Origin of the sequence: Embleya sp. NPDC059237 (genome assembly GCF_042754105.1) — a bacterium.
Lineage (GTDB): Bacteria > Actinomycetota > Actinomycetes > Streptomycetales > Streptomycetaceae > Embleya.
Window position 1 is genome coordinate 168,701 of the sequence record NZ_JBHZAE010000014.1, and the last position, 56,537, is coordinate 225,237.

Consider the following 56,537-nt stretch of genomic DNA (forward strand, 5'->3'; position numbering starts at 1 on the left):
GGGAAGTCCACGAAGTACGTGTTGTGTGCTACGTGGTCGCCGACCATCTCCCGCACGGTCGCCAGCGTCCGTGCGCCGATCCCGACCACCGTCGCCTCGTCCAATCCGGACAGACGCTCCAGCAACTCGGCCGACGCCTTGAACCCGGCCGACATCAATGCCGCGTCGAACTGCCGTGCCGCCGCGGCACCTTGCCTCGCTGCTCCGGCCCTCGTCGCTTCGGCCGTTGCCACTTCGGCCCTTGCCGCAGTGGGGACGGGAACACGGTGACGGTGCCGGACGACCAGGTATTCGAAGTCGCTGTGGGTCATTCGCGCATGCTCGCAGACCCACATTCGCACCCGCACGCGAGTTTCCGGCACCGTGCGTCACCCCCTCACGCCGAGAACCCCCACCGTCGCGCACGGTGTGGTCGGGCGTGGTCGGGTGTGGTCAGCCGACGGGGAAGCCGAGTTTCCAGCCGTCGATGATGCGCCGGGGGCGGACGTGAACCTTGTCCTCCTGTGGGTTGTAGCGGAGGTAGGAGTCTCCGTTGAACAGCCAGACGTCCTTGCTGCCGGGGGCGACGCACGCGGCGTCGATGCGTCGGGTGAAGGGCTCGCTCAGGTCCTTCCATCGTTGGGCGATGGGTGTGGGTCCGATGATGCGTTCATCCTTCTTGAGGTGGTAGTGGATGTATTGGTCGCCGCAGAAGAACCACGCGGTGTCGGGTTCGTCGGGGTTGGGGAGGGCGGCGTCGATGCCGTGCTCGAAGCCGGTGCCCTTCAGTGCGACCCACCCGTCCGCGATGGGGCGCGGGCCGATCTCGACCTTGCTGTGGTCGAGGTCGTAGCGCAGGTAGCGGTCGGCGTGGAAGAACCACGCGTAGTGGGAGGCGCCGGCCCCCTTCGGTGCCGGGAGTACGGCGTCGACGCGGTCGGCGAAGCCGTCGACGTCGAGGCCGGGCCATCCCGAGGCGACCGTGGCCGCGACCTTGGCGATGGCGTTGTTCGCGAGGTCGAACCGGAGGTAGAGGTCGTCGTGGAACATCCAGAGCGCGGTGGGCGTGGACGGGCCCGGGCAGGGCAGAACGGCGCTGACACCGTCGACGAACGTCTTGTCCCGCAGCGACGACCAGCTCTGGTGGATGGGCCGGGGGCCCACCTCGATCCGGTGGGTGTGGGTGTTGTAGCGGACGTAGTCCTCGCCTCGGAAGAGCCACAACGAGTCGCTGCTGCCGGGGATGTTCAGGGCGGCGCCGACTCCGTGGGCGAAGGGCGTGTTCGCGAGTCCGGGCAGGTCCCGGGCGATGGGGGTGGGGCCGCCGGTGATCGTGTCCTTGTCGGGGTCGTAGTGGAGGAGTTCGGAGTCGCGGAACAGGTATAGCTCGTGATTGCCGTCGCGGGGGTCCTGGACGGCCGCGTCGATGTAGTCGACGAACGAGGTGGCGCGCAGGCCGGCCCAGCCGTCGGCGATCTCCCGTGGACCCACGACGACCTTGTCGGTGCTCAGCCGGTAGCGGACGTATCGGTGACCGCCGAAGATCCACACGTCGTCCGGGTTGCCCGGGTCGGCGACCAGAGTGTCGATGCGCGTCGCGAAGTCGGTGTTTCCCAGGCCGGGGAGGGAGGACGCGACCGACAGCGGGCCGACGTCGATCTCGTCGTTGCGAAGGTTGTAGGTCAGGCACGTGCCCAACCGGAACAGGCGCGCCCGGTAGCCGTCCGGCAGGTTCCCGCCCGCGTCCAGCACCGGATAGAGCCGACGCGGCGGCGCCGGCACGTCCGCGTCCGCTCGCGCCACACCCGCCCCGGAACGGGAGGGACCCGGCGCGGTGCCGGACCGGTGGTGGAGGATGGTCAGCGCGGCCGCCACGGCGGCGATGGTGGGGAACGCCCTGGACAGGGCCGTGTCTTCCACGGATCCCGTCGCGCCGTCGTACTGGTCGTACAGCGTCGCGAGCGAACTCCAGTTGTTCTCCAAGTCGTTGATCCGCCGTCGTTGGTCTGTTGTGATGGTGGCCCGAGGTGCGCGCCGCAGTTCCGCGAGGATGCGTGCGATCTCGCGGAAGCGCGTGGCCTCGCAGATCATCTCGATCAGAAGGCCCGCCAGGTTCTGCTGGTGCGCGGGGATGTCGGGTTGATCCTCGAACAGGGCGAGCGCGGTGGTCAGTCGGCCCCAGCCCAACGGGTTGCGGGGCACACCGCCGGCGCCGTAGCCCTCACGGATCCCTATCGGGTGAGGGGTGAACCCCAGCTCGGCGATCATCTCCCGGACTCCGGCGTTCATCGCCGGCGTGCTCCCGTTCGGTATCCCCAGGTGGTAGAAGGTCGTTTGTCCGGGCCGGGTGAAGCCCCACCCGTAAAGGTTGGTGTCCTGCATGTACCAGTCGAGCAGGTGCCTGCCGTCGCCGTCGACGAGGCGGACGAAGAACATGCTCGCGGCACTGCTCTCCGTGTGCTCCTGGAGTCCCATCGACCACATGCCGACCCGTTGGCCGCTCCTTCCGGTGACCGAGGACACGTCGACCGTGCCCGCTTCCCGGGCGGCGACATGGTCTCGGATCGCGTTGATGAACGTGGCGTAGTTTTCGGGGGTCAGGTCGTCGACGTTCAGATCGGCCACCGGCGGCATGCGGATCTCCTGTCTCGGAACGGAGCGGGGCGGAACGGGGCGGAGCGGGGCGGGATCACACACGATCGATGTCACGACGGGCGGCGCGCGAGGGGCCACAAGGCGCCACGAACCGGCCGCACACCCCCACCCACACCTCACCCCAAGTCCACATCCCCGACGGCCACGAACAAAAGACCGGATCCGGCCCGCCCGACACACCCGCCCCCGGCATCGACCGGCACGGGTCCACCGTCTCCGCACACGACCCTCACCTGCGACCGACGACCGGACGGGCCGTTTCGCCCGGCCCGCACGAGCCGCCCCGCGACGGTGGCCGGGAAGCGCGGTTACCGGACGGGCTTTGCCTTGTGGGAGGGGTCAGGAAGCTGCTGGGCGTAGTAGTGGGCGTTGGGTGGTTTTCGCTTGTTCGTAGTCTCGGCGGGCCTTGGTGGTTGTGGGGGTTGTGGCTACCTCGGCTACGGGGACGTCCCACCATGCTTGTGAGGATGGGGTGCCGAGCAGGGGGTCGGTGTCTATGTGTATGACCGTGGTGCGGGTGGAGGCGCGGGCGGTGGTCAGGGCGGTGCGGAAATCGGCGAGTCCGGTTGCTCGGAGTACGTTTGCGCCGAGGCTGGCTGCGTTCGCTGCCAGGTCGATCGGCAGTACATCGCCGTCGAACGTGCCGGATTGGCGGTTTCGGAAGCGGTATTGCGTGCCGAATCGTTCGGCGCCCACCGCCTCGGACAGTGCCCCGATCGAGGCGTAGCCGTGGTTTTGTACGAGCACGATGACGAGTTTGACGTCCTCGGCGACGGCCGTGACGATCTCCTGCGCCATCATCAGGTAGGAGCCGTCCCCGACCAGGACGAACACCTCGCGCTCGGGCGCTGCCATCTTCACGCCCAGGCCGCCGGCGATCTCGTAGCCCATGCAGGAGAACCCGTACTCGACGTGGTAGCCCAGCGGATCGGTCGGGCGCCACAGTTTGTGCAGGTCGCCGGGGATGGAGCCGGCCGCGGAGACCACCACGTCGTGCGGTGCCATCGCCTCGCGGACCGCGCCGATGATCTCGCTCTGGGCGGGCAGCGGTGTGTGGGCCCGGGCGAACGCGGCGTCGACCTCGGCGTCCCAGCGGCGCACCGCCTCAGCGGCGCGGCTGCGGTGCTCGGCCGGGGCGCTCCAGCCGGTCAGCGCCGTAGTCAATGCCTCCAGGCCCGCCCGCGCGTCCGCGACCATCGCGACGCCCGCGTGCTTGGCCGCGTCGAACGCGGCGATGTTGAGGTTGACGAAGCGCACGTCGGGGTCGGCGAACAGGGTCCGCGACGCGGTCGTGAAGTCCTGCCACCGGGTGCCGACGCCGAGTACCACGTCGGCGTCGTGGGCCAGCGCGTTCGCCGCGACGGAGCCCGTGTGGCCGATCCCGCCGACGGCGGCCGGGTGTTCGTGCGGCAGCGCGGCCTTGCCCGCCTGGGTGACCGCGACCGGGATGCCGGTGGCCGCGGCGAAGGCGGCGAGCGCGGCACTCGCGTCGGCGTGCACCACACCGCCGCCGGCCACGATCAGCGGCCGGCGCGCGCTCCGCAGCACCGCGACGGCGGCGGCCAGCGAGTCGGGGTCGGGCACCGGCCGGCGCACGTGCCACACCCGCTTGGCGAACAACTCCTCGGGGAAGTCCCACGCCTCGGCCTGGACGTCCTGCGGCAGCGCGAGGGTGACCGCGCCCGTCTCGGCCTGGTCGGTGAGCACCCGCATGGCCTGGATCGCGGCGTGCGCGAGCTGCTCCGGACGCTGGACGCGGTCGAAGAAGCGGGACACCGGCCGGAAGGCGTCGTTGACGCTGATGTCGGCGGCGTAAGGCAGTTCCAGTTCCTGCAGGACCGGCGAGGCCACTCGGGTGGCGAAGGTGTCGCCCGGCAGCAGTAGTACCGGCAGCCGGTTGATCGTGGCCAACGCCGCGCCGGTGACCATGTTGGTCGCCCCGGGTCCCACCGATGTCGTGCACGCCAGCGTCGACAGCCTGCGCCGGGTACGGGCGTAGGCCACCGCCGCGTGCACCATCGCCTGCTCGTTGCGGGCCTGATGGTAGGTCAGGTCGCCGGGCCGCTCCAGGAGCGCCTGCCCGATCCCGGCCACGTTGCCGTGTCCGAAGATCCCGAAGCAGCCCTCGATCAGCCGGTGTTCGACCCCGTCGCGTTCGCTGTACTGGCGGGAGAGGAAGCGCACCAGCGCCTGTCCCGTGGTCATCCGCACGGTGTTCGTCGTGCGCACGGTGTTCATCGTGGTCCCTCCGCATCGCACATCGGCACCCGGGGGTCGCGTTCCACGCTCTCCCAGGACTTCCGGACCCAGTGGTGTTCGGGGTCGTCGCAACAGGCCATCGTGCGCTGCGGATGCGGGCCCGCGAGCACGTTCAGGTAGTACATCGGGTATCCCGGCGGCGCCATCGACGGGCCGTGGTAGCCGCGCGGCACCAGGACCACGTCGCCCTGGCGCACCTCCGCGAGCACGTCCACCGACTGCCCGTCGTAGACCCGCTGGTAGCCGAAGGGGCGCCCGGGGCCGCCGGAGGAGCCGAGTTCGAAGTAGTAGATCTCCTCCAACACCGCCTCCCCGGGGCGGGCCTCGTCGTGCTTGTGCGGAGGGTACGAGGACCAGTTGCCGCCGGGCGTGAGCACTTCGACCGCGACCAGGCGGTCGCAGCCGAAGCCGTCCGGCGCGGCGAAGTTGTTGACCTGCCGCGAGGCGGCGCCCGCACCGCGCACCTCCACGGCGACGTCGGCGGCCGGCACGTACGCCGGGGCCAGGCGCCGCTCGCAGCGCGCCGCCGGCAGCGCGAAGCGGCCACCCCGCTCGGAGGTCACGCTCACCCGCGCGTCGCGCGGAGCATAGACGAAGTCGGTCACGCGCGCGAACACATGCTCGCGGCCCGCGAGTTCGTAGGTCGCCTCGTCGACGGTGACCACGCACGACCCGGCCAGGGGCAGCACGATCGTCTCCGCGTCGCCCGTCTCGAACCGACGGGTCTCGCCCGGGGCCAACTCCAGCACGCGCAGCGAGCTGTAGGCCCAGCCCGCCGACTCGGGGGTGATCGCCACCCGGAAGCCGCCCTCGGCGGTGCTCCCGTCGGGCAGGTGCAGGGGGCTCACCGCGTGGCCCCACGCACCAGGGACACGGCGGTGTCGACCGCGCCGGCCACGTCACCGTCGTGCGGGAAGAGCATGGTGCGTCCGATGATCAGGCCGCGCACGTGCGGGATCTCCAGCGCGCGCTGCCAGGAGGCGTACATCGCGTCGACGTCGCCGCCGCCCTCGCCGCCCAGGAGCAGCGTGGGCATGGTCGTCGAGGCCATCATGCGCTCCATCTCGTCGACGACGGGCACCTTGAGCCACGTGTACGCCGAGGTGCGCCCCAGTGCGGCGGAGATGTTGTTGACCTTCATCTGCGCGTCGGGGGTGAGGATGTTGCGGACCTTGCCGTTCTCCCGGACCGACAGGAACGGCTCTATCAGTGCCATGAGTTCGCGTTCGGCCAGCTCGTTGACCGCGTTCGCGGTGCCGATCAGCGTCTCGGCGGTGCCGGCGTCGGCCGGGTCCACGCGCAGCAGGATCTTGCCGCCGTCCAGGCCGCCCTCGGCGATGCCGCGCGCGTCGTAGGAGCCGAATCGGTCGTCGAGTTCGAAGCTCGCGCCGGGGATGCCGCCGCGGTTCATCGAGCCCAGAACCAGCTTGCCGTCCAGCGCGCCGAGCAGGATCAGGTCCTCGACGATGTCCGGGGTGCCCAGGAAGCCGTCCACCCCGGGACGGGCCAGCGCCTCGACGCAGCGCGCGAGCAGTTCGTGCCGGTCGCCCATCGCGGTGGGGTCGCCGCCGGCGGCGATCGCGCCGCGTGCGGCGTGGTCGGCGGCGAGGATGAACAGCGGACGGGCGAAGCCGGCGCGCTCGAACCGGGGTCGGGCAAGGGCGGCGCGGCGGATGGCGCCGGGGTCGGTCAGGCGGGTGGTGACGACCGAGGCGATGTCGGGGGCGATGCTCACAGCTGTCCTTCGGTAGGGGCGGAAACGGGGGTGGCGCTCGGGGTGGAGCCGATGACGGAGCCGGAGGCGGTACCCGAGCCGGCGTCCGGGGTGGAGCCCGAGCCGGCGTCCGGGGTGGAGCCCGAGCCGGCGTCCGGGGTGGAACCGGTGGCGGACCCCGTGACGGCCCCGCCGACAGAGCGCCCGATCAACTCGTCGATCTCGGCCGGAGTCGGCATCGCGTCGGCACACGCATGCCGCCCGGCCACAAAGGCACCGGCGGCGTTGGCGATCTCCAGCGTGCGGCGCAACGACAGCCCGCCGGCCAAGCCGGCCGCGAGCGCGCCGCCGAACGCATCGCCGGCACCGAGGCCGTTGACCACCTCCACGGGGATGGGCGCCAGCCGGATCTCCTCCGTGGCGGTGCGTGCCAGCACGCCGGCCGGCCCCTGCTTGACCACGGCCAGCCGCACACCGCGAGCCAACAGCCGATCGGCGGCCTCGTCCGGGTCGCGGGTGCCGACGGCGACCTCGACCTCGTCGCGGTTGCCCACCGCCACGGTGGCGTGCGCCAACGCCCGGGCGTACCAGGCGGGCGCCTCGCTCGGGTCGGCCCAGAACATCGGCCGCCAGTCCAGGTCGAGCACGGTGTCGCCGCCCTCGACCCGGTCGGCGACGGCGCGCAGCGTGGTGCCGCGCGAGGGTTCGGCGGACAGCCCGCTGCCGGTGATCCACACGATGCGCGCGGCGCGCAGCGCCTCGGTGTCCAGGTCCTCGACGGTCAGCGCGAGGTCGGGGGCGTTGGGCCGGTAGAAGTAGAGCGGGAAGTCGTCCGGCGGGAAGATCTCGCACAACACGACGGGCGTCTGCCGGCCGGAGACGGTGACCACGTGGCGGTCGGCGACGCCGAATCCGCGCAGCGCGCGGCGCACGAAGTCGCCCAGCGGGTCCTGGCCCACGCCGGTGACCACGCTCGTGCGCAGCCCGTGCCGGGCGCCCGCGACGGCGACGTTGGTCGCGCTGCCGCCGAGGTATTTGGCGAAGGTGCGCACGTCGGCCAGGCCGACGCCGATCTGTTCGGGGTACAGGTCCACGCTCACCCGGCCGAGGGTGATCAGGTCCAGGGCCTCGCTCATCGGGCGTCCGCCGCGGCGCGGTCCACGTACAGGGACGGGCGTTCGCAGGTGACGACCAGGGTGGCCGGCCACGCCGGGTCGTAATCGCCGGCCGCGCCCAGGCGGCGCACCGCCTCGCGCTTGTGCTCGCCGTGTACGACCATGACCGCGCGTCGCGAGCGGGAGACGATCGTCTGCACGCCGACGGTGACGCCGTGCCGGGGGACCTCGTCGAGCGAGGCGTAGTCGGGGAAGGTGCCGAGGTTGTCGCGCCGGGTGCTGTCGGGCAGTTCGACGACGCGGCTGCGGCTGTCCCGGGGCGCGCCGGGCGGGTTGAAGGCGATGTGTCCGTCGGTGGCGCCGGAGGCCAGGATGAACAGGTCGATGCCGCCCGCATCGGCGAGGCGGGTGTCGTACGCCTCGGGGTCGGCGGGGTCGGGGAACCAGACGGCGTCGGCGGGGATGCCGCGCCCGGGGCCGGCGGCGGCGTTCAGCGGGGCGACGATCTCCTCGGCGGCGAAGCGATGGCAGCTGTTGTGCGCGCCGTGGTCGATGTCGGTGTAGCCGTCGGGGCCGGCCACGACGTATTCGTCCATCATCGCGATCACCACGTGCCGCAGGTCCAGGCCGCGGGCGGCGACCTGTTCGGCCAGCGCGTCGTAGACCGGCTTGGGGCTGCGGCCACCCGGGCAGCCCAGGACGTAGCGCACACCGGCCGCGGCGGCGGCGACGATGCCGTCGGCGATCTCGCGGGCGAGCGCGTCGCCGAGGTCCGCGGGTGCGTCGAAGACCCGGAGGGGAAGGGGGGCTGACATGGGTGTCACTCCTTGACGGCGCCCGCGAGCATTCCGCTGATCATGCGGCGCTGGAGGGCGATATAGCTGATGAGCACGGGAAGGGCGACCAGGACGGCCGCGGCGGCGGTCACGCCCGGGTCGCTGTTGCGGCGGTTGCCGGCGAAGAACGACAGGGCGAGCGGTGCGGTCTGCACCGAGCGGTCGTCGGGGACCAGGACCAGGGCGAGCAGGAACTCGTTCCAGGCGAACAGGAAGAGCAGGGTGGCCAGGGTGCCGATCGCGGGCATCGCCATCGGCAGCAGCACCGAGCGCAGGGTACGCAGGCGGGACGCGCCGTCGACCGAGGCGGCCTCGCGCAGCGCGGGCGGCGTGGAGACGAAGAAGGTCCGCATCCAAAACACCGCGAAGGGCAGCGACAGTCCGATCTGCGGCAGGATCAACGCCCAGTAGGTGTTGACCAGTTCCCAGTCCTTGAGCTGGTAGTAGAGCGGGATGACGGTCGCCTCGTACGGCATCACGAGCCCGATCAGCAGCAGCCCGAGCATCGGGCCCTTGAGCGGGAACGGGAAGAACGCGAGGGCGTAACTCGCCAGTACCGCGAGCACGATCGTGCCGATCACCACGGCGGCGGCGACGATCAGGCTGGAGGTGAGCGCGTCCGAGAACAGACCGCGCCGCCACGCCTCGGTGAAGTTGTCGAAGCTGACCGAGTCGGGTATGGAGATTCCGCTGGTGCGCGTGCCGGGTTCGCCGAACGCGAGCAGCAGCACGGACAGGAACGGGTAGAGCGCGACGAGGGCGGCGACCGCGAGGATCGTGTGCCCGATGACGGTCTGTCGGCGACTGTTGCTCGGCATCGGTCAGCCCTCCTTGCCGCGCACGAGGCGCATGATCACGCCGGTGACGGCGAGCACCACGGCGGTCAGGCAGACGCTGATCGCGGCGGCGCTGCCCACCTCGTGGGTGAGGAACGCGCCCTGGTAGACGAACACGCTGGGCACGGTGGTGGAGGTGCCCGGGCCACCCGCGGTGGTGTTCCACACGAGGTCGAAGTTGCGCAGCGCGTAGGTGATGGTGAGTACGAGCGCGATGGCGATCTCGCCGCGCAGTGCGGGCAGGGTGACGGTGAAGAACTCCCGGATGGGGCCGCAGCCGTCGAGCCGGGCCGATTCGTACAGTTCGGTGGGGGTCTTCTGCACGCCGGCGAGGAAGAGCACCATGCACAGGCCGTACATCACCCACGTGCCGACGATGCCGACCGCGGGCAGCGCGGTGTCGTAGTCGCCGAGCCAGGCCCGCGCGAGCGAGCCCAGGCCGACCGCGCGCAACCCGGCGTTCAGCGGGCCGTCGATGTCGTAGATCCACCGCCACGACACCGCGACCACCACGGTCGCCAGGATCTGCGGCAGGAACAACACCGCGCGGAAGAAGCTCAGCCCGCGCACCCTGATCCGCGACATCAGCGCGGCCAGGAACAGCCCGAGCGCGACGGGGAAGACCGCGTAGAAGACGACGAAGACGAGGGAGTGCGCGATCGCGGAGGGGATCCGGCCGTCGTCCAGGAGCGCGGTGTAGTTGTCCGCGCCGACCCAGCGGCCCTCGGTGATGCCGTCCCAGGCGAACAGGGACACCCAGGCCGTCTGGCCCAGCGGGCGCAGTACGAACAGCGTGTAGAAGACGGCGGCCGGCAGCAGGTAGAAGAACGCTGGCCAGTACTGTCTCGCGCTCCAGGCGCGCAGGCCGCTCACGACGCGGCCTTGCGATCCGTGCGCTGTTTGGCCGCGAACGCTTCCCGGTCGTCCTGGAGCGCCTTGGCGAAACCGCTCGGCGAGGTGTGTTTGGCCAGCAGGTCCTGGGTCTTGGCGCCGATGGTGTCGTACATGGTGGTCGAGGCCCAGTCGAGGTAGAAGTTCTGGCCGTCGTCGACCAGGAGCTTCAGGCCGATCGTGTTGACCTGCTCGACCACGGCGCTGCCGGCCCTGACCTTGCCCGCGCCGGTGACCGGGGTGCGGCCGACGTCGGCGATGGTCTGCGCGAACTCGTCGCTCATCAGCAGGTCCAGGAACGCCACCGCGGCGGGCAGCTTTTTGGTCTTGGCGCCGATGTGCCAGCCCAGGCCCAGCGAGCCCACGGTCGCGCGGGTGCCGTCGGCGCGGGTGGGCAGGGTGAAGCCGACCTTGCCGTTCATGTTCTCCTGGAGCGAAGGCGCGTTCCAGGAGCCGGCGACGAGGAACGTGCCCTCGCCGGCGCCGAACTTGGCGACCGCGTCGTCGGAGCTGATGCCGTTGTAGCCGGGGCCGAAGTAGCCCTGCGCCGCCCAGTCCTGCACGGTCCGGGCGGCGTCCACGGTGCCGGGGTCGGCCACCGTGGTGCCGGGCACTCCGCTGATCCACGAACGCACGTCGCGGCTGGGCACGTTCTGGCCCTGGACCAGGCCGATGACCTGGCTCGCCGGATACTTCTCGGCGTTGCCGAGCATGATCGGCTGCTCGCCGGCGGCCTTGACCCGGTCGAGCGCGGCGGTGAACTCGGCGTAGGTCTGCGGCGGCGCGATGCCCAGCTTGGCGAGCTTGTCGGTGTTGTAGAACACGCCGACGTATTCGGTGGCGGGGCTGATGCCGTACAGGCTGCCGGAGCCGAAGATCGAGCCGTCGGGCGACCAGCGGTACTGCTTGAGGGCGCCCTCGGTGAAGGTGTTCTCCCACCCGTAGGTGCGCATCACGTCGTCGAGCGGGCGGATCAGTCCGGCCTTCACCAGTGGGCCGTCGGTGCCGTAGCCCTGGTTGCCCTGGGCGAGGTCGGGCGCGTCGGAGCCGGACATCGAGTTGACGACGGTCTTCATCAGGTCGTCGAAGCCCTTGGTGGCGACCTCGACCTTGACGTTCGGGTACTTCTTCTCGTAGAGCGGCACAAGGGCCTTGAGCGTGTTCTCCTCGCCGGCGTCGGCGAGCACGCGCAGCTTGGTGTCGCCCATGGCCTTGACGTCCTCGGCGGTGACCCGTTGGGTCACGGGACCGCCGGCGAGGTCGGAGGCGACGGTGGTGCCGCCCGCGCCGGGGACGCCACACGCGGTGGCGAGGATGCCGGTCAGGGCGATCCCCGCGACCGCGGTCCAGCGCAGAGATTTCATGGTTGCTCCCGGATCCGACCACCGTGGGTGGTCAAGAGGGACCGAGGGGCGGCCTGGCGGGGCGCCCCTCGGGATCGGGGTCGGGGTCAGACGAGTTCGGCGACCTTGGCCGCGAGCCACGCGCGGTTGGCGGCCTGTTCGGCGGCCACGGTCGGGTACAGCTCGGCGGGGGTGGGCGCGCGGTCCTGCTCGATCAGCAGCCACTCGCGGTAGCCGCCGCGCAGGAGGGCGACCAGGAATCGGTCGATGTCGACGTCGCCGCGGCCGAAGGGCACGCACACGTTCGCCCACCACGTGTCGAAGTCGGTGCGGCGCTCGGCCTTGGCCCGGGCCAGCACGCTCGTGTCGACGTCCTTGAGGTGCACGTGGTTGATCCGCTCGTGCCAGCGGTCCAGGCACTCGACCGGGTCGCCGCCCGCGAGTTGGATGTGGGCGATGTCCAGCGTCAGGCCCACCTCGGTGAGGTCGAGCAGCCGGTCCACCTCCCAGGGCGATTCGACGAAGGTGCTGATGTGCGGGTGGAAGGAGGTGCGCAGCCCGTACGAGCGGGCCAGCGCGACGGCCTGTGCGGACAACTGCGCCAGCCGCCGCCACCCGGCGTCGTCGAGCGCGAGCGAGCGGTCCTCCCAGGCGCGGGCCGGGTTGTGCAGCAGGGCCTCGCTGCCCTCGTCGGCCAGGATCGCCAGCGGCGTCTCGCCGCCGGCCTCGGCGCATGCGGCCAACTCGCGGCAGGTCTGTTCCATCCGGGCCAGGTCGTGCGCCACCACGTCGTCGCCGAGTGCGTAGTGCACGGGGATGTAGGCCCCGACGGCGGCCAGGCCGTGCCGGGTGAACAGGGCGGCGGTCTCGGCCGGGGTGCCGAAGAACCCGGGCGGGCCCAACTCGCTGCCCGCGTAGCCGGCTTCGGCCATCGAGGCGAGCAGGGCCTCGGGCGAGGTGCCGGCGCCGCCGGCGGCTTCGCCGTAGACGCCGTAGCTGACGGGGGCGTTGCCGATCCGCAGGGCGGTGCCGGAGGGTCGGGTCGTGGTCATCGGGCGTCCCCTTCCACGAGGGCGGCCTCGCCGCCGACGCGCACGTCGGCGCGGCGGGCGATCGCCGCGATCAGCGCCTGGAGGCAGCGCACGTCCTCGGCGGCTCCGCTCGCGGTCGAGCGCACCGGCGCGCCGTGCGTGATCGACGCGGCGAACTCCGCCAGTTGTACGACGAATCCGGTGTCGTAGCCGGAGCGCACGAGCGAGTCGCGGCTGGCCCCGTCGTGGGCGCGCTCGACCCGCAACGTGCTGCGCACGTCCACGAGGTAGGGCGCGGCCATGTCCAGGCGCAGCCGGCCGTCGCGGGCGAGCACGGCGACCTCCTCGCCGTATTCGGGGTGGTCGGGCAGCCAGTTCCAGTTGAGCACCAGGCGCGCGGCCCCGTCGATACCCAGCGGTGCGGACGCCAGCAGGCACGGCGGTTCGCCCTCGACGGGCCACGGCCACAGGTCGGCGGTGTCGAAGGAGGTCGGCAGGGTGAAGCCGAGCGCGCGCAGCAGCGAGAGTTCGTGGATCACCGAGCCGTTGAGCACCTCGCGGTAGTAGCGGCCGAGTTCGGCCGGGACCTCGCCGAGGGCGTCGAGCGTGCGGTCGGCCTCGTAGCGGATCGCCTCGGCGATCACCGCGCCGTCCGCGTCGTCGGCCGGCGGCGGCATCCGCAGGTGTGCGACCTGGGGCTCGTCGGCCGGGTGCAGCACGGTCACGCGCACGGTGCGCGGGGTGTCGAGGGTGTTCAGCTCGGCGGCGGCGAGCGCGGTGATCGGGTCGTACATCTTCATGTAGCCGACCTGGAGCACCAGGCCGCGCTCGGCGGCCAGCGCGCCGAGCTCGTCGGCCTCGGCGACGGTCAGGCACAGCGGCTTCTCGGCGAGCACGTGCTTGCCGGCGAGCAGGGCGGCCCTGGCGTCGCGGGCGTGGGTGCCGGGGGTGGCCACCAGTACGGCGTCCACGTCGGGATCGGCCAGGACCCGGGCGTAGTCGGTTTCGGCCCGCACGCCGGCGCCGGTCCCGGCGGCGACGGACGCCGCGCGGGAGGGCGACAGGTCGCACACGACCGCGGTGGTGACGACGTCGCCGAGGCGCCGGATCGCGGGCAGGTGCACCGACTGGGTGATCGTCCCGGCACCGACGACGGCGAGACGGACGGGTTCGCTTACCGGCATTGAGGGTTCCTTGCGCGTCGTGGTTGTGGCGGAAGCCGTCCACAGTGGACAGAACATCCATATCGGACAGGCTGTCCTTAATGGACAGGAGGGGGTCATCGGAATGATGGATTCCGCTTGTCGCTTCTTCCCGGATCATGACCTACGGCAGACCAGTTAGTCCAGAGATTGGACCAGATTCGCATCTGGTCTGACTACTGGTTCTTCTGGTATGTTCTCGCGCTGTGACAGTCAGCGACGATCTCCCCGCCGCCGCGGGACCCGCCGTGCAACTCGCCTACCGGGCACTGGCCCAGGCGTTGGACCGGCGCGAATTCCCCGCGGGCAGCCGCCTGCCCGGCGAGCGCGCACTCGCCCAACGGTTGGGGGTCAGCCGCAGCAGCCTGCGCCTGGCCCTGGCCGGTCTGGAGCGCGACGGCCGGGTGCACGCCTCCGCCCAACGCGGGTGGTACGTCTCCACCGACGTGGTCAGCGAACCGCCGAGCCTGCTGCGCAGCTTCACCGACATCGCACGGGACCGCGGACTCACCGCCACCGCGCGGCTGCTGACCAGGCGGGTGCGGCCGGCGAGTTACGAGGAGGCGGTGCGGTTGCGCGTCGCGCCCGCCTCCGAGGTGGTGGAGATCACCCGCGTGCGCGGCCTGGACAACGTCCCCGTCTGCCTGGACACCACCGTGCTCGTCCGCGACCGGGCGCGGGCGCTGGAGACGGCGGAGCTGGAGAATCGTTCGCTGTTCGCGCTCCTGGAGGAGACGGGCGTACACATCCTGCGCAGCCAGTACACCGCGCACGCGGACGCAGCCGACGCGTCCACCGCCGAACTGCTGCGGGTGCCCGTGGGCTCGCCGGTGCTGATCGGCGAGGAGGTCACCTTCGATCGCGGCGAGGCGCCGGTGTTGCTGGGGCGGGCGGTGTATCGCGGGGACGCGTATCGATTCGAGGCCACGCTGCATCGGGGGACCGAGTAGAGGGCCGGTGGGCCCGTGGGCTCGGGGCGGGCCCGGCCGCGCGGGCATACGAGTGCCCGCGCCGCGTACGACCGATGAGCAAGCCATCGTGGGAGAACCCTTGAGCACCTTCGTCACCGCGGCCCTGGACGTGGGCGGCACCAAGATCGCCGCCGCGCTCGTCACGCCCGACGGAACCGTCCTGCATCGCGACGAGCGCCCCACCGTCACCGCCGGGCGGCTGCGCGATCCCGGGCTCGCCGGCACCCGGGCGGCGGCGGTCGACCTGCTCGCGCAGGCACGACGCCTGGGGCTGACGGTGACCGGGCTGGGCGCCGGTTTCCCCGAATACGTGGCCGCCGACGGGCTACTGACCAGCCGCGAGGTGTTGGCGTGGGACAAACAACCGCTCGACGTGCTGTCCGCGCTCGCGCTCGACGTCCCGTGCGCGGTGGGGTCGGACGTGCGCTGCGGCGCGCTCGGCGAGGCCCGGCACGGCGCCGGTCGTGGGCTGGACGGCTTCTTCTACGTCTCGCTGGGCACCGGCCTGTCCTCGACGTTCGTGCTCGACGGTATGCCCGTGACCGGTGCGCGCGGCGAGGCGATCGCGCTCGGCGAGTTCGAGGTACCGGCTTCGGTGGACCCGAACTGGCCGGGCAACCTGGAGAGTTACGCCTCCGGGCGCGGCATCGGCGAGCGTTTCGGGGTGGCCGGGACCCGCGAGGTGCTTGCCGCGGGCGGGCCCCGGGCGGCGGCCGTGCTGGACTCCGCCGGCCGCGCGTTGGGCACGGTCCTGGCGGCGGTGGTGCGACTGCTCGATCCGGCCGCGATCGTGGTGGGCGGTGGGCTGGGCAGCGCCGCCGGACCGGTGCGCGCGGCGATGGAGCGCGCCTACGCCGAACACACCGCCGCGCGCCCCGCGGCCCCGCCGCTGCTCACGGCCACACTCGGCGCGGACGCCGGACTCGTGGGCGCCGCGGCGCTGGCCGGCTGAGTGCAGGTCCGGGGCCGCCGGCGGGGCCGGCTCAGGACGCCGTTCGGGTGAGGTCGATACGTACCGTCGCCGGGGTCGTGGCGAACCTGCGCAGTGTCCGAGCATGGTGTGTGGGGAACGCGCCGAGGCGTGCCTGTACATCGTCGTCGGGCAGCAGCGCCGCGACGCCGGGGATCCAGCGGCCACGCAGGTGTACCCGTACGTTCGGGTCCGCCGACAGGTTGCGAACGTACGCAGCCCGGGAGCCGTGCTCCGCGACCAGCCACACCACCGAGTCGAGGTCGCGGCGTACGCCCACCACCGTCCGGCGGCGACGCCCCGTGGTCCGTCCCGTGGTCTCCAGCACCGCGTGGTGCGCAAGCACGCCCGAGCAGGCGAGCGCTCGCATCGGCGGGTTGAGCACCCATCGTTGCAGGCGGCCCATACGAAGCCGGCGACAACGGGCGTCGGCCGCGTCGAGCGCCGCCGCCTGAGCGGGCGTCGCCGGCGCGACGGTCATCGGCCCCGCCCCCAACACGCGGCGGCTGACGACGGGAGCGTCGGCCGCCGTCCCACGGACCCGACGCACCGCCGGAACGTGCAGCGCGCCCCACACCAGGAAGGCGACCCCCGCCGCGACCTGCGCCAGTCCGCCGGTGACGGCCTCCGACCACCCGAACTCGCCGGCGGCCACGCACCACAGCACCCCCGAACCGCCGATGGTGACGGTGTCCAGGACGACCGTGGCGCGGATGTGGGTACGCGACTTGCGGCGTCGACCGGGTCGCATCCGCAACACCCGGTCGCCGACCCGGCCGAGGGGCGTGCCGTGCACGAGCGCATGCCACAGGACGAACAGGGCGGCCAGGGCCGACCCGGCGGCGACGGCGATCGGTTCGCCGTCCCAGTCGACCAGGAGGCCCGGCCATGCCGAGAGCACCCAGGCGGCGCCGACGAGGACCCACGCGGCGCCCTCCCAGCGAAGGGTCTCCGAACGGGAGGCGAGTGTGGGACGGGGAGCGTCCACGGTGCGGAACGAGGAGGCGCGCGTCGGTGTCATACCGATTAACATAACGACCGTCATGTCAATCAGCAATATGCCCACTCCGACCAATCACCGTGTACGGCAGGCGACTTGAAGATCGTCCAGGCGCTTTGCGAGGTGCCCCGCCGCCCGGTTCAGCCGCTCGCGGTCGCCGGTGGCCAACAGATCGAGCACCATGCCCGCGAGCGCCGACGCCGCGACCGTCGCCTCCGCCTCGGCCTCCTCGCGCCCCAGACCGGCGTCCGCGAGATCACCCGACAGCAGCTCCACCCACGCCGACATCAACCGCGCCCGAAAGTCTCCCGGCAACAACCCCGAAAGACGCGGAATCGCCAGCACCTCGAACACCAGCCGCACGCGCGCGAGATGCGCCGGCTCCGCCACCCAGTCCCAGTACGCCGTGACCACCCGGCCGATCTCACCACCGGCGTCCCGCATCGCGCCGCGTGCCATGGCCGCCTGTTCGGATTCCACGAATTCCAGTACCGCGCGCAGCAGTTCCTCCTTCGAGCCGAACTGGTACGTCAGCGTGTACGTGCTCACCCCCAACGCCGCCGCCAGTGGCCGCAGCGAGAGGTCGCCGAGCCCCGTCCGCGCCAACTCGTCCACGACCGCGCGCAGGATCTCCGGCCGCCGCTCGGGGTTCGGTTTACGTCCCATACGCGGAAAGTACCGGACGTCCAACGGATGGTGCCTTGGCAGGCCGTGGTATGCGGCGAGGTGCGCCGGCCCGAGGTCGGGCGCCCCGGTCCCCGGTCCCCGGCCCGCGGTCGGGGGCCGGGGCCGGGGGAGGAGAGGGCGGCGCCGGGGCCGGGTCAGGTGGCCTGCTTGGTGGTGAGGTATTCCTCCCAGGTCCGGACGCCCACCGCGTGCTCCCGCGTGACCAACCCCCCGGCGCGGAACCCGGCGCCCGCCTTGCCCGGGATGCGCACGGGCACGACCCTTCGCCGCCTGCCCATCGCCTCCAGCCAGGAACGGGCCAGGTCCGCCGCCTCGTAGACGCGCGGCCCGCCCATGTCCGGGACCCGCCCGGCCGGCGTGCCCAGCGCCAACTCCACCAGGCGGTCGGCCACTTCACCCTGGTCCACGGGTTGGCACTCGGTCTTCGACGGGACGAGGACGACGGGTGCCTTGGCCAGCACGCCGAACGCCTTGTGCAGCAACTCGGGGAACTGCGTCGCGCGCAGGTTCGTCCACGGGATGCCCGACTCGGCCAGCAACCGCTCACCCTCGACCTTGATCCGGTAGTAGGAGTAGGGGATCCGGTCGACGCCGACGATCGAGATGTTCACGATGTGCCCGACGCCGGCCCGCCGCGCCGCGTCCAGCAGGTGCCGCCAGCCGGGGATGTCGTGCTTCGGCCGCCGCGTGTCCGACGCGCAGTGGATGATCGTCGTGACACCGTCGAACGCCGCGTCCAGGCCCGTACCCGTCTGCAGGTCGGCGGTCACCCAGGTCACCCCCGGATCGTCGGGCAGCGCCGTGCGGCGGGTCATCGCCCGCACCGGCACGCCGGCACGCCGTGCCCGGTTCAGCACCTCACGCCCCAGCACACCGGTCGCGCCCGTCACCAGGATCACGTTCTCGCTCATCGGTCCTCCTCGCCACGGGGACGCCGCACCTCCGCGACGTCGCCCTCGTCAGCAAGGAACCGAACGGCTACGCGTTACGTGACAACTCTCGGCATTGTTCCTCGAGAAATTTCAGCTTCTCCGGATTCCGGACCATCCGCACGCCCGCTATGCCCTCCGCGCCGACCTCCACCACCGCGGCCGTCGTGAGCGCTCCGCCCTCCCAGCCCAACAGCGCCGTGTCGCCGTTGACCTCGGTGAAGGCGAACTCCATACCGGAGGCGAAGCGGGCCATCAGACCCAGGAGGAAGCGGGCCACCTTGTCCCGACCGAAGACCGGGCGCGTGGACGCGGTGACCTTGCCGCCCCCGTCGGACCACGCCACGACATCGTCCGCGAGCAGCGCCTCCAGTTCGTCGAGCGCTCCCTCGGCCGCCGCCGCGAGGAAGCGCGCCAACAGATCGGACCGCACCGCCTCGGGAGCCTCGAAACGCGGTCGCCCGGACGCGAGGCGCAGCCTGGCCCGCCGGTGGGTCTGCCGGGAATTGGCCTCCGGCCAGTCCAGCACCTCGGCGATCTCCCGATGGCTGTACCCGAACGCGTCCCGCAGCACCACGACCGCCCGCTCCGGCGGCGACAACCGCTCCAGCATCACGAGCATCGCCATCGACACCGCGTCCCGCTGTTCGGCGGTCTCCAACGGCCCGAGCACCCCGGTGTCCGTCCGCACCGGCTCGGGCAACCACGGTCCGACGTATTCCTCGCGCCGGGCCCGCGCGGACGTCAGCCTGTTGAGGCACAGATTCGTCAGCACCTTGGCCAACCACGCCCCCGGCGCGTCGATGTGTCCCCGCTCGGCCGCGTGCCAGCGCAGATACGTATCCTGCACCGCGTCCTCGGCCTCGGCGGCCGACCCCAACATCCGATACGCGATCCCGAACAGCCGCCCCCGCTGCGCCTCGAACTCGGCGGTCGGGTCGGGAAACGGGTCAGCGGTCACGAAACCCACCGTACAAGCCGCACCCCCGGCACCTTGCAACGAGCCACGCCTCGCCCAGTGTCGGCGGGTCGCCGCCTGCGGTCATGTGCGCGGTGGACGAGCCCACAGGGCCTTGTGCGAGGTGGCTTCCTGGTGCCCGTCGGCAGCTCCCGAGTCCTGGACAAGCCGTGATAGTTGGTCGCGAATGCGGTCGAGCAGGGTACTCAGGGCCGCGTACGGGACGTACCAGTACACGGCGGTGACGGTGAAAGGGCCGCCCGATGGCCGCCCCTGCTCGGTGAGCAGCAGGGCGATCTCCTCCGCGTGCGAGGGAGACACTTCGATAAAGTTGTCGAAGCACGTACGGGCGGCGATCAGACCCTCGATCTCATCGACCCCGTGTCGCAGCGGTACCCGTTCCGGCACCCAGGCGCGACACGCTTCGGGCAACCCGTAGTTGTCGACGGGCTCCCCCACGGTCATCCACCCCCTTCCCTTGGCGTTCAGCCTGAGGCCTTTGGGCAGCGTCTCGGTGAGGCGGTAGGCCGGAAGGTCGCTCAGGGGAGCGTCGTCGTATCCCCGCAATTCGTGTTGGGCCCATGTCCACACCCGCGCGAACTCCGCATCGTCTCCCGGGGTGACGTACCGGCGCAGCAGGGACGCGACCGAAGGAGACTCGCCGGGGACTTCGTGGGTCGGTGCGGTCGGATCTTGCCGGTTCATCTTCATGCGGAGACATTCTCCGTGCTCACGGTGACACTCGTGGGCGCCGGGGTGGCGGCGGGCGGCGTTCGATACCGAACCGGCCCGCGTCCCGCCCGCGTTGCCGCCGCCCGTGTTGCGGACCCGCTTCGCCTGGGCCGCCCTCACCATCGTCACCGGTGGTCGACTACACGGTCGGGCCCCTGGCGCACCGATCACGCGGCTGTCGTTGCCCATCCTCCGTCGAAGCGGCGCCCGGTCAAGGGTTCGACGGGCGCGTTCCGACGGGCGAGCCGGGAGAGTCGAGCGGGATCGGGGTGAACATCGGGGCCTCCTGGTCCGGGTCCAGCGCCGTCGGGCCGTACAGCCAGTCGATGAACGTGTAGTCGTAGGTGTCGCGTTCGCGCAGGATGGTGTTGCGCTGTGCGCGGGCGAGGCCGTCGAGGTGCCAGAGTTCGCCCCAGGTGCGGGCGGTGCGCTGCACGCGGCGGCAGTGCTCGGGTCGGACCGCCTGATAGCCGGCGAGGGCGGCGGTCCAGTCCACGGTTTTGTCGGCCGCGCGGTTCCGAGCGGCGTGCCGCGCCAGTACCCAGCCGTCCTCCAGCGCCATGATCGCGCCCTGCGCCAGGTATTGCAGCGGCGGATGGGCCGCGTCGCCGAGCAGGGCGATCCGGTCGAACACCCACGTGTCGATGGGTTCGCGGTCGAACATGCGCCACCACCGGTCCCGCCATATCAGGGGGATGCCCGCCCGGACCTGCTCGGTGGTGTCCGCGAACGCCTCGTCGAGTTCGTCGGGCGTACCCCAATCGTCCCTGCCGGCAAGGGCCTTCGGCGACTCGAACACGGCGACCTGGTTGAACATCTCCCCGCCGCGCAGGGCGTACTGCACGAAGTGGCAGCGCGGGCCGACGTATACGACGACCGCGTTCTCGTGCACCCGGTGATCGCGGACGTTGTCGATGGGGACCGCGCCACGGTAGGCCACGTAGGACGAGCCGACCGGCGCGTCGCCGACGAACCGGTCGCGGGCGACCGAGTGGAGGCCGTCCGCCGCGATCACCACGTCGGCGTCCTCGACGCGGCCGTCCGCCAGGACGACCGCGGGCCGCGGACCCTCGTCGCGGTATTCGACGACCCTGCTGTCGGTGGCCAGGTCGACGCCGGCGCGCCGGCACGCGTCGAGCAGCAGGGCGTGCAGGTCGCTGCGGTGGATCACGATGTACGGGAAGCCGTAGTGTCGTTCCAGGTCGCGTAGGTCCAGGCGGGTGAGCTCGACGGCGTCGACGGCGTCGAACATCACCATGGCTTCCGGTACCACGCCCCGTCGCTTGGCCTCGTCCAGCAGGCCGTACTCGTGCAGGATGCGGGTGCAGTTGGGCGCGAGTTGAAGCCCCGCGCCGACCTCGCCGAACTCCGGTGCCGCCTCCAGCACGCGGACCCGCAGGCCCTCGCGGGCCAGGGCGAACGCGGCACCGAGGCCGCCGATTCCGCCGCCGACGACGAGGACGTCCGTCCGGTCGGGGTGCGTGGGCCGGCTTGTCGTCATTGTGGGTGTCCTCACAGCCATGCGGGAAGTTCGGGTGCCGGTGCGCCGGACTCGGTGGGCAACGTCGCGACGCGGCCGGTCAGATAGGCGGTGATGTCGGCCAACGGCGCACGAATCGAGGTCGGTTCGCCGGCGCCGGCCAGGCGCCACGTGCGGGCGGGGTCGAGGTCGCCGGCCGTCAGCGTCACGGCCGCGGTGGTCCGGGCGCCGTGCCGGTCGACGGCTTCGGCGGCCAGTCGCTCCAGGAAGTCCGCGGGGAAGGCATCGAATCCGACCCCGGCCGCCAAGTCGACGGCGTGGACACACACTTCGCGCGCCCGCAGCCAGGGGATCTCCCCGGCGGGCAGGACGCGGCCCTGGGCGGTGACCACGTCGTGCGCCCGCTGCTCCGCGGTGAGCGCGTCGAGGCCGACCGCCAGGGCGGCGGCGGAGCGGGTCGCCCAGGCCGTCAACTCGGCGCCGGTCATCATCGCACCACGTTCGATGCCGGCCCGGCGCTCGTCCGCGGACGCGTACATCGGGGTCGGCTCGCCGGTGGCGGCCCACCGCACCAGGTTGCCCAGGGCGTCCGCGTTGGCCGCCACATGCGCGACCAGGTGCCGACGCGTCCAGCCGGGCAGGGGAGTTCGGGCGTCGAACGCGGCCTCGTCGAAGGCCGCGCAGGCGTCGAGGAACCGGGCGGTGCCGACCCCCGTCCAGCGCAGCGCCCGCTGCGCCGGATCGCCGGGCGCGCCGCTCACCGGGCGTCCGCGACGACGCGGTTGACCAGCCGACCGATGCCGTCGATCTCGGCGACCACGGTCGCACCCGGGCGCAGGTATCGGTGCGGGGTGCGGGCGTGGCCGACACCGCCGGGCGTGCCGGTGGCGATCACGTCGCCCGGGTTGAGGCGGATCACCGTGGAGACGTACTCGACCAGCGCGACCGGGTCGAACAGGAGGTCGCCGGTGGTGTCGGACTGCATCACCTCGCCGTCGACGTCGAGCCGCACGTCGAGCACCGGGCGCACGCCGCCGGGCAGTTCGTCCGGGGTGACCAGGTAGGGGCCGATGGGCGTGGAGGCGTCCCACATCTTGCCCTGGAGCCACTCGCGGGTGCGGAACTGCCAGTCGCGGCAGGTGATGTCGTTGAGCACGGTGAACCCGGCGATGGCGGCCTCGGCCTCGGCGGCGTTCGCCCGGCGCACCGGTCGGCCGATGACGAGGGCGAGTTCGACTTCCCAGTCCAGTTCGGCGGTCTCGGCCGGATGCGGGATGTCGTCGGCCGGTCCGGTCAGGCAGTCCGCGAACTTCGCGAACAGCGTGGGGTGGCTGGGCAGTTCGCGGCCCATCTCCTGGATGTGGTTCTTGTAGTTGAGGCCGACGCAGACCACCTTGGACGGCCGCGGGACGACCGGGGCGAAGTCGGCGCCGGCCACGGGGAAGCGGTCGCCGGCGGCGGACGCGGCCCGTTCGCGCCAGTTCGGGTCGGCGAGCAGCGCGCCGACGTCGGCGGCGCCGAGGTCGAGCAGTTCCGCTCCGGCGAGCAGGACGGCACGGGTGCCGGCGGGGGTGCGCAGGGTGGCGAGCTTCATCGGGAGTCCTCGTCGGTGGTGGAGCGGTGGAGTCGCAGGGCTTCGAGGATCGGCGCGTCGCCGAACCGGAACAGGTCGAGGGCGCCGCTGTCGGAGTCGGTGGCACCGGCCTCGGAGCGGGCCGAGAACGGCGTCCAGGACGGCACCGTGAACAGGTCGCCGCGAGCGACGGACCAGGTGCGATTCCCGACGGTGACCGTCCCCGAGCCGTCGAAGACCTGGTAGACGGAGGAACCGGTCTCCCGCAGCGGTGCCGTCTCGGCGCCGCGCACGATGCGGTGGAACTCGGCGCGGATCGTGGGCAGTACATCCGCGCCGCCGGCCGGATCGACGTAGCGCACGGCGGCGTGGCCGGGCTCCACGGTGCCGCCGTGTCCCTCCCTCTCCAGCGCCAACTGGTCGTCGAGCGCACGGTCGGTGACCGCCCACTTGTAGGACAGCAGCGGCGAGCCCGGGGCGGCGCCGGTGGGCGCGGACAGCGGACGCAGTCCGACGTGGCCCCAGAGCCGTTCGGAGCGCGAGCGCTCCGGTGTGGTGCGCTCGGCGGCGTCGAGCCGGTCGCGGCCGACCTCGAAGAACTGGCTTTCGACCCCGTACTGGAACGGGATGTCGAGGCCGTCGATCCAGGCCATCGGAGCCGCGGTGGCGTTGTGGTGAGCGTGCAGGTTCCAGCCCGCCTGGGGCAGGAAGTCGCCGCGGTTCATGGGCACCGGATCGCCGCCGACGACCGTCCAGACGCCGGAGCCCTCGACGACGAAGCGGAAGGCGTGCTGGGTGTGGCGGTGCTCGGGGGCGTCCTCGCCCGGCATGAGGTATTGGATCGCCGCCCACAGCGTGGGCGTCGCGAAGGGGCGGCCGGCCAGCCCGGGGTTGGCGAGCGCGATGGCCCGTCGCTCCCCGCCGCGGCCGATGGGTACGAGTTCACCCGCACGCTCGGCGAGCCGGAGCAGGTTGTCCCACTTCCACAGGTGCGGCACGGCGCGCGAGCGCGGGTGGAGCGGCATCAGGTCGCCGATCTCGGTCCACAGGGGGACGAGCAGTTCGCGCTCGAACCCCCGATACAGGGCCTCCAGGTCCGGAGTGACCTCCGGTTGGTTCGCGGCGGCGACGGCGCGCGGCGCGGCGTCCGGCTCGGCGTACGGCCCGGCATACGGCTCGTCAGGGCTGGTGGTCATGCGTATACCGTGGCGGCACAGCGCCGGACAGAAAACAAGATTCTGTGGTGCAGAATGCCTTCCGGGAGGCAGCGTGGACAAGCCGCTCAAGACCCCGCCGCCGTATGCCCTCGCCGGCGTGGACAACGCCCTCAAGGCCGCCACGATGCTCCAGGTGGAGGGCCCGATGACGGTCAGCGAGGTGGCCCGGCGCCTCGGGGTGGCCATGTCCACCGCACACCGGCTGCTCGCGATGCTCGTCTACCGCGATTTCGCCGTTCAGGGACCCGACCGCGCCTACCGGGTGGGTCCGGTGCTCGAGCTGGCCACGCATTCGCAGTCCGCCGTCTCCCGGCTGCGCACCGCGGCCCTGCCGCATCTGCACCGGCTCGTCGACCTGCTGGGCGAGTCGGCCAACCTGATCGTACGCACCGGCGAGACCGTGCGGTTCATCGCCAGTGTCGAATGTGCGCAGGCGCTGCGGGTGGGCTCGCGCGAGGGCATGGTCTTTCCGGCGCACCTGACCACCGTCGGACTGCTGCTGCTCGCCGAGTTGGACGACGCGGAGCTGGAGGCGCTGTACGCGGTCGAGCGCTGGGGGAACCGGGCCTTCGACCGGCCGGACCCGGTCGAGCTGCGCGCCGAACTCTCGCGCGTCGCCCGCAACGGCTTCGCGGTCAACCGCGGCCACTCCGAGCGCGGCCTGGTCGCGGTCGGGGTGCCGGTGCGCGGTCCGGACGGCGCGACGGTCGGCGGCCTGTCGGTCTCGATGCCGAGCGTGCGCTACGACCGGGCGCGGTTGACCCGATGGGTCGCCACACTGCGCTCCGCGGCGACCGCACTGGAGCGCGAGCTCGCGGCCGGCTGAGCCGCGAACCCGAAACCGGTACGGTACGGCCGGCTCAGCCGCGCGCCCGCAGCTCGCCCGCCCGCGCCTCGCCGAGCACCGCCAAGGCCTCGGCCAGCAACCGCATCTGCTCGAACAGGTCCGGCCCGGATCCGGCCTGCACCGCGACGAAGGCGCCGTCGAAGCCCGCGATCGCGAAGTGGTCGAGCCGATCGGCGACGGCCCGCGCGATCTCGGCGCCCTCGCCCGCGAACGCGGCGCGGATCATCCCGTGCATGTACGCGCGCCCGTCCCGGCGCACCTGCGCGATCAGCGCGCCGACCTCCGCCTCGGCCGCTTCCGAACTCATCACCAGCGTCAGATGCAACCGCAGGAAGTCCGGGCGGGCCACGAACATCTCCCCCGTGCGCCGGAGGAACCAGTCCAGGCGCTCCCGCGGCGTCCCGGGCGGCGGCCCGTCGGCGTGCGCCGCGCGCATGGCCGCGAAGAAGTCGTACGCGCCGCGCGCCATCACCGCCGACAACAGGCCGCCCTTGGACCGGAAGTGGTGGTAGACCGCGCTCTTGGGCAGGCCGGTCTCGCGGCTCAGCGTGGACAGCGAGGTGGCGGCGTATCCGCGCTCGGCCATCACCCGCGTCGCGGCGTCCAGGATCTCCTCGCGGGAACGCCGCCCGCGCCGGTTGCTGCGTCTCGGGTCGGCCATGCGCCGAAGCATAGGCGCCGGGGGCCACGCTCGACGCGGTCACCGTTCTGCACAGCGGAATCGTCTGGACGGGTCCGGCGTGGCGTGTGACGGTCGACATACAAGAATAGACCAGTCGGTCCAATAGTGCCGACTGTCCATCGGTCCGGAGCCCCCATGACCCACCACCACGACGCGGACGTCGCCCTCATCGGGTACGGCCCCACCGGCGTGATCGCCGCGCTCACGCTGCTGCGGCAGGGCGTCTCGGTTGTCGCCTTCGAGCGCGACCGCGACATCCACGCCCGCGCCCGCGCGGTCACCGTCAACGACTGGACGATGCGGATCTTCCAGGACCTCGGCATCGACGAGCGCATCGCCGCCGTGATCGAGCCGCAGCGGGCACTGCGCTGGACCACCTACGACGGCACCGAGATCATGCGTGTCGAACACCCGCCGTCCACGCTCGGCGTGCGACCCCGTTTCTACAACATCTACCAACCCACCATGGAGGCCGAACTCCGCGCGTGCGCCGAGGAGTACGGCGACCTGCTCGACATCCGGTTCGGCGTGCAGGCGACCGACGTGGAGCAGGACGAGGACGGGGTCACGGTCACCGCCGCGGACCCCGCGACCGGGCGCACGCACACGGTGCGCGCCCGCTACGCCATCGGCGCGGACGGCGGCGGCAGCTTCACCCGCACCCGGATCGGGGCCACGCTCCTCGGCGACACCGTCGACGTGCAGTGGATCGTCATCGACTGCCGGGTCAAGCGCTGGTGGCCCGACCGCGACCTGCTCACCTTCTGGTCCGACCGCGAGCGACCGGTCGTCGACATCGCGCTGTCGGCGGGCAACCACCGCTGGGAGATCCCGCTCAAACCGGGCGAGACCGAGGCCGACTTCGCCGACGAGAGCGCCGTGTGGCCGCTGCTCGCGGCCCTCGGGGTGACCCCCGACGACGTATCGATCCACCAGTGGGCCTTCTACCGCCACCACACCCGGATGGCCGACACCTGGCGGGCGGGCCGGGTCTTCCTGGCCGGCGACGCCGCGCACCTGATGCCGCCGTGGGCCGGGGCCGGCATGCAGACCGGGATGCGCGACGCCCACAACCTGGGCTGGAAGCTCGGCCGGGTCCTGCGCGGCGAACTGCCCGAGGAATGGCTCGACACCTACGAGAGCGAACGCCGACCCAACGCCGCCTTCTACACCGACCTGGCCGTGCAGCTCGGCCGGGTGATCAAGCAGGAGGCCACGCCCGACGAGATCGAGGCGATGAACCGGATCCCCGAGGGCCTGGTCACCCCGTTCGAGCCGCCGCTCATCGCACCCCCGGTGCTCACCGCGGGCAAGCTGCGCGGACCCGTCGGCGACGCGTCCATCGTCGGACGCATGGTGCCGCAGCCGATCGTCGGCGACACCGTCGGCCGGATGGGCCGCCTCGACGACCTGCTCGGCAACGGCTTCGTCCTGCTGGGCGACGGCGTCGACCCCGCGAGTCTGCTCAGCGCCGAGGACAAGGCCGCATGGGACGCCCTGGGCGCCCGCTACCTGACCGTTCGCCCGCAGGACGCCTACACCGAGGGCCCCGACGAGCTGGTGGACCTCGAACGTGTACTGCTGCCCTGGCTGCGCCGCTACCGCGCCAGGGCCGTCGCGATCCGCCCCGACCGCTTCGTGACCGCCGCCGACGTCTTCGGCCTGGCGGTCCCCGCGTGAGCACCCACGGAGCGCGACCGCCCCGTCCGCGGCAAGTACCCCAAGGAGAACCCGTGCCCGGAGTCAAGGAACTCGCCTACGTCGTCTACGAGGCGAGCGACCTCGCCGACTGGGAACACTTTGCCGTCGACCTGCTGGGCATGCGGCTCGCCGGGAAGGACGACGACCTGCTGCGCCTGCGTACCGACGCCAAGGCGCACCGCTGGCTGGTCCGGCGCGGGCCCGCCGACGACCTGGTGGCGAGCGGCTACGCGGTCGAGGACGAGGCCGCCCTCGACGCGCTCGCGGACCGGCTCGTCGCGGCCGGCGTCGACGTCGCCGACGGCGGGGCGGAACTGGCCGCCGCCCGCGCGGTGGACCGGATCCTGGTCACCACCGACCCGATCGGCAACCGGGTGGAACTGGTCGTCGGACTCGCCGACGCCGACACCCCATTCCACTCGGACCGCATGCTCGGCGGCTTCGTCACCGGCGACGGCGGCGCCGGCCACCAGGTGCTGATCGCCAAGGGCGTGTCCCGCGAGGACTATCTCGCCTTCTACCAGGGCCTGTTGGGCTTCCGGACCTCCGACACCATCGTCGAGGAGGTCGCGCCGGGTGTGGTCGCGGATCTGATCTTCCTGCACTGCAACCCGCGCCACCACAGCGTCGCCTTCGGCGACATGCCGCATCCCAAGAGCACGCACCACTTCATGCTCGAAGTCGCCGACATCCGCGACGTCGGTATGGCCCACGACCGCTGCCTGGAAGCCGGGCAGCCGTTCGAGATGACGCTGGGGATGCACCCCAACGACAACATGTTCAGCTTCTACGTGCGCACACCCTCCGGGTTCAGCGTCGAGTACGGCTGGGGTGGCCTGCTCATCGACGACGCGACCTGGCAGGTGCGGACCCTGGACCGGCTGAACAACTGGGGACACCTTCCGCCCGAGGTGATCGCGGATCGACTCGCCCGCGCCGCCGGAACCGACCACGGAGACCACCGATGACAACTCTCACCCGTGAATCGACCGCGCGCTTGGTCCGCACCAAGGACTGGAAACTCCGCTACCACGAGGCCGGCGCCGGCCGGCCGCTGATCCTGCTGCACGGCAGCGGCCCCGGGGCCACCGGCTGGAGCAACTTCGCCGGGAACATCGCGGCGCTGGCCGAGCACTTCCACGTGTACGCCGTCGACATGCCCGGCTGGGGCGAATCCGACCCGGCCACGGTGGACCGACTCGACCACGTCGAGGCCGCGATCCAGTTCCTGGACGCCCTGGGCATCGACAAGGCCGCCTTCGTCGGCAACTCGATGGGTGGCCAGACCTCGCTGCGCCTCGCCACCGAGCATCCCGACCGGATCACCCACCTGGTCACGATGGGCGCTCCCGTCGGCCCGATGCGGACCCTCTTCGGCGCGGGCGACGGACCGTCCGAGGGCCTGAAGGTACTGATCGCGGCCTACCGCGATCCGAGCCCGGAGAACATGCGGCGACTCGTCGAGATCATGTGCTTCGACAAGGAACGATTCGCCACCCCCGAACTGTGCCGGGTGCGCTCGGAAGCCGCGCTGGCCCGGCCCGAGCATCTGCGCAACTACGTGAACGGCCTGCCGCAGGGCGCCCCGCTGCCCAAGTGGGTGGACCCGCGGCTGCTCCCGGGGATCACCACGCCGACCCTGATCATCCACGGCCGCGACGACCGGGTGGTGTCCTACGAGGTGTCGCTGCACCTGCTCGCGAACGTCCCCGACAGCCGCCTGGTGCTGCTCAACCGGTGCGGACACTGGGCGATGATCGAGCATGCCGACGAGTTCAACCGACTGGTGACGGACTTCGTCCGCAATACCTGAGCACGCCGCCGTACCCGAGCATGCCTCAATTGGGCCCGGGGCGGGCCGTCCGAGAGCCGGACGGGCCGCTCCGGGCCCGGTCGCGTCCCAGGTCAGCTCAGCGCGTCCCGCCGGGCGAGTACGCCGCCCAGGGCGGTCGCCGCGGCTCGCAGCGCGGCCACGTGCGCCTCGGGGCGGAAACGGGCGCTGGGCCCGGCCACGCTGATCGCCGCGACCGGCTCGTCGTCCGGGCCCAGGACGGGCGCGGCCACGCACACCAGACCGAGCGCGGACTCCTCGTATTCGAACGCGACACCGTTCTCCAGCACCGCGTCCAGCCGGCGGCGCAACAACCCGGGCGCGACCACCGTGTGCGGGGTACGCCGCTCCAGCACACCGGAGAGCACCGTGCGTCGCAGTTCCTCGTCGCCGTGCGCGAGCAGCGTCTTGCCGATCGCGGTGCAGTGCATCGGCATCCGGCCGCCGACCCGGGAGGGGCTGCGGGCCTGCCTGTGCCCGCCGATCTTGGCGACGTAGACCACGTCCGTGCCCTCGCGCACCCCCAGGTGCACGATCTCGTGGGTGCGTTCGTACAGGTCCTGAAGGAACGGCATGGCCAGTTCGAGCAGTCCGCGCTCGACGGACGCCCGCATGCCCAGCTCGAACAGGGTGCCGCTGAGCCGGTAACCCCCCGGCAGCCGGTCGAGCAGCCGCAGCGCCACCAGCTCCCCGGTGAGCCGGTGCACGGTGGCCTTGTGCAGGCCCGTACGGCGCACCAGTTCGGCGAGCGCGACGGTGCGGTCGTCGACGGTGAACGCCTCCAGGATGGCGGTCGCCTTGCTCAGGACACTGTTGCGGTCGGGGGCTTGGTCGGGGGCTCGGTCGGGGGAGTCGGGCACCCGACCAGCGTATCGCTGAGCGAGACGCTTTGGTTGTGGGTGATCGTCGAGGGTCGCGACGATGCCGCCATGACCAGTACTTCCCCCCACGGCGAGGACGCCGTGCGCGCCGCGGCCGAACGGCTGCTCGACGCCGCCGCGACCGGCGTCGCCTGCGCGCCGGTCCGCGACCTGATCGGTCCGGGCGACCTGGCCGCGGCGTACGCCGTCCAGCGCCGGATCGTCGACCACCGGCTGGCCCGCGGCGCCCGGGTCGTCGGCCGCAAGATCGGCCTCACCTCCACCGCCGTCCAGCGACAACTGGGCGTCGACCGGCCCGACTTCGGCGTGCTCTTCGACGACATGGGCCACGCCGACGGGGACGTGGTCCCCTACCGCGCGGTGCTGCAACCCCGCGTCGAGGCGGAGGTGGCGTTCGTACTCGGCGCCGATCTCGCCGACGGGCCGCTCGACCTCGCCCAGGTGCACGATGCCGTAGACCACGCGGTCGCGGCCCTGGAGATCTGCGGCAGCCGGGTGCGTGACTGGGACATCCGCTTCGCCGACACCGTGGCCGACAACGCCTCGTCGGGCGCGTACGTCCTGGGCACCGTGCGCAGGGGTCTGGACGAATTCGTGCCGCGCGAGGTGCGGATGAGCATGACGGTCGGGGCAGAGGTGGTCTCCACCGGTACCGGCGCCGCCTGCCTGGGCGACCCGATCGAGGCGGTGGCCTGGCTGGCCCGGCAGGCCCGCGACCTCGGCGATCCGCTGCGCGCCGGGCAACTCGTGCTCTCCGGCGCGCTCGGGCCGATGTACCCCGTGGCGCCGGGGGACAGCGTCCGCGCCGACATCACCGGGCTCGGCACGGTCGCGATCGACGTCGGCCCGGACTTCGACGAGGAGGGTTCATGACCAGGACCAAGGTCGCCGTCATCGGATCGGGCAACATCGGCACCGATTTGATGATCAAGGTGCTGCGCACCGCCGAACACCTGGAGATGGGTGCGATGGTCGGCATCGACGCCGACTCCGACGGCCTGGCCCGCGCCCGCCGGCTCGGCGTCCCGACCACTCACGACGGGGTCGAGGGGCTGATCGCGATGCCCGGATTCGACGAGATCGGGATCGTCTTCGACGCCACCTCGGCCAAGGCGCACGCCCACAACGCGGCCCGGCTGCGGCCGTACGGCAAGCGGCTGATCGACCTCACGCCCGCGGCGCTGGGACCGTACGTCATCCCCGCGGTCAACCTCGAACAGCACCTCGACGCCGACAACGTCAACATGGTCACCTGCGGTGGACAGGCCACCATTCCGGTGGTCGCGGCGATCGGCGCGGTGGCCCCGGTCGCATACGCCGAGATCGTCGCGTCCATCGCCTCGAAGTCCGCCGGACCGGGCACGCGTGCCAACATCGACGAGTTCACCGAGACCACCTCGGCCGCGATCGTCGAGGTCGGCGGCGCCCGGCGCGGCAAGGCGATCATCGTGCTCAACCCCGCCGAGCCGCCGCTGATCATGCGTGACACCGTTTTGGCACTGGTGCACGCGCCCGGTCCCGACTCGGTGGAGCGGATCCGGGAGGCGGTGGCGGCGATGGTCGCCGCGGTCGCCGAGTACGTGCCCGGCTACCGGCTCAAGCAGGAGGTCCAGGTGACCCCCGTCCCCGCCGACCAACCGCTGGAGACCCTGCTCGCCCCCGGCGCGGACCGGCCCACCCACCAGGTTTCGGTGTTCCTGGAGGTCGAGGGCGCCGCCCACTACCTGCCCGCCTACGCCGGAAACCTCGACATCATGACCTCGGCCGCGCTCCGCGTCGGCGAACGGATGGCGGCCCGCGACGCGGCCCCCGGCCCGGACGCCGACAACGACCGCGGCACCACCCGCCGGCACGTGGAGGCCGCCTCGTGAGCACCCCGATTTTCGTCCAGGACGTCACGTTGCGGGACGGCATGCACGCCGTGCGGCACCGGATCACCCCCGCGGACGTCGCGCGGATCGTCACCGCCCTCGATCGGGCGGGTGTGGACGCCATCGAGGTGGCGCACGGCGACGGGCTCGCGGGCGGTTCGCTCAACTACGGTCCCGGTTCGCACAGCGACTGGGCCTGGATCGAGGCCGCCGCCTCCGTCCTGGAGCGGGCCAGGCTGACCACTCTGCTGCTGCCCGGCGTCGGCACGATCCACGATCTGCGGCGCGCGTACGAGTTGGGGGTGCGCTCGGTTCGCGTCGCCACGCACTGCACCGAGGCCGACATCTCCGCACAGCACATCGCCGCGGCGCGCGAACTGGGCATGGACGTCTCCGGATTCCTGATGCTCTCGCACATGGCCCCGCCGGAGGCACTCGCCGAGCAGGCCCGGCTGATGGAGTCGTACGGGGCGCACTGCGTCTACGTCACCGACTCGGGCGGTCGGCTCACCATGAACGACGTCGCGGCCCGGGTGCGTGCGTATCGGGACGTGTTGCGGCCGGAGACCGAGATCGGGATCCACGCGCACGAGAACCTTTCGCTCTCGGTGGCCAATTCGGTGGTCGCGGTGGACAACGGCTGCTTCCGCGTGGACGCCTCCCTGGCCGGGCACGGCGCGGGCGCCGGAAACTGTCCGCTGGAGGCGTTCATCGCGGTCGCCGACCTCTCCGGCTTCGCCCACGGCTGCGACCTGTTCGCCCTCCAGGACGCCGCCGACGACCTGGTTCGCCCGCTCCAGGACCGCCCCGTCCGGGTCGACCGGGAAACCCTCACCCTGGGCTACGCGGGCGTCTACTCGTCCTTCCTGCGCCACGCCGAAGCCGCCTCGGCGCGCTACGGGGTGGATGTGCGCGACCTCCTCATGGAATGCGGCCGGCGAGGTCTGGTCGGCGGCCAGGAGGACATGATCGTCGACATCGCGCTGACCCTGTCCGCCTGACGGGTGCCGCCGGCGCGCATGCCCGCGGGTGTTGTGCGGGTACCGGTCGTGGAGGGTCTTCCGGGAAATCGTGAGGTGACACCGTGACCACCGTGCAGGACTACAAGGAACTGTGTGGCGGAATCGCCGCGCATCACCGCGAGCGGCTGGACGCGGTGTTCGCGGGCGAGGCCGAGCCGGGCGCGCCGACAGCGCCCGCGTGGGCAAAACCGTCGGACCACGTGCCCCCGGACGATCTGCCCCCGAACCTCGGGCCCGCGACCGACGCGTACGGACGGTGCGGAATGCGCGCCTTGGAGGGCCGGCGGGAGGACGTCGCGCGGATCCTGCGGGAGTTCCGGGAAAGGAGGATCACCCAGGAGTGCGCGGAGGAGTGGAACAGGGAGTCCGCGACGGCCCGGAAGCGGGAACAGCAAAAAGCGGACGCCGAATACCTCGAGGAGATCGTCCGGGCGATCGACGCGGCCGGTGACGACGAGGACGTCATCGCCAGGACCGTCGAGATCTACACCGCGGCGTTCGACGCACTCGTCGGAGCGTGGGCGGTCGCCGCCGAGTGTCTGCGCGATTGGCTGACGACACGCGTCGAAGACATCGACGCCTGCTTCGAACGCGCGATCGGAACCGAACCCGAGACGGAAACCCCGGGGCAGGCCCCCGCGCCCCTCCCGGCCGTGGGCTCGGGGTAGGTCTCACCTCGCCATCCCGGTCTCGGCGCCGTCGCGCAGGGCCGCCACTGCCGCCTCCGGGGTGTCGCTGAAGAACCGGATCGTGCGTGCTTCACCCCGGCGGCCGAGCGGGCGGGTGTATGTCACCGGTTCGCCGAGTTCGACGACGACGTTGGTCTGCGAGGCCACGCAGACGCCGAGTCGGTCGCCGGCCACGGCGATGGCCGACGATTCGTTGAAGCAGCGGATGAGGCGGACCGACGCGACGGTGTGCCTTGGGATGCGCAGGTCGAAGAACGCGCCCGAACGCAGCCGGAGTTCGTCCGGGGTGACGACATGCGGGCGGGTCACCCAGGTGGCGGCCACGGCGACGGCGGCGAGTATCGAGTAGACGTCCACGACCAGGAAGGCGCGCCGGAGGACCGGCGGTGCGCCGACGCCGCGCAGGACGACTTCGGTGGCGACGGCGTCCACGGCCAGGACGAAGACCCAAAGGAGCATCATCGGCATCGGCTCGCGGGCATAGGGCACCGTCACCGCGTCGGGCGGTATGCCGTGCTTGCGGCGCAGACACAGCAGCCACAGACTCTGCACACCCTTCGCGTCGAACGAGACCACGCGGCGTACCGGCGCGGGGACGATCTCGCGGACGGTGTGCCGGGCCGCGGTGCGCCGGTCGGCGTTCGCCCGCCGGGCCGCGGCGTAGATCGGTCCGGCCGCGGCCGGCGCCGACAGGAGTGCGGCGGTTGTGGCGATGCCGGACGCGGTGAGGACGGGGGCGGGCAGCGGGACGCCGGAGAGGAGGACGAGGGTCAGGAGGAGTTCGGCGGGAATCGCGACGTACATGATCCAGCGGGCCGGACGGAGCATCACGGCTCCCTTCTCAGCAGGGCCACCAGGCGGCGGAACACCTCCGTTTGGGCGGCGGACAGTTCGGTGGCGATCGCGCCGAGCCATTCCGCGTCCCGTCGGGTCGGGGTCGGGGTCGGGGTCGAGGCGGGCGCAGACTCCGGCGCGGCGGCCTCCGTCGCCCGCATGGCATCGGTCAGCCCGTCCGGAAGGAAGTCGGCGAAGTCCCGGGCCAGGCGCTCGACTCGGGGATCGTCCGGATCGGCATCGGCCAGCGCATCGAGCCGGGCGGTCAGGGCCGCGCCGCGGGCGACCATGGCGGGCTCGGCCAGCGGCCGCAGCAGGTCGGCGAACGCTTCGCGTTGCTCCGGGGTGGCCGTGGTGTCGATCAGCGCCAGGAACTCGCGGTCGAGTCGGGCGAAATGCGATTCGTGCACGGGGAATTCGCGCAGTACGTCGGCCAGGGCCGGAGACACCGTCGAGTCGGGGTCCAGGTCCGGATCCGCCAGGAGCACGGCGAGCCGGGCGCGGCGTGCGGCGATGGCCTCCTGCTGTCGCGCCAGGTCCGTGTCGAGTTCGGCGAGAACGTCGCGCAGGTCGCGCTCACGGTCCCGGTCGAGCACGGCGCGGACTTCGTCCAGCGGGAGTCCGAGGTCGGCCAGGCGCCGTGCTCGGGCAAGCAGCAACGCGTCACGCAGTCGGTACTCCCGGTACCCGTTGGGCAACCGCGGGGGCTCGGGGACGATGCCCAGATTGTGGTAATGCCGCACGGTCCGAGTCGACACCCCGGCCAGCGCGGCGATCTCGCCGATTCGCATGACTCCATGGAAAACCGTGACGTTACGTCAAGGTCAAGGGCGCGCGGAACGCGGGTGACATCTGCTGTCGACCGGCCGTCTGTGGCGCGCCGCGCCGAACGGAGCCCGCCCGCCGTCCCTCACCGCACGGCGGGCGGGCCTCGGTGCCACACCGCGCCGTCAGCGCGGAGCCTGCGGTGCGGCCCGGATGGGGGACACGTGGGCACGGGTTCGTTCGGCATCGTCGGGCGGCGGGCCGTCGGGTGCCGTGGGCCGGCCGTACCAGTCCAGGCAGACGATCAGGGCGTCGTCGTCGGGGATGGGGCGCCCGCGGTGGCCGGTGAGTTCGCGCAGCACCGCGCGGGGCATCTCGGCGGGCGGCAGCAGTCGGGTGGCGCTGATCGCCCGAGCCAGCGCGCGATCGCCGTAGGCTTCGCCGGCCGGCGAGGCGACCGCGTGGACACCGTCGCTGACGAAGACCAGCCGGTCCCCGGGACGGACCCGGAATTCCTGCGCCCTGTAGTCGGTCTCCTCGAACATGCCCAGGGGCAGCTGCGCGTCGAAGTCGATCGGACTCACCGTGCCCTCACGCAGGAGCAGCAGGCGTGGAGAACCGGCGTCGATCACCTGCACCCGTCCGGTGGCCAGTTCGAAGTCCAGCAGCAGGACGGACAGGTAGGCGTCGCCGCGGTGCCGGGCATGGACGGCCTGGTCGGCGAGGGCCGCCTGGTCGGCGAGCGGGATGCCGGCGCGTCGGGCGTTGCGCAGGGCGTTGATCGTGAGGTTGCTGAGGAGGGCGGCGTCGATGCCCTCGCCCATGCCGTCGGTCACCGTCAGCGTGAGACGGTCGGCGGTGGCGGACCAGTCGAAGTTGTCGCCGTGGACGGCGTAGGCGGGTTCGAGCTGGGCACCGATGGCGTATTCCTCGCGTCGGCAGGCGTGACCGGGCAGGAGTTGCCACTGCATCTCGGCCGCGAGGGTCAGCCGGTCCTTGCGGCGGGCGCGGAGGTAGAGGTCGGTGTCGCGTTCGGCGACGGTGACCGCGTGGGCGAGCATCTCGGCGATGTCGACGAGTTCGGTCCGGACGGCCGGTGAACAGGCGTCGGTCGGGAGGGTGACGGAGAGGACCCCGAGACGGTCGCCGCGTACCGTCACCGGGAGGTGTACGACCGTGTCCGCTCCGCGTTGCTCGTGTGCGGGTTCCTGTGCGCCGAAGACCCGCCCCTGAGGGCTGTTGTCGATGGAGAGGTGTTCGGTGGCCGCAGCGAGCGCGGACACCGACAGCAGGACGGTCAGGCTGTAGTCGGCCATCAGCAGGTCGACGGCGCCTGCCCGGCAGTGCCGCGCGAGTACGCCGCGGATGGCGTCCAGCAGGCCGGGCGCGGGTGCGGTGCGCAGCGCACGCTCGGCTTCCTCGTATACGTTCACAGTTTGTCTTCAGCCGTTCTCTGCGGATGCGGTACGGGGCACCCTCATGGCGTGTTCGGCGAACGGCCGGACAGCCTGTCGAATCAATCGCCTTTATAGCGTCTATTGTGGTGACGGCACGGCCGTCGAAGAAGCGGCCGTATCGGGCGTCGGAGTAAGGCGGTGAGCGGGGTTACCTTCTCTCGACACGACCAGTCGGACGAGACGGCGCGCGTGGCGACCGCGGCAGCCGAGTTGCTCGAGATGTTGTTGGGGCGTGCGTCCACGGCACCCGTTTCGCCGTCACAGCTGCGCGTGCTGTTTCTGCTGGAGCGGCACGAGGGCATCAACCTGCGTACGTTGGCCGACGGTCTGCGGTCGACGCCCTCCTCGACGAGTCGCCTGTGTGACCGCCTCCAGGCGGTGGGTTTCGTCGAACGTCTGCCCAGTGCCAACAGCCGCCGTGAACTCCAGTTGCGGCTGAGTGGGCGGGGCTGCGCCTTCCTGGCGGATCTGCGGGCCCGCCGTGAGCAGGAACTGGCGGTCGTCACGGCGCGCATGTCGGGCGAGTCCCGGGCGATGCTGCTCAAGGGCCTCGAATCCCTGCGCAACGCCGCCGGGCCCGTCATGGACGAGGCGACGGGCGACGCGTCCTCCCTCTCCTCGCGTGCGCGAACCGCCTGAGGCGATCGGCCGCGTCGGGTGACGGGCGCGGTGTACCCGCTCCACCGTGTGCGGGCGGCGCGAAGTACGTGGGCCGGACACGTGCCGAGCGTATGTCGGCCGACGTCGACGTCCCATGCCGGCGCCCCCTTTCGTCGGATGAACGAGCGGTGGCGCTCGGTTGCAAGCCGGCGATGCGCGCGTCACGTCGATGTTGTTCCCTGACGTCGACGGCTTTGCCCCCGCCCCCGGCGTCCCGATGCGAAGCGTATCGAATTATTGACTGATGACAAATGTTGCGGCTGGACATGTATCCCGGGGTCGCTGTGAACGATCCGCCGTCGTGTGCCGACGTCCCGCCGACCATCAGGGGGAGGGTGCGGACCGGCCTTCGTCACCGCTTGCGGCGAAGCCGCGCCCATCCGTGTCGGTGGGCCCGGTGAGGTATCCGCCGACGCCGGTGATGTCGAGCAGGCGGGTCAGTCGCACGGGTTGACGGTGCAGATGCAGGGCGATCCCGGCGGCGTGTGTGCGGCGGCGCAGGCCGATCAGGACGGACAGCCCGCCGCAGTCGATGGCGGTCAGGGCCGCCCAGTCCAGGTGCAGATGACGCAGCGCCGGTCCGTACCGCCGCAGATGTGTGTCCAGCGCCGCGTTCACCCGCTCGGTGAACGCGGTGCCGGTGTCGTAGTCGAGGCCTCCCCGAATGGCCAGATGCAGCGACCGGGTGTCGCCGGCCAGAACGTCGACGGAGAACTCGACGGGCGTGGGGGAGCTCATGCCGTTCCGGGGCCGGAGTGGATGGGTGCGGTGGGCAGGGTGTCGGTCGCGACGCGGATGAAGCCGAGCGCGCGGGGAAAGTCGCGCAGTTGTTCGGCGAGGATGTCCAGTCCCAGGCGCAAACCGGCCGCGGGCACGTGGCGGGCGGTGAGTATGTCCCTGGTCCAGTCGACGAAGGAGGTGAACAGGTCCGCCTCGTCGACGTAGAGGGCCGTCGTGAGGAAGTCCACGATGTGGGCCAGGTCCTCGGCGGTTCGTTCCCGCTGGGCGGCGCTGTACGCGCGCATGTCGGGCCCGCGCTCGTCGAGGGCGACCAGGCACTGCCGCACCAGGGTGGTGCGGTTGGACTTGACGAACGTGTACTCCTGATCGGCCAGATGGGGCAGGTCGTCGATCTCGTGGCGTCGCTCCGCATGCCGGGCGGTGATCCCCCGGGCCAGCTGGTCCGCGGCGCCTCGCGCGTCGGGGGCCCAGGCGTCGGCGCCCAACAGACGCGCGTAGCGGCCGTCCGCGCCGAAGGCGGCGCCGCCGACCATGACCGGGATGCCCAGCGACTGCACGGCGGTCACCGCCTGATGGGCGGTGGGCAGGTGCGTGGGCAGCGAGGCCGAGAGCAGGGCCGCGGTCGGGTTGCTCTGATGCACGTGTGCGATCAGGTGCGGAGTCGGGGTGTGGGCGCCGAGGAAGTCCACCCGCCAGCCGCGCCCGGTGAGGGTCTCGGCCAGCAACCGGGCGGGCAGGGAATGCCATTCGCCATCCACACACGCGACCGTGACGTTGCCCCGCGTCGGCGACGGAGGCGGTGCGGGGTGGTGGGCGAGGACGGCGATGACCCGGTCTATGATTGCGGTGGCCGCGTGCTCCTCGGCGACTCCGATCCGGTTCGCCGCCCATTCGAGCCCGACGCGACGCTGCACGGCGGCCACGACGTCCAGCAGCAGGGTCTCACCGTCGGCCCCGGCATCGGCCGCCGCGGTGGCCAGTGCCATCGCGCCCGGCTCGTCCCGGCCGATCACGGCCGTCCACAGTCGCTCCGCGAGATCGCGGGGTGCGGGTGCGCCCGGGGCCGAGGCGTCCGCGTTCCCATTGCCCGTCTTCACGGCGCCCGTCGTGACAGTGCCCGTCTTCACAGTGCTTGCCTTCACAGTGTTCGTCATCACGGTTCCCGCCGTCGTGGCTCGTGGCCCTCGCGGTCGTCCGCGCCAGGGAATCCGTCGACACCGCCGGCCGGATTGGTGATCGCCAGCGTGGCCATGTCGTCGTGACGACCGCCGCCCAGCCACTGGGCCGCCAGCATCTGTACCCGCTCGACCACGGCCTCCGCCGGCATGCGCGCACACTCCCGCAGAGCCTCCCGCAGCCGCTCCTCGCCGTAGAAGTCGTCACCCAGCGGCCCGCCGCGCGCCTCGGTGATCCCGTCCGTGTACAGCAGGCAGGTCTCGCCGGGTGCCAGCGTCACCTCCACGCTCCGCGTCCGGACGTCGGGCAGCGCCCCCACGAGGGTGCCGCCGGTCGCGGCCTCCTCCACCCGCCCGTCGGCGCGGACGATCAGCGGCGGCAGATGTCCGGCGCTGGTCAGCCGCAACAACACCTGCCCCGCGCTGCGCCGCACCGAGGCCAGCACCAGGGTCGCGAACCGGGTGTGGTGGGAGTTCATCAACGCGTCGTTGAGCAGGACGAGGATGCGCTGGTGATCACCGGACAGCGGCACCAGCGCGTGCAGAACACTGCGGATCTTTCCGGTCAGGACGGCGGCCTCCAGGCCCTTGCCCGCCACGTCGCCCAGTACGACGAACGTCTCCCGGGACGCGTCCGCACCGGGATGGACGTCATAGAAGTCACCGCCGACCCGCTCGTGGTCCTGCGAGGCCCGATAGACGCCGGCGTACTCCACGCCGTGCACCCGCTCCAGGCGCGGCGGTAGCAACTCGCGCAGCAGCGTGGTCGTGATCGAGGCCTGCTCCGCGTACAGCCGTGCCGCGGACAGAGCGGCGCCGGCCCGTGCGGCGAACAGCCGCGCGAACACCTCCTCGCCGTCCGTGAACGCCCGGTGCGTGCTCGCGCGCAGCAGGATCAGCACCCCGGCCGGCACTCCGTGTCCGGGCAGCGGGGTGACGATCACCGAGCCGATCGGACCGGCGAAACCGGGCGGCACGCTCCAGTCGGGAATGCCCTCCGGGTCGATCCACCGAGTCGGCACCGGTGGGAAACCCTGCAACGCCTCCGCCAGTCCGGGAACCGTACGCGGATCGATCGACGCCACCGTACGCGTGATGCCGGCGCCGGCCTGCGCGTAGGTCAGCGCGTGCCGGCGACCCTGGGCCGGGACGATGACGACCGCGGCGTCGGCCAGGTGATCCGCAGCCATTCGCGCCGTCACCTCCGCGCATCGTTCGAGGTTCAGCGACGACAGCAGCGCGCCGGAGATGTCCGCCAACAGCTCTGCCCGTTCACGCTCGTTGCGCAGTGCCTGCTCGGCTCGACGGAGATCGGTGTCCTCCACGAGCCACCACACCACATCCCCGTTCTCGATCCGCGAGGGATGCGCCGCGAATGTCCGACCCACCACGGAGCCCGACACCGCCTCCCGCGGCGTTGTGGCCGACTGCAGGTGGCGGTGGTGTGCCCGCGCGAGCCAGTGCGGCAGGCCGCCCGAGGTCAGATCTTCGCCGACCTCCTCGGCGTGCGCGAACAGCCGGCGCGCTCCTTCGTTGGATCCGATGACGTCCCCGCCGGGGTCGACGACGAGAACGGGGCAGGGGGCGCTGTCCCATATCGAGGCGACGTGAACGTCACCATCGTGCGGAGTCTTGGGTGTACCCGAAGTACGGATCACAAGCCGGGGAACGCATCGCGCGAACCCCACCACCTCTCTGTCGCTGGACAACAGTTGTCTTCGTGCAACCGTGTCCTATGCTCCAGCCATACGCAACACCAGGAGTAAAACGGGCAATTTTTCATCCAAGCCACATAAGTGCCGCTCTGTCGGGCCTGCCCCGGCGTCGAGGAGGTCGACCATCACCGGAAAGGCCGATGCCGGCGTGTCCGGGATCACGTGGCCGTGTTCGTCGGATTTGCCGACCGCGTGTCGTCGGGTGAGCGCGTGGCAAGGGTGTGCGGGGGTTCCGCAGAATAGGGGCGAATTCCCGGAGGCCGGCGACCGAGGCGAGGGCGGATCACATGACCGATGACGCGGACACCGGACTTGTGCCTCCCGCGCGGACGCGGCACGAGACGGACGTCGTGGGCAACGCCGAACTGCGCCGCCTGCTGGCCGGTTTGACCGCCGTACGCGACGGCGACTTCGGCGGCCGACTGCCCGACGACGGCGACGGCCTGCTCGGGGAGATCGCCGGGGTGTTCAACGGCATGGTCGACCAGCTGGCGCTGTTCACCTCCGAGGTCACCCGGGTGGCACGCGAGGTCGGGTCGGAGGGCACCCTCGGTGGTCAGGCGCTCGTGCCGGGCGTGTCCGGGACGTGGGCCGATCTGACCGACTCGGTGAACTTCATGGCCGGCAACCTCACGTCCCAGGTACGGTCCATCGCCCAGGTCGCCACGGCGGTGGCGCGCGGCGACCTGTCCCAGAAGGTCCGGGTGGACGCGCGCGGCGAGATCCTGGAGTTGAAGGAGACCATCAACACGATGGTCGACCAGCTCTCGGCGTTCGCCGACGAGGTCACCCGCGTGGCCCGGGAGGTGGGTACCGACGGGCGCCTGGGCGGACAGGCCGACGTCAAGGGCGTCTCCGGTACGTGGAAGGACCTCACCGAGTCCGTCAACGTGATGGCGGAGAACCTGACCGCACAGGTGCGCTCCATCGCCCAGGTGACCACCGCCGTCGCGCAGGGCGACCTGTCGCAGAAGATCCGGGTGGACGCGCGCGGCGAGATCCTGGAGTTGAAGGAGACCATCAACACGATGGTCGACCAGCTCTCCGCGTTCGCCGACGAGGTCACCCGCGTCGCCCGCGAGGTCGGCACCGAGGGCAACCTCGGCGGGCAGGCGACCGTGCGTGGCGCGTCCGGCACCTGGAAGGACCTCACCGACAACGTCAACGTGATGGCGTCCAACCTCACCGGCCAGGTGCGTTCCATCGCCCAGGTCGCCACCGCCGTGGCGCGTGGCGACCTCTCCCGCAAGATCACCGTCGAGGCCAAGGGCGAGGTGGCGGCCCTCGCCGAGGTGATCAACACCATGGTCGACACCCTGTCCGCGTTCGCCGACGAGGTCACCAGGGTCGCCCGCGAGGTCGGCACCGAGGGCATCCTCGGCGGTCAGGCCCGCGTGCCCAACGTCGCCGGGACCTGGAAGGACCTGACCGACAACGTCAACTCGATGGCCAACAACCTCACCGGCCAGGTCCGCAACATCGCCCTGGTCACCACCGCGGTGGCCAACGGCGACCTGTCGAAGAAGATCGACGTGGACGCGCGCGGCGAAATCCTGGAGCTCAAGACCACCATCAACACCATGGTCGACCAACTCTCCTCCTTCGCCGCCGAGGTCACCCGGGTGGCGCGCGAAGTCGGCAGCGAGGGACGACTCGGCGGACAGGCCGAGGTCGAGGGCGTCTCGGGCACCTGGAAACGCCTGACCGAGAACGTCAACGAACTCGCCGGCAACCTCACCCGCCAGGTCCGCGCCATCGCCGAGGTCGCCAGCGCCGTCGCCGAGGGCGACCTGACCCGCTCGATCACCGTCGACGCCTCCGGCGAGGTCGCCGAACTCAAGGACAACATCAACGCGATGGTCGGCTCGCTGCGCGAGACCACCCGCGCCAACGAGGAACAGGACTGGCTCAAGTCCAACCTCGCCCGCGTGTCCGCGCTCATGCAGGGCCACCGCGACCTGGCCGTCGTCGCCGAACTCGTGATGGACGAACTCACCCCCCTGGTCGGCGCCCAGTACGGTGCCTTCTACCTCGCCGAGGAGGGCGCGACCGGAACGGGGCTGCGCCTGATCGGCTCGTACGGGCTCGGTGCGGACGACGGCCACGCCACGCACATCCCGCCCGGGCGCACCCTGGTGGGCCAGGCCGCCCGCAGTCGGCGCACCATCGCCGTCGACGACGTCCCCACCGACTACGTGGTCTCCTCCGGACTCGGTCGCGCCGCGCCCACCGCGCTGATCGTGTTGCCGATCGTGGTCGAGGACCAGGTGCTCGGCGTCATCGAACTCGCGTCGATCACCGCGTTCACCCCCGCGCATCGCGACTTCCTCGACCAGCTGATGGAAAACGTCGGCGTCAACGTCAACACCATCGTCGCCAACGCGCGCACCGACGAACTCCTGGCCGAATCCCAGCGCCTGGCCGGCGAATTGAGCGTGCGCTCCGAGGAACTGCAGCAACAGCAGGAGGAACTCCAGCACTCCAACGAGGAACTGGAGGAAAAGGCCGCGCTTCTCGCGACGCAGAACCGCGACATCGAGGCCAAGAACCTCCAGATCGAACAGGCCCGGCAGGAACTCGAGGACCGCGCCCGCCAGTTGACCCTCGCCTCGAAGTACAAGTCGGAGTTTCTGGCGAACATGAGCCACGAACTGCGCACACCCCTCAACAGCCTGCTCATCCTCGCCCAACTCCTCGCCCAGAACCCCACCCGCAACCTCAGCCCCAAACAGGTCGAATACGCCGGCATCATCCACTCCGCCGGTTCCGACCTGTTGCAACTGATCAACGACGTCCTCGATTTGTCCAAGGTCGAGGCCGGCAAGATGGACGTACACACCGAACGAGTATCGCTACGCCGACTCCTCGACTACGTCGAGGCGACGTTCCGGCCGATGACCACCCAAAAGAGTCTGACCTTCGACATCACCATCGGCCCCGGAGTACCGGCCGACCTGCTCACCGACGACTCACGCCTGCGGCAGATCCTGCGCAACCTGCTGTCGAACGCGGTCAAGTTCACCGACCGCGGCCACATCGCGCTGCGCATCGAACCGGCCACCGAGCACGAGGTCCCCGCCGGCGTACCGCGCGGTGACGCGGTCGTGGCCTTCCGCGTGCGCGACACCGGGGTGGGCATCGCCGAGCACCAACTCGAGACGATCTTCGGCGCGTTCCAACAGGCCGACGGCACCACCAGCCGCAAATACGGGGGAACCGGCCTCGGACTGTCGATCAGCCGCGAGATCGCCAACCTGCTCGGCGGCGCCATCACCGCCGACAGCACCCCCGGACAGGGCAGCGTCTTCACCCTGTACCTGCCCGCGGTACACACCGCCGCCGCCACCGACGCCGTCGGCCCGGCGTTCGTCACACACCCCCCGACCCTCGACGCCTCCGGTACCGACGCCGATCCGCGGCCGCGCTCCCTCGAACCCGCCGCGCCACCCGCCCGGCGGCGCGTACTCGTGCTGGAGGAACGGCCACAGGGTTTGTTGAGCCTGGTCACGCAAAGCGCCGTGGCCGACATCGCGACCGGCGGACACGACGGTGCCGGCGGGCCGGGCGTCGACGTCCTGACCGTCGTGGACGCCCAGGAAGCCGCCGCCACCCTCGCCGCCGCACCCTGTCACTGCGTCGTCCTCGACCTGGACATGCCCGACGGCCAGGCACTGACCCTCCTGGACGCCCTCGACGCGGACAGCGCCTCCGCGAACGTGCCCGTCCTGGCCCACAACACCCGTCGCCTGCCCCGGGAACAGACCCGCGCCCTGCAGACCCGCGCCGACACCAAACCCCTGGAACTGCTCGCGGGCCTGGACGAACTCCGCGAACGCATCACCCTGCACCTGTCCGCCGAACAGCCCGGTGACGTGCTGCCCCTGGTCCACGCCACCGAACGCACCCACCACGCGGCACCGACCCTCGACGCCGCCCTCGCCGACCGCACCGTCCTGATCGTCGACGACGACACCCGTAACCTGTACGCCCTCAGCAGCATCCTCGAACTGCACGCCGTCAACGTTCTCCACGCCGAGAACGGCCGCGAGGGCATCACCACCCTCGTCGAGCACCCCGAGGTCGACCTGGTCCTGATGGACGTGATGATGCCCGAGATGGACGGCTACGCCGCCACCGCCGAAATCCGCCGCATGCCCCGCTACACCGACCTGCCGATCGTCGCCGTCACCGCCAAGGCCATGCCGGGCGATCGCGACAAGAGCCTTGCCGCCGGGGCCAGCGACTACGTCACCAAACCCGTCGACACCGACCACCTGCTCGCAGTCCTCCACCGCCACCTGCTCCCCTCCTGAGAGCACCCCGCCGGTCGACCCCGCCCGACGTCCTCGCCTTCGGGAGTGAACCCATCGTGAGCAACACCGCACCCCCACCCGAGACATCCCACCGGCAGGACGGCGACGACCCGACGGGCCCGCACACCGTCACCGGGAACGAGATCGCCGCCGTACCACCGCGCGGCGAGAGCGCCCCGGACCACACGTCCGCCGTGGGCCGCCTCGCCGCGACCGTCGAACGCCTGCGCCACGAGATCCGCGCCGCACACGCCCGAGCGGACGGTCGTGCCCTGATCGAGACGGCCAAGGGCATCCTCATCGAACGCCTGCACTGCAGCCCCACCGAAGCCGCCCGACAACTCGCCACCCTGGCCGACCACGCGGGCGTGAGCGTGATGGAACTCGCCGTCGACATCCTCGACCGCACCGCCGCGGACCGCCTCACCGAAGCCGCCTGCGACTTCGTCACCGAAACCGCCGCCCCCGCCACACCCCCCGACGACAAGACCGCGAGCATGCGCCTGCGTACCGCGGAAAGCGGCGCCTGTGCCGCCGACGACACCCAGGCCGTGGCCCGGTCCCTCCTCGAACACGCCCTCGCGCCCCTGGGCGCGACCGCCGTCGCCGTATGGGCCATCGCCCCCGACGCCTCCCTCACCCTCGCGGGCAGCGCCGGATTCACCGACCACGAGGCCACCCGCTGGCGACACGTCCCACCCGGAGTGGCGACCTTCGCCCGCCAGGCGCTCGCCGATCTCGACTGGACCTGGACCTCGGAGTTGTCCCGGACCGGAACACCCTCCATCGGCCGACACGACCTCACCGGCGCCCGAGCCGCCGCCCCGGCGGGCACCGGCGGCCGGATCCACGGCATCCTGGAAATCTGCTGGCCGAATCCGCTCCCCGAACAACCCCCGCGCCTGCGCCGCCAGATCGAGGCACTGGCCGAACTGTGCGCGCACACCCTCGAAACCCACCCGGTCCCCGGCGACCCCACCGGCACACACCCCGCCACGATCGACCTCGTCGAGATCGCCGACTGCCTCCACGACCCCGCCCTGGTGCTCGTCCCGCACGTGGACGAGCACCGGCAACTCGTCGACTTCCGGGTGCACCACGTCAACGCGCGCTTTCTCGACCCCGCCGGACGCCCGGCCAATCTGATCCACGGCGCGCTGCTCCTGGAGGCATACCCCCTCGCCGCGACCCCCGGCGGGCTGTACGACATCGTCGAGCGTGTCCACGCCACCGGCGAGTCCTACCGCGCCGAAAGCGTCACGCTCACCGCCCTCGTCGACGACGTCCGCCTCGACGCGATCGCCGACGTCGCCGTCAGCCGCCACGCCAACGCCCTCCTGCTCGTCTGGCGCATCGAACACGAGGCGGCCCGCCTGGCCCGGTTGCTCCAACACGCCCAACGACTGGGCCGCATCGGCGGCTTCGAGGAAGACCTCGCCACCGGCGCCGTCACCTGGAACGACTCCCTGTTCGCGCTGCACGGCCTGCCGACCACCGCCATCCCCGTGGCTCTGGCCGACCTGCCGAACCACGCACACCCCGACGACACCGCCGCGCTCGCCCGATTCCTGCACACCCTGGTACACCGCCGCCGCCACGCCACCGTGTCCTTCCGCCTGGAACGCACCGACGGCGTCACCCGACGCATCCGGATCGTCGCCGAACCGGTCCTGGACTCCGACGACCGCGTGCTGGCCATCCGCGGCGCCTACCAGGACGTCTCCGCCCAACACTGGACCGAGGTCGCCCTCGCCGCGACCCGCGACCGCCTTGCGCACAGCGAACAACAGGTGGGCGAACAAAACCGCCTCGCCCGGCAGCTCCAGCACGCGATCATGCCGCCCACCCCCACTCCGCTGAACGTCGAGGGTCTCCAGGTGGCCGTGCGCTACCGCCCCGCCGAATCCGACACCGCCGTCGGCGGCGACTGGTACGACGCCCTCGTCCTGCCGTCCAAGAAGATCCTGCTGTGTGTCGGCGACGTCGCCGGACACGGCATCCACGCCGCGACCAGCATGATCGTGCTGCGCAACGCGCTACGCGGCCTGGCCATCACCGGCGCCGGCCCCGCGCAACTGCTCACCTGGCTCAATACCGTGACGCACCATCTGACCGACCAGGTCACCGCCACCGTCGTGTGCGCCCTGTACGACCCGAGCACGCGCACGATGCGCTGGGCCCGTGCCGGCCACCTGCCCCCCGTGTGGATCCGCGACGACACGACGCAACGCCTGTCCCTGCTCGACGGCCCCCTCCTCGGCGCCTTCGCCGAGGCCGGCTACGCCGAGGACGAGATCCACCTCGCCCTGGGCGACACACTCCTGCTCTACACCGACGGCCTGATCGAACGCCGCGACCACTGCCTCGAAAGTTCCCTCGACCAACTCCTGGCCACCGCACGCGCCATCACCGCCACCCTGGACGAACGTCTCGACCGACTCCTCACCCACAGCCGGGCGGACACCGACGACGACACGTGCGTGGTGGGCATCCAGATCACCTGACCCGACGCGTGGGGGCCGGGGCGGTCGTGTGGAGGTGCGAATGACTCCCGCATTCTTCACGGCCGTCCCGGCTTGGTTCACTCCTACCCGGAGAGGTGGTTTTCATTTCGGACCGCGGTGGTGTTTTCGGGTTTTCCGACGGACGAGGCCGCCTCGGATGCATAGGAAAAGGGTGGGGTGTGGGGGGGGCCCCCCAAAAAAGGGGGGGCCCCCCCCCCCCCCCCACGGGGGGCAAGGGGGGGCCAGTGTGGGGTCGCGGGCCCCCCCCCAAAACCCCCCCCCCCCCCCCACACCCCACCCTGTCGGTGACATGGTGGGAAACTGTGTCGTTGTCGGGATTTACCAGCGGTACCATCGGCCACGCCGGCCGCCGGTGCCCGCGGAGCGGAATATGAAGCCCAGGGCCCAAACGACCAGGACGATGACGGCTATCCACCACAGGGCCTGGAGTGCGAAGCCGGCACCGAAAAGGATCAGGGCGAGAAGCAGGACGACCAAAAGGGGAATCATTGTTTTTACCTCCGCCCCACGTCTGCCCCGCCCGAGAGGGCGCATTCCCTGGAATCGGTGCGTTTCGCGCGGTCTTTCCCGGAAAGGATCGGCCGTTCGCTCCGCCCCGTCGGCCCGGTGGTCGTGCGGGTCGGTGCCGCAGGGCGTCAGGCGCGGATGTCGGCATGGATGCTCTTGCCGTGCGGGTGGTGTTCGACGGTCCACCCGGGGGCGAGGGCGTCGAGGACGCGCAGCCCGTGCCCGCCGCCGGGGCCGGGGGCACGGCGGACGGGCGGGTGAGGGGACGTGTCGGTGACGGTCAGGCGTACGCCGCGGGGGACGGGCGTCAGGGTGAGCACGGCGCCGGCGTCGGTGTGGCGCAGGGCGTTGCCAACGAGTTCGGAGGTCACCCATACGGCGGTGTGGACGCGTTCGTGGGCCCAGCCCCAGTCGGTGAGGGTGTCGCGGACCGCGTGACGGACCAGGCGTAAGGCGCCCGGTTCGGGCGGCACGTTCCAACGGATCGTTTCGCGAAGGTGGGGTGATGCGGGTGGTTCGTCGACCATGTCGATCTCCGGCGGTGGCCTCGGAGTGGAGGGACGGAGCATCCCTGCCCACAATCGACGATCCCAACTGCCCGGGACGGACAGCCTCCATCCCCCTTCGTCGGCCGCCGCCGTGTCGCCGGGCCCCTGCGGGGCCCGTCGCCGCGTGTCACGGCAGGGAGGCGCCCTCGTATGCGCACAGCACCGCGCGTACCGACCGCCTCGCGGCGCATCCGCCCCGGTGCCCGCGCAGCAGGTTCCACGCGAAGCAGATCACCATCGCGCCGGCGACGACGCCCAGGACCGCGACGGCCATCATCGGACTGTAGGCGACCGAGGTCATCACGCACGCGATGGCGATCGTCACGAGACCCCACCCGCCGGCCCGCAGCACCGCCCACCACCCGACACTCCCGGGATGCCGGTCCCGCTGTCCGGCGAAGACGTGCCGCCCGGTGGCGCACAGTGTGTTGTCGACCCTGTCGAGCTGCGTCATGGCCGCTCCCCCTCGCGAGTGCCCACTGGTACGACCGAGTATCGGCGTGCCCTCCGCCCCGGGACACACCGCCACGATCCTGTTACGTGCTGTCACACGATTGTGACGAGCGCACCGGACGGTACCTGGCAGGATGCCGGGCATGACGGGAGCCGAGGAGCGGGAAGAATTTCGTCGGGCGCGCTCGTTCGGGGCCGCGGCGGACGCCTACGAGCGTGGCCGCCCGCCCTACCCGCCGGAGGCGGTGGCCTGGCTGGTGCCCCAGGACGCGCGAACCGTGGTCGACGTCGGTGCGGGTACGGGCAAGCTGACCCGGGCGCTGCGGGCCGCGGGCCGGGAGGTCGTCGCGGTGGAGCCCTCCGCCGGGATGCGCGAGCGGTTCTCGCACGTGCTTCCCGACGTGCGGGTCCTGGACGGGACCGGGGAATCGATCCCGCTTCCGGATTCGAGCGTGGACGTCCTGGTCTGTGCGCAAGCCTGGCACTGGGTGAACCCGGAGCAAGCCGTCCCGGAAGCCGCCCGGGTGCTGCGCCCGGGCGGGCGACTGGGCCTGGTGTGGAACTTCCGTGACGTGTCGGTGCCTTGGGTGGCGGAACTCGACCGCATCCTGCGTGACTGCGCGGCGGCACCGACGAATGCCCGGCAAGTGGAGGACGTGGGCGCGCCGTTCGGCCCCGTCGAGCGGCAGGACTTGCGCTGGAGTCAGCCGCTGTCGGCCGCGGAGATCGTGGACATGGTCGCCTCCCGCAGCTACGTGATCATGCTGGAGCCCGCAGCGCGGGAGGAGTTGCTGTCACGGGTCCGCGCGTTGCTCGACGTGGAGCGCCCGACGCAGATGCCCTATACGACCGAGTGCTACCGAGCCGACCTCCGCAACGACGCCAACCGCGACCGGGATACGTCCTCACCACCACCGTCCACGTGAGCGACCCGGGCCATCGGGATGGATCAAGGCAGCCGGAATCAAGGCGGTGGACTCGGTGGTCCTCTCGAATCCGACCGTCTCGGGAAAGGCGACCCTCAAGGGCGACGCGGACGTCTGGGGACACCTGACCAAGGGCTCCTGACGATCGCAAGCCCTGGCGCGTGGACGGTTACCGAGCGGGGTCCCGGACCGGAGTCGTCCGGCCCGGGACGACACGGTCGTCAGTGCTCGCCGCTCCTGGTGAGGGGGAGGCCGGCGAGGATACGTTCGCGGAGGAGGGCACCGCGGACGCCGATGTCGGCGAAGTCGTCGGGTTCCGGTGTACCGGTGACGAGGAGTTCGGGGACCAGGAGGTCGGCGAGCGGGGCGTCGGGGGTCGGGTCGACGAGGCCGCCGATGTCCTCGGCGGCGAGGTCCAGGTAGGCGGGGGCGAGGGTCCTGCCGTACAGGGTGCCGCCGATCAGATCGGGGCAGAACTCGTTGCGGAAGATCGACACGGTCGCGCGCAGGTCGCCATGGATCATCACGAGTTTGTCGGTCATGTCGCCGAGGACAGAGTCGGCGGTCACGTCGCCGAGGACTATCAGTTTCGTGTCGCCCGCCAGGTAGATGTCCCGGGCCCGCAGATTCCCCAGGACGATCAGTGCCGCGTCGCCGGCGTCGATGTCGACTATGGCACCGTCGACGGTCAGGTCGCCGTCGATGATGTAACCGGTCGCGGCGTCGGGCGCACCCTTTGCCCACGGCGTGCGTTCGTGTTCGTCCAGGGGAAGCTCCCCGGTCACCGTGGCGGGGCCCGAGACGAGGATGTACTCCTCCTCGTGCAGGTTCTCGTACGTGCTCTTCGGCAGCCCTCGGCGCTCGAACAGGGCCACGGCGTCGTCCCATTGCAGGTATTCGCATCGCATGCGCCGAACCGTAGTGCCCGATTCCGACAGCCGCGCGGGGGTGCTCACCATGTGACGAGTGCCCCCGCGCGGTCGTCGCCTCGTCAGCCGGCCGCGCGTACCGCGTCGCGGATCAGCTCGGCGACCTCCTTGGGCCGGGACACGGCCACGGCGTGCGAGGCGCCCTCGATCTCGACGATCGTCGCCCCGGCCCGCTCGGCTCCGAAGCGCTCGACCTCGGGGTTGATCGCCTGGTCCGCGCCGGCCACGAGCGCCCAGGAAGGCTTGGTCTTCCACGCTGCGGCCGAGGCCGTCTCCGTGAATGCCGAGGTGGCCAGCGGACGCTGCGCCACCGCGAGGACCCTGGTGGCGGCGGCCGGGACGTCGGCGGCGAAGATGTCCGGGAACGCCTCGGCCTTGATGGTGACTTCGACGGCGGGCTCCGCCCCGTCCGTGGGGTACGTCGCCTCCTTCAGGTTCTCGACGAGCGGCGACAGGGGGAAGCGACCCTGCAACTCGCCCAGGCTCTCGCCCTCTTCGGTGACGTAGGCCGCTACGTACACCAGCCCGACGACGTTGTCCGCAACGCCGGCCACGGAGATGATCGCACCGCCGTAGGAGTGGCCGACGAGCACCACCGGACCGTCGACCTGGGCAACCACGGACGCGATGTACGCGGCGTCCGACGCCAGGCCGCGCAGCGGGTTCGGGGGCGCGAGTACGGGGATGCCGTGGTTCTGCAGTTCCGCGATGACCCCGGTCCAACTGGCGGCGTCCGCGAAGGCCCCATGCACGAGCACGGCTGTGGGGGTGGGATTCGTGGTCATGTTCGGGTTGTTCTCCCTGTTGTCGGGGGTTGGCGGAGGGTGTCGGAGGTCGACGTCGAGCGCGGTGTCAGCCGCTGTGCAGCGCGGTGAGCAGGGTGCCGGCGGCCAGCGTGATGGCGGCCTGGGCGGCGTGCGTCTCGCGGAGGGCGTTGAGCATGACGAAGTCGTGGATGATGCCCTGGAAGCGGACGGCGGTGACGGGGACGCCGGCTTCGCGCAGCTTGTTCGCGTACGCCTCGCCCTCGTCGCGCAGCACGTCGGCCTCGCCGGTGATGACCAGGGCCGGCGGCAGGCCGGTGAGCTGGTCGACGGTCGCCCGCAGCGGGGACGCGGTGATCTGCGCGCGCTGCGCGGGATCGGTCGTGTACTGGTCCCAGAACCACTGCATGCCGTCGCGGCGCAGGAAGTAGCCCTCGGCGAACTGGTGATACGACGGGGTGTCGAAGTTCGCGTCGGTGACCGGGTAGAACAGCACCTGCTGCACGAGCGGGACGTCGCCGCGTTCCTTGGCCATCAGGGTCAGCGCGGCGGTCATGTTGCCGCCGACGGAGTCGCCGGCGACGGCCAGTCGCGAGCCGTCCAGGTCCTTGGCCGCGCCCTGCCGCACGATCCACTGCGCGACCGCGTAGTTCTGCTCGATGGCGACCGGGTAGCGGGCCTCGGGGGAGAGGTCGTATTCGGGGAAGACCACGGCGGCGTTCGCGCCGACGGCGAGTTCGCGCACCAGGCGGTCGTGGGTGTGGGCGTTGCCGAACACCCAGCCCGCGCCGTGGATGTAGAGGATCACCGGCAGAATCCCCTGCACGCCGGCGGGGCGCACGATGCGGGCGCGGACGCTGCCCGTCGGGCCGCCGGAGACGGTGATCCATTCCTCGTCGATCCGCGGCTTGTCGATCTCGCCGGACTGCACCTCGTCGACGGTCTTTCGCCCCTCGGCGGGCGGCAGGTCGAACAGGTAGGGCGGATTGGTGGTCGCTTCGGCGAACGCGGCGGCGGCCGGCTCCAGCACCGGCCGTACCGGCTGTACCGGTTGCACCGGCTCCACAACGTCGGACATGCGAATCTCCTGAGTTCCATGTGAGGTTCCGACCCCTCCGGACCAGACACGGAGATCTGCGGGGCCGTCGATCCTCACGCTAGAACCGCGAAGACGCCGGAGATTGACCGTCCGTGCACCGGGTTTGACCTCACAACGCATGCAAACGGCGGGCGGTGGTGCGCCGGTGCTTCAGGCGTCGCTTCCCAGCGCCCGGCCGATGGCCGCCCGGGAGGTGATCCCGAGCTTGGGGAAAATCCGGTACAGGTGAGCCGAGACCGTGCGCGGCGAGAGTTGCAGCCGCTGTCCGATGTCCTTGTTGGACAACCCTTGCGCAGCGAGTCGTGCGATGCGCAGTTCCTGCGCGCTCAATGGGTTGTTCGGGTCCCGGACCGCGCCGACCGGGTCGCCGGCGGCGCGCAGTTCCTGTTCGGCCAGTCCCCGCCACGAGTCGGCGCGGAGCCGACGGAACGTGTGATGGGCCTCGCGCAGCACGTCCCGGGCCTCGGCGCGATGCCGACGACGCAGCCACGAGCCGTGCGCGAGCCGCAGACGCGCCATGTCGAATACCCACTGCGCGGCGCCGGGCACCGCATACGCGTCCCGAAAGCGCGCGTCCGCGACCTCTTCCGGCGCGGTCGACGCGGCGGCCGCGGCGAGCAGGAAGGCATGGTGGTCGGAGATCTTCTCCATCCGGGCGGCCTCGCCGGCCGCCAGGTGCGCACGCGCCTCCGCGAGCCGGCCGGTGCGTACCGCCGCCTCGACGAAGTCGAAGAAGACGAGATGGAACCACGGCATGCCGCGCGGCAGCACACCCGGCTCGGTGAGTTCGGTCAGATGCGCATACGCCTCCTCGTACCGGCCGTGACCCAACGCGGCCAGACCGCGGAGCCGGGTGAGGTTGTCCAGGACGAAGCGCATCCGCGCGGTCGCCGCGACGGGACGGATCCACCGGTCGACCTCGCGCAGCTCCGCCTCGGCGCCTCGACCCGCGAGGAAATGCGCGTAGTAGAAGCGGAACAACAAGGCGTTGTTGCGATAGCCGACGTCGTCGGCGGCCTCCGCCTCCCGCAGGCACAGCACGGCCGTGTCCCAGTTTCCGCGCAGGAAGTCCTGATAGCGCTCGGCCTTCGCGAGCGAGCCCTGGGTGGCGTAGCCGTGCCGACCGGTGAACCGACGCCGCAGGTCCGCGTCGGCGGCATCGACCGCCGACGCCGTCCACAGGGCGAGCCAGCCGTCCCCCGCCGCCTGCTCGTCGTTCATGTCCGTCAGCAGCTTCCGCAGTTCCTCGGCCACGCCGTGCGCGGTACGGGGCGGGTCCACCCACGCGCGGTAGCACAGCCGACCCAGGGGCGACACCATCGCGAGCCGGCGGTCGAGGGCGTCCCAGCCCCGCGGGTCGTTCGTGAGGGACGTGGCGAGCAGCAGCTTGAAATACACCTGCTCGGCCAGGCCCCCGAACGAGTCCGCGCCCGGTTGCGCCAACGCCCGCAGGACCTCGGGCAGCAGTGTGAACGACGACTCGAAGTCGATGCGGTGACTTTGATCGACGTACACCACCGCGTAGCCGAACAGCGGGGCGATGTCGGCGGGGACCGGTCCTTGCTTCAGCTCGTCGACGAGCTGCGCCGTGTGGCACAGTCGGCCTCCGCGCGCGGCCATGACGGCGGCCCACGTCAATCGTCGGGCCCGCCGGTCGGGAGCCAGGCTCAGTGCGGCGGCGCGGTCCAGGAGCAGCGCGCCTTCTGCGTCTCCACCTCGGCGCGCGAGCCGGCGACCGGCGTCTTCGAGGCGCGCGGCCAGGTCCTCGTCCGGGAGCAGTGCCGCGGCGGCCTCGTGCACCAGGCGCCGCGGATCGTCGGGCAGCAGGGTTTCGGCGATTGTCCGGTGTGCCGCACGCAGGTCGTGCCCCGGGGCGGCGGCGATCACCGCGCTGCGCACCAGCGGGTGGCGGAAGACCAGCGCCTTCGACGCGTCGAGTCGGGCCAGACCGCTCGCCTCGATGTGCGCGAGCGTGCGTTCCGCGTCGTCGCCCGAGACGGCGCGCAGCCATGCGCCGGTGTTGCCTGCCGCGGTGCCGCCGCACAGCGCGCTGAGCAGCAGAACACGGAGGGCATCGGGCGGCAGCGAGTTGATCCGGCCGGCGAACAGGCGTTCCAGGCGTCGGCCGAGGGGCAACATCTCGGGCATCGGAAGGAGCCCCTTGACGTGGCCCTCCTCGAGCTGGAGCGGCAGTTCGACCACGGCGAGCGGATTGCCGTCGGCGGCGTCCAGCACCCGGTTCGCCGCCGTGGCGACCATGGCCGGGTAGCGTCGCCGCAACAGCTCTCCCGCGTCCGCGTGGGCCAGCGTGCCCACCTCGACGGGGTCGGCCGGCCAACCGTCGTGCGCGTCGGCGTCCGCGTCCGCCTCGGGACGCACGGCGCCCACGATGAGCACCGGCAGGTCGGTGATGCGCCGACGCAGGAACGCGAACACCGTCGCGCTGGACGCGTCCACCCACTGCAGGTCGTCGAGCAGGAGGACGAGCGGGCCCGAACGAGCGGCGTCGGCGAGCATCCGCAGGGCTGCCGCGCCCACCGCGAAACCGCCGGGCGGCATGCCTTCGCGCAGTCCCAGCGCCCGGTACAGGGCGTCGGCGTGCTCCGGTACGTCGTCGCCGCCGTCGAGGAGAGGCCACAGGACCTGGTGCAGTGCCCCGAAGGCCAGTCCCTGTTCCGCCTCGGAACCGACGGCACGCAACACGGTGAAGCCGATCTGCCGGGCCTGGGTCTCCACCCACGCGAGCAGGGCGGTCTTGCCGATGCCGGCGTCTCCGCGCAGCAGGACCCCGGTGCCTCTCCGGTCGACCCGGACGTCGTGCAGACTCCGGGCGAGCAGCGCCTTCTCGCGCTCGCGACCCACGAGGTCGTGGGCGCTTCGCTCCCGGCCGTCCACTGCCCGTCTCCCTCTGGTCGTTTCGTGCTCTGGGGGCATCGGCAGCCGGCAGCCGGCATCCGGTTGGGACGGCACCGAAGCTCCGCACGAGCATCGGAGGATTCCCCAACCCCAACCGCTCCGTCGCCGGTCCACTGTAGTACCCCGCTCCACTGGAGTACCCCGCCGCACTGGATCGGCTCGACCCGACCTCGAGAACGTGTGCGTCCCGTCCGTGTCGCGGAGCTACCCCGTCGCGAGCGGCCGGGCGCGGCGCGTCCCGAACGGCGTGCCGTGCACGGCCGCGAACGCCTTCGTGAAGTGCGCCGTGTCGGCGAACCCCCAGCGAC

At 71.5% G+C, this 56,537-nt stretch carries 51 protein-coding genes (2 of these 51 running past the window's edge); 14 read left to right on the forward strand and 37 right to left on the reverse strand.

Annotation, left to right across the window (positions count from 1 at the left end; translation table 11 throughout):
- From ACFXKZ_RS36045 to ACFXKZ_RS36100, 12 genes are all read right to left on the reverse strand, one after another.
- Positions 1-311, reverse strand: partial view of a hypothetical protein gene (locus ACFXKZ_RS36045; RefSeq protein ID WP_380006489.1) — the 5' portion only. 1,939 nt of this gene lie to the left of the window's left edge; the window shows 311 of its 2,250 coding nt (coding positions 1-311); its start codon is at positions 309-311; the stop codon falls past the left edge of the window.
- Positions 312-432: 121 nt separating this feature from the next.
- Positions 433-2,613: a ribosome-inactivating family protein gene (locus tag ACFXKZ_RS36050; protein WP_380006493.1), complete on the reverse strand. Its 2,181-nt coding sequence runs from the start codon at positions 2,611-2,613 to the stop codon at positions 433-435.
- A 360-nt stretch (positions 2,614-2,973) separates the two neighbouring features.
- Positions 2,974-4,872, reverse strand: a complete 1,899-nt coding sequence (gene iolD, locus ACFXKZ_RS36055; protein ID WP_380006496.1) for a 3D-(3,5/4)-trihydroxycyclohexane-1,2-dione acylhydrolase (decyclizing) — start codon at positions 4,870-4,872, stop codon at positions 2,974-2,976.
- Positions 4,869-5,741, reverse strand: coding sequence for a 5-deoxy-glucuronate isomerase (iolB, locus tag ACFXKZ_RS36060; RefSeq protein ID WP_380006499.1), 873 nt, complete (start codon positions 5,739-5,741; stop codon positions 4,869-4,871). Before iolB ends, iolD begins: the two co-directional genes overlap by 4 nt.
- A complete protein-coding gene (locus ACFXKZ_RS36065) occupies positions 5,738-6,622 on the reverse strand; it encodes a deoxyribose-phosphate aldolase (protein WP_380006873.1) in 885 nt (294 codons plus the stop codon). Before ACFXKZ_RS36065 ends, iolB begins: the two co-directional genes overlap by 4 nt.
- A 2-nt stretch (positions 6,623-6,624) precedes the next feature.
- On the reverse strand, positions 6,625-7,743 hold the full coding sequence (iolC, locus tag ACFXKZ_RS36070; RefSeq protein WP_380006502.1) for a 5-dehydro-2-deoxygluconokinase: 1,119 nt from the start codon (positions 7,741-7,743) through the stop codon (positions 6,625-6,627).
- Positions 7,740-8,537, reverse strand: a complete 798-nt coding sequence (locus ACFXKZ_RS36075) for a 6-phosphogluconolactonase (protein ID WP_380006505.1) — start codon at positions 8,535-8,537, stop codon at positions 7,740-7,742. The genes iolC and ACFXKZ_RS36075 overlap by 4 nt, the downstream gene beginning before the upstream one ends.
- Before the next feature lie 5 nt (positions 8,538-8,542).
- Positions 8,543-9,376, reverse strand: coding sequence for a carbohydrate ABC transporter permease (locus tag ACFXKZ_RS36080; RefSeq protein WP_380006508.1), 834 nt, complete (start codon positions 9,374-9,376; stop codon positions 8,543-8,545).
- A 3-nt stretch (positions 9,377-9,379) separates the two neighbouring features.
- On the reverse strand, positions 9,380-10,267 hold the full coding sequence (locus ACFXKZ_RS36085) for a carbohydrate ABC transporter permease (RefSeq protein WP_380006511.1): 888 nt from the start codon (positions 10,265-10,267) through the stop codon (positions 9,380-9,382).
- A complete protein-coding gene (locus ACFXKZ_RS36090; protein ID WP_380006514.1) occupies positions 10,264-11,649 on the reverse strand; it encodes an ABC transporter substrate-binding protein in 1,386 nt (461 codons plus the stop codon). The genes ACFXKZ_RS36085 and ACFXKZ_RS36090 overlap by 4 nt, the downstream gene beginning before the upstream one ends.
- 86 nt (positions 11,650-11,735) lie before the next feature.
- Entirely contained in the window at positions 11,736-12,680 is a 945-nt protein-coding gene (locus tag ACFXKZ_RS36095; RefSeq protein WP_380006517.1) for a sugar phosphate isomerase/epimerase family protein, read from the reverse strand.
- Positions 12,677-13,843, reverse strand: a complete 1,167-nt coding sequence (locus ACFXKZ_RS36100) for a Gfo/Idh/MocA family protein (RefSeq protein WP_380006520.1) — start codon at positions 13,841-13,843, stop codon at positions 12,677-12,679. The genes ACFXKZ_RS36095 and ACFXKZ_RS36100 overlap by 4 nt, the downstream gene beginning before the upstream one ends.
- 224 nt (positions 13,844-14,067) lie before the next feature.
- Here ACFXKZ_RS36100 and ACFXKZ_RS36105 point away from each other — a divergent pair, with 224 nt between their 5' ends.
- Positions 14,068-14,811: a GntR family transcriptional regulator gene (locus tag ACFXKZ_RS36105; protein WP_380006523.1), complete on the forward strand. Its 744-nt coding sequence runs from the start codon at positions 14,068-14,070 to the stop codon at positions 14,809-14,811.
- A gap of 100 nt (positions 14,812-14,911) precedes the next feature.
- The gene (locus ACFXKZ_RS36110; RefSeq protein WP_380006526.1) at positions 14,912-15,784 is read left to right on the forward strand and encodes an ROK family protein; all 873 of its coding nucleotides are present in this window, start codon (positions 14,912-14,914) and stop codon (positions 15,782-15,784) included.
- Positions 15,785-15,815: 31 nt separating this feature from the next.
- On the opposite strand, the gene ACFXKZ_RS36115 is transcribed toward ACFXKZ_RS36110, so the two are convergent.
- The 9 genes from ACFXKZ_RS36115 to ACFXKZ_RS36155 form a co-directional block, all read right to left on the reverse strand.
- Complete coding sequence (locus tag ACFXKZ_RS36115; protein ID WP_380006529.1) at positions 15,816-16,823, reverse strand: nitroreductase/quinone reductase family protein; 1,008 nt, start codon at positions 16,821-16,823, stop codon at positions 15,816-15,818.
- A 54-nt stretch (positions 16,824-16,877) separates the two neighbouring features.
- Complete coding sequence (locus tag ACFXKZ_RS36120) at positions 16,878-17,468, reverse strand: TetR/AcrR family transcriptional regulator (RefSeq protein WP_380006532.1); 591 nt, start codon at positions 17,466-17,468, stop codon at positions 16,878-16,880.
- Positions 17,469-17,623: 155 nt separating this feature from the next.
- Entirely contained in the window at positions 17,624-18,400 is a 777-nt protein-coding gene (locus ACFXKZ_RS36125; protein WP_380006535.1) for an SDR family oxidoreductase, read from the reverse strand.
- 67 nt (positions 18,401-18,467) lie between these two features.
- Positions 18,468-19,379: an RNA polymerase sigma-70 factor gene (locus ACFXKZ_RS36130; RefSeq protein ID WP_380006538.1), complete on the reverse strand. Its 912-nt coding sequence runs from the start codon at positions 19,377-19,379 to the stop codon at positions 18,468-18,470.
- Between the two features lie 81 nt (positions 19,380-19,460).
- A complete protein-coding gene (locus tag ACFXKZ_RS36135; RefSeq protein ID WP_380006541.1) occupies positions 19,461-20,087 on the reverse strand; it encodes a hypothetical protein in 627 nt (208 codons plus the stop codon).
- Positions 20,088-20,319: 232 nt separating this feature from the next.
- Entirely contained in the window at positions 20,320-21,609 is a 1,290-nt protein-coding gene (locus tag ACFXKZ_RS36140) for an FAD-dependent oxidoreductase (RefSeq protein WP_380006544.1), read from the reverse strand.
- 11 nt (positions 21,610-21,620) lie between these two features.
- The gene (locus ACFXKZ_RS36145; RefSeq protein WP_380006547.1) at positions 21,621-22,349 is read right to left on the reverse strand and encodes a maleylpyruvate isomerase family mycothiol-dependent enzyme; all 729 of its coding nucleotides are present in this window, start codon (positions 22,347-22,349) and stop codon (positions 21,621-21,623) included.
- Complete coding sequence (locus ACFXKZ_RS36150; protein WP_380006550.1) at positions 22,346-23,182, reverse strand: fumarylacetoacetate hydrolase family protein; 837 nt, start codon at positions 23,180-23,182, stop codon at positions 22,346-22,348. Before ACFXKZ_RS36150 ends, ACFXKZ_RS36145 begins: the two co-directional genes overlap by 4 nt.
- Complete coding sequence (locus ACFXKZ_RS36155; protein WP_380006553.1) at positions 23,179-24,357, reverse strand: cupin domain-containing protein; 1,179 nt, start codon at positions 24,355-24,357, stop codon at positions 23,179-23,181. The genes ACFXKZ_RS36150 and ACFXKZ_RS36155 overlap by 4 nt, the downstream gene beginning before the upstream one ends.
- A 73-nt stretch (positions 24,358-24,430) precedes the next feature.
- On the opposite strand from ACFXKZ_RS36155, the gene ACFXKZ_RS36160 reads away from it, so the two are divergent.
- Positions 24,431-25,204: an IclR family transcriptional regulator gene (locus ACFXKZ_RS36160; protein WP_380006556.1), complete on the forward strand. Its 774-nt coding sequence runs from the start codon at positions 24,431-24,433 to the stop codon at positions 25,202-25,204.
- A gap of 34 nt (positions 25,205-25,238) precedes the next feature.
- Here the strand turns inward: ACFXKZ_RS36160 and ACFXKZ_RS36165 are convergent, their stop codons facing one another.
- Complete coding sequence (locus ACFXKZ_RS36165) at positions 25,239-25,886, reverse strand: TetR/AcrR family transcriptional regulator (RefSeq protein ID WP_380006559.1); 648 nt, start codon at positions 25,884-25,886, stop codon at positions 25,239-25,241.
- Positions 25,887-26,042: 156 nt separating this feature from the next.
- On the opposite strand from ACFXKZ_RS36165, the gene ACFXKZ_RS36170 reads away from it, so the two are divergent.
- From ACFXKZ_RS36170 to ACFXKZ_RS36180, 3 genes are read left to right on the forward strand one after another with little or no spacing between them, the layout of a single operon-like run.
- Entirely contained in the window at positions 26,043-27,587 is a 1,545-nt protein-coding gene (locus tag ACFXKZ_RS36170; RefSeq protein ID WP_380006562.1) for a bifunctional 3-(3-hydroxy-phenyl)propionate/3-hydroxycinnamic acid hydroxylase, read from the forward strand.
- 53 nt (positions 27,588-27,640) lie between these two features.
- Positions 27,641-28,576, forward strand: a complete 936-nt coding sequence (locus ACFXKZ_RS36175) for a VOC family protein (RefSeq protein WP_380006565.1) — start codon at positions 27,641-27,643, stop codon at positions 28,574-28,576.
- Positions 28,573-29,421 (forward strand): alpha/beta fold hydrolase, encoded by an 849-nt coding sequence (locus tag ACFXKZ_RS36180; RefSeq protein ID WP_380006568.1) that lies wholly within the window; start codon positions 28,573-28,575, stop codon positions 29,419-29,421. The genes ACFXKZ_RS36175 and ACFXKZ_RS36180 overlap by 4 nt, the downstream gene beginning before the upstream one ends.
- A 92-nt stretch (positions 29,422-29,513) precedes the next feature.
- Here ACFXKZ_RS36180 and ACFXKZ_RS36185 read toward each other — a convergent pair whose 3' ends face one another.
- Positions 29,514-30,299 (reverse strand): IclR family transcriptional regulator, encoded by a 786-nt coding sequence (locus ACFXKZ_RS36185; protein WP_380006571.1) that lies wholly within the window; start codon positions 30,297-30,299, stop codon positions 29,514-29,516.
- A gap of 69 nt (positions 30,300-30,368) precedes the next feature.
- Between ACFXKZ_RS36185 and ACFXKZ_RS36190 the strand changes: the two genes are divergently transcribed.
- From ACFXKZ_RS36190 to ACFXKZ_RS36205, 4 genes are all read left to right on the forward strand, one after another.
- Positions 30,369-31,193 (forward strand): 2-keto-4-pentenoate hydratase, encoded by an 825-nt coding sequence (locus ACFXKZ_RS36190; RefSeq protein WP_380006574.1) that lies wholly within the window; start codon positions 30,369-30,371, stop codon positions 31,191-31,193.
- On the forward strand, positions 31,190-32,191 hold the full coding sequence (locus ACFXKZ_RS36195; protein WP_380006577.1) for an acetaldehyde dehydrogenase (acetylating): 1,002 nt from the start codon (positions 31,190-31,192) through the stop codon (positions 32,189-32,191). The genes ACFXKZ_RS36190 and ACFXKZ_RS36195 overlap by 4 nt, the downstream gene beginning before the upstream one ends.
- On the forward strand, positions 32,188-33,192 hold the full coding sequence (gene dmpG / locus ACFXKZ_RS36200; protein WP_380006580.1) for a 4-hydroxy-2-oxovalerate aldolase: 1,005 nt from the start codon (positions 32,188-32,190) through the stop codon (positions 33,190-33,192). Before ACFXKZ_RS36195 ends, dmpG begins: the two co-directional genes overlap by 4 nt.
- An 83-nt stretch (positions 33,193-33,275) precedes the next feature.
- Positions 33,276-33,881 (forward strand): hypothetical protein, encoded by a 606-nt coding sequence (locus ACFXKZ_RS36205; RefSeq protein WP_380006583.1) that lies wholly within the window; start codon positions 33,276-33,278, stop codon positions 33,879-33,881.
- 3 nt (positions 33,882-33,884) lie between these two features.
- Here the strand turns inward: ACFXKZ_RS36205 and ACFXKZ_RS36210 are convergent, their stop codons facing one another.
- From ACFXKZ_RS36210 to ACFXKZ_RS36220, 3 genes are all read right to left on the reverse strand, one after another.
- Complete coding sequence (locus ACFXKZ_RS36210) at positions 33,885-34,730, reverse strand: hypothetical protein (RefSeq protein WP_380006586.1); 846 nt, start codon at positions 34,728-34,730, stop codon at positions 33,885-33,887.
- On the reverse strand, positions 34,730-35,527 hold the full coding sequence (locus ACFXKZ_RS36215) for a MerR family transcriptional regulator (RefSeq protein ID WP_380006589.1): 798 nt from the start codon (positions 35,525-35,527) through the stop codon (positions 34,730-34,732). Before ACFXKZ_RS36215 ends, ACFXKZ_RS36210 begins: the two co-directional genes overlap by 1 nt.
- 159 nt (positions 35,528-35,686) lie before the next feature.
- The gene (locus ACFXKZ_RS36220) at positions 35,687-36,934 is read right to left on the reverse strand and encodes a PP2C family protein-serine/threonine phosphatase (RefSeq protein ID WP_380006593.1); all 1,248 of its coding nucleotides are present in this window, start codon (positions 36,932-36,934) and stop codon (positions 35,687-35,689) included.
- Between the two features lie 213 nt (positions 36,935-37,147).
- Here ACFXKZ_RS36220 and ACFXKZ_RS36225 point away from each other — a divergent pair, with 213 nt between their 5' ends.
- Positions 37,148-37,597 carry a MarR family winged helix-turn-helix transcriptional regulator gene (locus ACFXKZ_RS36225; protein WP_380006597.1) on the forward strand — a complete coding sequence of 150 codons (450 nt, stop codon included), beginning with the start codon at positions 37,148-37,150 and terminating at the stop codon, positions 37,595-37,597.
- Between the two features lie 345 nt (positions 37,598-37,942).
- Here ACFXKZ_RS36225 and ACFXKZ_RS36230 read toward each other — a convergent pair whose 3' ends face one another.
- The 3 genes from ACFXKZ_RS36230 to ACFXKZ_RS36240 are packed head-to-tail and all read right to left on the reverse strand — an operon-like array spanning position 37,943 to position 41,192.
- Positions 37,943-38,356, reverse strand: coding sequence for an STAS domain-containing protein (locus ACFXKZ_RS36230; protein WP_380006600.1), 414 nt, complete (start codon positions 38,354-38,356; stop codon positions 37,943-37,945).
- Positions 38,353-39,456, reverse strand: coding sequence for a B12-binding domain-containing protein (locus ACFXKZ_RS36235; RefSeq protein ID WP_380006603.1), 1,104 nt, complete (start codon positions 39,454-39,456; stop codon positions 38,353-38,355). The genes ACFXKZ_RS36230 and ACFXKZ_RS36235 overlap by 4 nt, the downstream gene beginning before the upstream one ends.
- Positions 39,457-39,512: 56 nt before the next feature.
- Entirely contained in the window at positions 39,513-41,192 is a 1,680-nt protein-coding gene (locus tag ACFXKZ_RS36240; RefSeq protein WP_380006606.1) for a SpoIIE family protein phosphatase, read from the reverse strand.
- A 344-nt stretch (positions 41,193-41,536) separates the two neighbouring features.
- Here ACFXKZ_RS36240 and ACFXKZ_RS36245 point away from each other — a divergent pair, with 344 nt between their 5' ends.
- Positions 41,537-45,562 (forward strand): HAMP domain-containing protein, encoded by a 4,026-nt coding sequence (locus ACFXKZ_RS36245; protein ID WP_380006609.1) that lies wholly within the window; start codon positions 41,537-41,539, stop codon positions 45,560-45,562.
- 56 nt (positions 45,563-45,618) lie between these two features.
- Positions 45,619-48,066 (forward strand): SpoIIE family protein phosphatase, encoded by a 2,448-nt coding sequence (locus ACFXKZ_RS36250; RefSeq protein WP_380006612.1) that lies wholly within the window; start codon positions 45,619-45,621, stop codon positions 48,064-48,066.
- Positions 48,067-48,405: 339 nt separating this feature from the next.
- On the opposite strand, the gene ACFXKZ_RS36255 is transcribed toward ACFXKZ_RS36250, so the two are convergent.
- From ACFXKZ_RS36255 to ACFXKZ_RS36265, 3 genes are all read right to left on the reverse strand, one after another.
- On the reverse strand, positions 48,406-48,576 hold the full coding sequence (locus tag ACFXKZ_RS36255; RefSeq protein WP_078981957.1) for a DUF5670 family protein: 171 nt from the start codon (positions 48,574-48,576) through the stop codon (positions 48,406-48,408).
- Between the two features lie 146 nt (positions 48,577-48,722).
- Positions 48,723-49,121 (reverse strand): ATP-binding protein, encoded by a 399-nt coding sequence (locus tag ACFXKZ_RS36260; protein WP_380006616.1) that lies wholly within the window; start codon positions 49,119-49,121, stop codon positions 48,723-48,725.
- A gap of 148 nt (positions 49,122-49,269) precedes the next feature.
- Entirely contained in the window at positions 49,270-49,596 is a 327-nt protein-coding gene (locus tag ACFXKZ_RS36265) for a hypothetical protein (RefSeq protein ID WP_380006620.1), read from the reverse strand.
- A gap of 142 nt (positions 49,597-49,738) precedes the next feature.
- Between ACFXKZ_RS36265 and ACFXKZ_RS36270 the strand changes: the two genes are divergently transcribed.
- Positions 49,739-50,521 carry a class I SAM-dependent methyltransferase gene (locus ACFXKZ_RS36270; RefSeq protein WP_380006623.1) on the forward strand — a complete coding sequence of 261 codons (783 nt, stop codon included), beginning with the start codon at positions 49,739-49,741 and terminating at the stop codon, positions 50,519-50,521.
- A 221-nt stretch (positions 50,522-50,742) separates the two neighbouring features.
- Here the strand turns inward: ACFXKZ_RS36270 and ACFXKZ_RS36275 are convergent, their stop codons facing one another.
- The 5 genes from ACFXKZ_RS36275 to ACFXKZ_RS36295 form a co-directional block, all read right to left on the reverse strand.
- Positions 50,743-51,429: a hypothetical protein gene (locus tag ACFXKZ_RS36275; protein WP_380006626.1), complete on the reverse strand. Its 687-nt coding sequence runs from the start codon at positions 51,427-51,429 to the stop codon at positions 50,743-50,745.
- 83 nt (positions 51,430-51,512) lie between these two features.
- Positions 51,513-52,235 (reverse strand): alpha/beta fold hydrolase, encoded by a 723-nt coding sequence (locus ACFXKZ_RS36280; protein ID WP_380006628.1) that lies wholly within the window; start codon positions 52,233-52,235, stop codon positions 51,513-51,515.
- A 67-nt stretch (positions 52,236-52,302) separates the two neighbouring features.
- A complete protein-coding gene (locus ACFXKZ_RS36285) occupies positions 52,303-53,292 on the reverse strand; it encodes an alpha/beta hydrolase (protein ID WP_380006631.1) in 990 nt (329 codons plus the stop codon).
- A 171-nt stretch (positions 53,293-53,463) separates the two neighbouring features.
- On the reverse strand, positions 53,464-56,208 hold the full coding sequence (locus ACFXKZ_RS36290; protein ID WP_380006634.1) for an AAA family ATPase: 2,745 nt from the start codon (positions 56,206-56,208) through the stop codon (positions 53,464-53,466).
- Between the two features lie 225 nt (positions 56,209-56,433).
- Positions 56,434-56,537 carry the 3' end of a helix-turn-helix domain-containing protein gene (locus ACFXKZ_RS36295; protein ID WP_380006637.1) on the reverse strand. Its footprint extends 862 nt past the window's final position, so only the last 104 of its 966 coding nucleotides appear in the window; the start codon falls outside the window, past its right edge — the gene reads right to left on this strand; its stop codon occupies positions 56,434-56,436.

What these genes read in the sequence shown, in the direction of transcription:
- ACFXKZ_RS36050 (WP_380006493.1), bottom strand. Translation starts at nt 2,613, where the DNA reads ATGCCGCCGGTGGCCGATCTGAACGTCGACGACCTGACCCCCGAAAAC.
- iolD (WP_380006496.1), bottom strand. Translation starts at nt 4,872, where the DNA reads ATGAACACCGTGCGCACGACGAACACCGTGCGGATGACCACGGGACAG.
- iolC (WP_380006502.1), bottom strand. Translation starts at nt 7,743, where the DNA reads ATGAGCGAGGCCCTGGACCTGATCACCCTCGGCCGGGTGAGCGTGGAC.
- ACFXKZ_RS36075 (WP_380006505.1), bottom strand. Translation starts at nt 8,537, where the DNA reads ATGTCAGCCCCCCTTCCCCTCCGGGTCTTCGACGCACCCGCGGACCTC.
- ACFXKZ_RS36080 (WP_380006508.1), bottom strand. Translation starts at nt 9,376, where the DNA reads ATGCCGAGCAACAGTCGCCGACAGACCGTCATCGGGCACACGATCCTC.
- ACFXKZ_RS36090 (WP_380006514.1), bottom strand. Translation starts at nt 11,649, where the DNA reads ATGAAATCTCTGCGCTGGACCGCGGTCGCGGGGATCGCCCTGACCGGC.
- ACFXKZ_RS36095 (WP_380006517.1), bottom strand. Translation starts at nt 12,680, where the DNA reads ATGACCACGACCCGACCCTCCGGCACCGCCCTGCGGATCGGCAACGCC.
- ACFXKZ_RS36100 (WP_380006520.1), bottom strand. Translation starts at nt 13,843, where the DNA reads ATGCCGGTAAGCGAACCCGTCCGTCTCGCCGTCGTCGGTGCCGGGACG.
- ACFXKZ_RS36115 (WP_380006529.1), bottom strand. Translation starts at nt 16,823, where the DNA reads ATGACACCGACGCGCGCCTCCTCGTTCCGCACCGTGGACGCTCCCCGT.
- ACFXKZ_RS36120 (WP_380006532.1), bottom strand. Translation starts at nt 17,468, where the DNA reads ATGGGACGTAAACCGAACCCCGAGCGGCGGCCGGAGATCCTGCGCGCG.
- ACFXKZ_RS36125 (WP_380006535.1), bottom strand. Translation starts at nt 18,400, where the DNA reads ATGAGCGAGAACGTGATCCTGGTGACGGGCGCGACCGGTGTGCTGGGG.
- ACFXKZ_RS36135 (WP_380006541.1), bottom strand. Translation starts at nt 20,087, where the DNA reads ATGAAGATGAACCGGCAAGATCCGACCGCACCGACCCACGAAGTCCCC.
- ACFXKZ_RS36140 (WP_380006544.1), bottom strand. Translation starts at nt 21,609, where the DNA reads ATGACGACAAGCCGGCCCACGCACCCCGACCGGACGGACGTCCTCGTC.
- ACFXKZ_RS36150 (WP_380006550.1), bottom strand. Translation starts at nt 23,182, where the DNA reads ATGAAGCTCGCCACCCTGCGCACCCCCGCCGGCACCCGTGCCGTCCTG.
- ACFXKZ_RS36155 (WP_380006553.1), bottom strand. Translation starts at nt 24,357, where the DNA reads ATGACCACCAGCCCTGACGAGCCGTATGCCGGGCCGTACGCCGAGCCG.
- ACFXKZ_RS36165 (WP_380006559.1), bottom strand. Translation starts at nt 25,886, where the DNA reads ATGGCCGACCCGAGACGCAGCAACCGGCGCGGGCGGCGTTCCCGCGAG.
- ACFXKZ_RS36170 (WP_380006562.1), top strand. Translation starts at nt 26,043, where the DNA reads ATGACCCACCACCACGACGCGGACGTCGCCCTCATCGGGTACGGCCCC.
- ACFXKZ_RS36180 (WP_380006568.1), top strand. Translation starts at nt 28,573, where the DNA reads ATGACAACTCTCACCCGTGAATCGACCGCGCGCTTGGTCCGCACCAAG.
- ACFXKZ_RS36190 (WP_380006574.1), top strand. Translation starts at nt 30,369, where the DNA reads ATGACCAGTACTTCCCCCCACGGCGAGGACGCCGTGCGCGCCGCGGCC.
- ACFXKZ_RS36195 (WP_380006577.1), top strand. Translation starts at nt 31,190, where the DNA reads ATGACCAGGACCAAGGTCGCCGTCATCGGATCGGGCAACATCGGCACC.
- ACFXKZ_RS36210 (WP_380006586.1), bottom strand. Translation starts at nt 34,730, where the DNA reads ATGCTCCGTCCGGCCCGCTGGATCATGTACGTCGCGATTCCCGCCGAA.
- ACFXKZ_RS36215 (WP_380006589.1), bottom strand. Translation starts at nt 35,527, where the DNA reads ATGCGAATCGGCGAGATCGCCGCGCTGGCCGGGGTGTCGACTCGGACC.
- ACFXKZ_RS36230 (WP_380006600.1), bottom strand. Translation starts at nt 38,356, where the DNA reads ATGAGCTCCCCCACGCCCGTCGAGTTCTCCGTCGACGTTCTGGCCGGC.
- ACFXKZ_RS36245 (WP_380006609.1), top strand. Translation starts at nt 41,537, where the DNA reads ATGACCGATGACGCGGACACCGGACTTGTGCCTCCCGCGCGGACGCGG.
- ACFXKZ_RS36255 (WP_078981957.1), bottom strand. Translation starts at nt 48,576, where the DNA reads ATGATTCCCCTTTTGGTCGTCCTGCTTCTCGCCCTGATCCTTTTCGGT.
- ACFXKZ_RS36260 (WP_380006616.1), bottom strand. Translation starts at nt 49,121, where the DNA reads ATGGTCGACGAACCACCCGCATCACCCCACCTTCGCGAAACGATCCGT.
- ACFXKZ_RS36265 (WP_380006620.1), bottom strand. Translation starts at nt 49,596, where the DNA reads ATGACGCAGCTCGACAGGGTCGACAACACACTGTGCGCCACCGGGCGG.
- ACFXKZ_RS36270 (WP_380006623.1), top strand. Translation starts at nt 49,739, where the DNA reads ATGACGGGAGCCGAGGAGCGGGAAGAATTTCGTCGGGCGCGCTCGTTC.
- ACFXKZ_RS36275 (WP_380006626.1), bottom strand. Translation starts at nt 51,429, where the DNA reads ATGCGATGCGAATACCTGCAATGGGACGACGCCGTGGCCCTGTTCGAG.
- ACFXKZ_RS36280 (WP_380006628.1), bottom strand. Translation starts at nt 52,235, where the DNA reads ATGACCACGAATCCCACCCCCACAGCCGTGCTCGTGCATGGGGCCTTC.
- ACFXKZ_RS36285 (WP_380006631.1), bottom strand. Translation starts at nt 53,292, where the DNA reads ATGTCCGACGTTGTGGAGCCGGTGCAACCGGTACAGCCGGTACGGCCG.